Raw genomic sequence first — 52,948 nt, forward strand, 5'->3', positions numbered from 1 at the left:
ACGACGATCTTGGGTTCGGCCACGGAGGGCGCGGGCGGCGTTGTCGGCGCCGCAGGAGCAGGCGTTGTTTCGATGGCGGCGGACGTGCCTGGCGCCGGAGCCGCGGCTGCAGGCGCTTCCGGTGTTGTCTGCGGCTGGGGTACGGTCAGCAGTTCGGCCGGCTTGCCCGGTTCCTCGACCATGGCCAGCACCTGGCCGCTCGCATTGGCGGGGATGGAGACGACGGCCGTCTGGGCGGAAGCGGTCACGACATCGCCGGCGGTGGAGCGCAAGGCAATCGTATAGTCACCGGGCTTCAGCGGATCATCGAGCACGATGACGAAGGCGCCATCCGGACCGGCGACCGTCGAGCCGATCACGGTCGAACCGTTGAGGATCTCGACTTTTGAATTGGGCGCGGCATTGCCGGCGACGACGATCGAACCATCGCCTTCGACGCGCACCACGTCGAAGGTCGGGGCGATCGGACCCGCGACGGCAGGCGCGGTTGCCTCCGAGGTGGGAGCGGCCGGTACCGCGGCCTGCGGCAGCCGCGCTTCCGTGCCCGGATTGGCCGGCTTCGGCGCCACAGGCGGAGCCTGCGCCGCGACGTCCGCCGGCGGCGTGCGATTGAAATATGGGTCGAGCGCGCCCGACACATAGGCGGTTCCCGCAACCGCGACGGTCCCACCCGCCGCGAACAGAAACGCCTTCAACGGATTGATCGCCATCTACTTCCCTGCCCCTTAGCCACCTAACGCCGGTCTAGCCTGTTTTACCATCACCGACAAGAAAAAGCCCGGACTTCTCGGCGCTTAGGGCTTGACCGCGCTTTCAGACCCAATCACCAATCATCGGCATGAATACGATTCGATCCGTCTGCGTCTATTGCGGCTCGTCTCCGGGCCGCGATGAAACCTATGCCAAGGCTGGTCACCTGCTCGGGCGATCGCTTGCGCGCTCCGGCCTCAGGCTGATCTATGGCGGCGGCACCAAAGGCATCATGGGCGCCGTCGCTGAAGGCGCGCTCAAGGCCGGCGGCAAGGTCACCGGTATCATTCCCCGCTTCCTGATCAACAGGGAAGCAACCGAAACCGCGCTAGACCGGCTCGACGAGCTCGTGATCACCGAAAACATGCACGAGCGCAAACATAAGATGTTCGAGAAATCCGACGCCTTTGTGGCATTGCCGGGCGGCATCGGCACAGTCGAGGAGATCGTCGAGGTCATGACCTGGGCGCAACTTGGCCATCACCGCAAGCCGATCGTCTTCGGCAATGTCGGCGGATTCTGGGATCCGATGCTGGCGCTTATCGACCATATGGCAACCGAAGGCTTCATTCACACCGCACAGCGGGTCAAGCCGCTGGTCGTCAATGACCCCGAGGCAATCGTGGCCGCCATCATGGTGGCAGGCTCCTCGGTCGATGCGCCGACGGAGGGCGTGCAGGCGGTGATAGACAAGATGTAGGGGAGTAGGGGAGTAGGGGAGTAGGGGAATAAGCGAAGACAGCACCTACTGCCCTACTGCCCTACTCCCAGCCTGCCGCAGATCAGCGATTACCGCCCGCCGATCTTGGCGCCGCCAGGCGAGATGGATCGAGACCTTGCGCTCGAACCATGGCAGGTCCCGAAACAGGATCCCGGGCGGCGCGGCGATGCGCAGGCTCAACTGGACGGTGGCAAGACCGAGGCCGGCGCTGACAAGGCCGAGCGAGGTCAACGGGTCCGCCGTCTCATAGGCGATATCGGGCAGGAAACCCGCCTTGGCGCAGGCGGCCAGGAACTGGCCGCGATTGGTGTCGTCGGGCTGGCGCACGACGGTGATCCAGACGCGGCCGTCGAGATGGTGCGGCTGGATATCGGCCACTTCGGCGAGCGGATCGCCTTCGGGCATCGCCAGCGCCAGCGGCTCGTGGCGCAGCGGCATGCTGGCGACATCGGGATCGTCCGCGGCGGGCGGCGAATAGACCAGGCCCAGATCCAGCGACCGCTGCCGCAGCGCCTCGATCTGCGCCGCCGAGCGCAGGCTTCTCAACTGGAGATGAAAATCCGGCCGGTCGCGGCGGAACTGGCGCAGCATCGCGGCGACAAGCCCGGCGTGCACGGCGCCTTCGACATAGCCGATGGCAAGACGCCCGACAGACCCGCTGGCAAGGTTTCGACCAAGTTCCTCCAGCCGGCGCGCGTTCGACAGCAGCGCGCGGGCCTCGGCGAGAAAGGCGCGGCCCTCGGCATTGAGATGGACGCGCTGTTTTACCCGTTCGAACAGGGTCACGCCAAGCTGCTGTTCAAGCTGCATGATCTGCCGGCTCAGCGGCGACTGCGAAATATGCAGCAGCTCGGCGGCGCGACCCACATTGCCGGTTTCCGCGACGGCGACGAAATATCGGATCTGGCGCAAGTCGAACATTTTTTGCTCCGCGGCATCAAGTCTCCAAATGTCTCAACTTTAGCCTAATCAGTCTTGGACAGTCTGCCATCCAGCGCGATACCTGCCGCCATCAACCGCTGACAAACAGGAGACCGACATGCAGTTCTTTGCCCTCCTCACCCGCAACACCGAAAAGTTCACCGACGCCGATTTCGCGCCGCTGCTACCCGGCGAGGCCGAGCAGCGGCGCACGCTCTACGCCCAGGGTGCGGTTCGCCAGGTCTGGAACCGTGGCGACTTGCCCGGGAGCGGCATGATGTTCGAGGCGGCCAGCGATGCCGACGTGCGCAGTCATCTCGGCAGCTTGCCGCTGGTCAAGGCCGGCATGATGGACATTGCCGCAATCGTGCCGCTGAACCCCTATCCCGGGTTCGGTCCGAAGCGCTAAGTGTGGCAGTCGCAATGCGGTGGCGGCGAAAGGCGCGGCCGCACTGACGCGGCCGCTCGAGAGAGTGTGATCGGCTGTCAAGGAACCGTCACACGAAACCCCGCCGCCCGTGCTAGATGTTGCGATCACGCGCCGCCACGCGGTGCCATGCTCGAAATATGCATCCGGCACTACCATGGATACTGCTCTCGCCCCGGAAGGCACCGACCTGTCGCCCTACCTGCCAGACGAGCATGGGCTGTTCTTCATCTATCATTTCACCGCCGACGGCCTGCGCACCAAGGATGCCGCCGGCGCGCAATGGACGTGGCGCAGCTACCAGCTTTCCGACATGCGCGCACGCCACGAGATCGCCGCCGAACAGGCCCTGCCGGCGCCCGTGCGCGAGGCCTTCCTGTCCGCCAGCCATGGCTGCCACATCGACCTCGAGGATGACTGGCTTTATGGCGACCTGCCGGACCTGCGCCACGACTACTCGGCGGAAGCCGGCGGGCTCGGCCATTTCCGTTTCGCCCTCAACGACACCATGCTGGTCGGCGCCCGCAAGAAACCCTTGCAGTCGGTCGACAACATCCGCAAGGCGATCGAGAACGGCTCGCGCAAGTTCCGCTCGCCGGCCGAGCTGATCGAGGCGGTCGTGGGCCAGTCGTTCGACGGCATGGCGGTTGAACTCGCTGCACTTGGCGACAGTCTCGACGGCATCGAGGACCGCATCGTCTGCGACGCATGGCACAATGAGCGGCAGGCGCTCGTCGATGCGCGCCGGCACCTGGTGGTGATCCACCGGCAGATGGCGACGCTGACCAATCTGTTTCGCCATCTCGACCATTCGCACCGCAACGACCTGCCCGATTCGATCAACGACATGGCAGCACGGCTTTCGCACGGCGCGCAGACGCTGCACTATGATGGCGAGCAGTTGCAGGCGCGCGCCAGGCTGTTGCAGGACGAGCTGATGGCCAAGCTGACGACGCAGTCGAACCGGCTGCTCTATGTGCTGTCGGTGATGACCGCTGTGCTGTTGCCGATGACGATCATCTCGGGCCTGTTCGGCATGAATGTCGGCGGCTTGCCGCTGGTCAACACGCCGATAGGCTTCTGGGTGGTGACCGCGGTTTCGATGCTGATCGCCGGAGCGACCTATCTCTTCGTCAGGCGGCTCGGGCAGATGTAGCCCGGCGCGCCGTCGCCAGCATCGACCAGGAATACATGGCCAGCGCCGCCCAGATCAGGGCAAAGGCGACAGCCTGGGTGGTGTCGAACGGCTCTTTGAAGATCAGCACGGCGATCAGGAACACAATGGTCGGCGCAATATATTGCATGATGCCTATGGTGGAGAGACGCAAAAGCCTGGCGCCGAATGCGAACAGCAGCAGCGGCACCGCAGTCACCGGCCCGCAACCGGCCAGCAACGCCGTATCGACGCCGTTGCCGGAAACGAAATGGTCCTGGCCGGTGGCGATCAGCCAAGCGATATAACCCAAGGCCGGCACCGACAACAGAAGCACTTCAAGCAGAAAACCCTGGCTCGGGCCGATCGGCAGCGTCTTGCGGAAGAAGCCGTAGGCGGCGAAGGAAAAGGCCAGCGCCAGCGACACCCATGGCAACTTCCCAGCCTCGATCGTCAGCACGGCGACCGCGATCGCCGCAAGCACCACGGCCGCGATCTGCAGCCGGTCGAGCCGCTCGCCGAGCAGCAGGGCGCCGACGACGACGCTGACAAGGGGATTGATGTAATAGCCAAGGGCGGTCTCGACAGTGCGGTCGACGGCGATCGCCCAGACGTAGACGCCCCAATTGACCGAGATCAGCGCCGCCGTCAGCGCCGCCATGGCGATGGTGCGGGGCGAGCGGATTGCCGCCTTGAAATCCGCCGTGCGGCCGGCCCAGACCAGAACCGCGGCGGCGATCGGCACCGACCAGACGATGCGGTGGGCGATCACCTCGGCAAGCGGCAGATGCGCAACCGCTTTCATGTAGAAAGGCAGCAGCCCCCACAAGAGATAGGCACCCAGCGCCAGCAGGAAGCCGCGGCGGGCTTTTGAAACTGCGTCCTGGGTAATTGCTTCAGCGGCCATGGCCCAACGCTATGGCCCAGTAACCTTGGCAAGACCATCGCAAAGTTCTGATGGATCAACGGACTTTCGCTGATGGTTCAAACTTACTCCGCCGCCACCAGACCCGCCATGTCCCGGTTCTTCATCAGCTTGTAGATAATGGAATCCATCAACGCCTGGAACGAGGCGTCGATGATGTTTTCGGAAACACCAACCGTCCACCAGCGGGCACCGGTCGTATCATGCGATTCGATCAGGACGCGAGTGATCGCTTCGGTGCCGCCATTGAGGATACGCACCTTGAAGTCGGCGAGTTCCAGATCGGCGATTTCGCCCTGGTATTTGCCAAGATCCTTGCGCAGCGCGATGTCGAGCGCATTGACGGGGCCGTGCCCCTCGGCCACCGACATCTTCTCCTCGCCCTCGACCAGCACCTTGACCACCGCTTCCGACACCGTCTTCAACTGGCCATTGGCATCGAAGCGGCGTTCGATCATGCAACGGAACGAGGTGACGTGGAAGAACTCGGGCAAGCCGTGCAGCATCTTGCGCGCCAGGAGCTCGAAGGAGGCGTCGGCGCCCTCATAGGCGTAGCCGGAGGCTTCGCGCTCCTTGACCACCGATATCAATGCGTCGAGCCGGTGATCGTCCTTCGGCACATCGATGCCGCGCCGCTTCAGCTCGGCCAGGAAATTGGCCTTGCCGCCCTGGTCGGAGACCATGACGCGGCGGCGGTTGCCAACCGCTTCCGGCGGCACATGCTCGTAGGTCGCAGGTTCCTTGGCGAGCGCCGAAGCGTGGATGCCGGCCTTGGTGGCGAAGGCGGAAGCGCCGACATAGGGCGCCTGCGCCTCCGGAGCGCGGTTCAAGAGTTCGTCGAAGGCGCGCGACAGGCGCGAAATGCCAGTCAGCGCCTCGGCGGAAATCCCCGTCTCGAAACGATCGGCGAAGGCCGGCTTCAGCGCCAGCGTCGGCACGATGGAGATCAGATTGGCATTGCCGCAGCGTTCGCCAATGCCGTTCAGCGTGCCCTGGATCTGGCGCACGCCCGCTTCGACCGCGGCCAGCGAATTCGCCACCGCCTGGCCGGTGTCGTCATGGGCATGGATGCCGAGATGGTCACCGGGAATGCCCGCGGCGACGACCCTTTCCACGACTGCGCGTACTTCCGAGGGCTGCGTGCCGCCATTGGTGTCGCACAGCACCACCCAGCGCGCGCCGGCATCATAAGCGGTCCTGGCGCACGCCAGCGCATAGTCCGGATTGGCCTTGAACCCGTCGAAGAAATGCTCGCAATCGACCATTGCCTCCTTCCCCGCGGCAATGGCGGCCTCTACCGAAGCCTTGATGGACTCCAGATTCTCCTCGTTGGTGCAGCCGAGCGCCACACGAACATGATAGTCCCAGCTCTTGGCGACGAAGCAGATGGCGTCCGACCGCGACTGGACGAGTGCGGCAAGTCCAGGATCGTTGGAAGCCGACACCCCCGCCCGCTTGGTCATGCCGAAGGCGACGAACTTTGCCTGCGCGGTGCGCTTTTCCCTAAAGAAGGCCGTGTCGGTCGGGTTGGCGCCGGGGTAACCGCCCTCGACATAGTCGAGGCCGAATTCGTCGAGCAGCTTGGCGATAGCGATCTTGTCCTCGACCGAGAAGTCGATGCCGGGCGTCTGCTGACCATCGCGAAGGGTTGTGTCGAAGAGGTAGAGGCGTTGCTTTTTCATCGTCCTGTGGGCGCTTGAACGCCCCCCTCTGTCCTACCGGACATCTCCCCCTCAAGGGGGGAGATCGGCAGTTCGAATGTCCCGCCATCACCTGCGGCGCTGAAAATTTGCGAAACCCTGGGTGATGGCCAATCTCCCCCCTTGAGGGGGAGATGGCCGGCAGGCCAGAGGGGGGTGAGCGCCGACATCAGTTTTTCCCCGCAAACCCATCCGTGGCCCGGATCAGCCGGTCCAAGATACCCGGCTCGGAATAGGCATGGCCGGCGCCCTCGATCAGGTGAAAGTCCGCCTTCGGCCAGGCCTTGTGCAGCGCCCAGGCGTAGCGTGCCGGGCACGGCATGTCATAGCGGCCGTGGACGATGGTGCCGGGAATGTCCTTCAACTTCCAGGCATCGCGCAGCAACTGCCCCTCCTCCAGCCAGCCGGCATGGACGAAGTAGTGGTTCTCTATGCGGGCGAAGGCGATAGCGTAGTCGTCCTCACCAAACGGTCCGCTGGTCTCCGGCTCGGGCAAAAGCGTGATCGTCTCGCCCTCCCACAGGCTCCAGGCGCGGGCCGCCTCGATCTGCGCGTTTCGGTCGGAGCCCACCAGCCGCTTGCGATAGGCCGCCATCATGTCGCCGCGCTCGGCCTCGGGGATCGGCGCCAGGAAGCGTTCCCACTTGTCGGGAAACATCTCGGAGACGCCGAACTGATAGTACCATTCGAGCTCGGGGCGAGTCAGCGTGTAGATGCCGCGCACAACGAGCTCACTGACGCGTTGCGGGTGCGTCTCGGCATAGGCGAGCGCCAGCGTCGAACCCCAGGAGCCGCCGAAGACCAGCCATTTATCGAAGCCGGCCATTTCGCGCAGGCGCTCGATATCGGCGACCAGGTGCCACGTGGTGTTGGCCTCCAGCGAGGCATTCGGCGTCGACTTGCCGCAACCGCGCTGGTCGAACAGGATGACGTCGTAGAGAGCGGGATCGAACAGCCGCCGATGCTTTGGCGAGATGGTGCCGCCCGGCCCGCCATGCAGGAACACCGCCGGCTTGGCGCCTTTGGTGCCGGAGCGTTCCCAATAGACCTGGTGGCCGTCGCCGACGTCGAGCATACCGCTCTCGAAGGCTTCGATCTCGGGATAAAGCGTGCGCAGTTCAGAGCTCATAGTTGCAAACCTTTGGACGGCCAGTCCGTCGTTTCATGGTCGGGATGCTGGAAGGAGATGATCTGCTCCTGCCTTGCGTAATAGTCTGGATCCTGGTGGACGGGCTGATCGAAGATCGTCTCCACCCAAGGCAGCCGCGCGGCGTAATTGACCTGGATCTGCGGCGCCAGGTCGGAGCGATCGTCGAAGGCGCCGATGGCGATCTCCAGGCCGCCGGGCTGGCGGTAGGTCAGCGGCGTGCCGCAGCGGGCGCAGAAACCGCGATCGATGTTGACCGAGGACTGAAAATAGCTCGGCTCCTCACGGGTCCATTCGACGCCGTCCTTCGGCGCCGTCACCAGAGCGCCGAAAAAGGAACCGAACTGTTTCTGGCACATGCGGCAGTGGCAGATGGACGGGCGTCCAAGCTTGCCCTTGATGCGGAAGCGAACGGCGCCGCACTGGCAGCCGCCGGTTCGAATGGTCTCGCTCATGATGTTTTCTCCGGCGGCCATTGCTCGGTGTCGTGGTCGGGATGCTGGTAGGAGACAAGCTCTGCCAGATAGGGGGCCGAACCCATGTCCGCCATCGTATCCTCGCCCGGCAACTTTGGAATGGAATCGACGTAAGGCAGCTTTGCCTCGGTGCCCCATTGGATGGTCGGCGCGATATCAGCCGGAGCGTCGAAGGCGGCAATCGCAAGCGCCATGCCGTCCGGCGCCTCGAAAGTCAGCGGCGTTCCGCATTCGGCGCAGAAGCCACGCCAGGCAGCGTTCGACGAGCGGAAGCGCTTGGGCTCGCCGCGCGTCCAGTCCACCTTGGCGCCGCGCACCGAGACCAGCGGAAGGTAGAAATTGCCGCTCGCCTTCTGGCACATGCGGCAATGGCAGACCGAGGCATCGCCGAGTGCGCCCTCCACGCGAAAGCGCACGGCGCCGCACTGGCAGCCGCCGGTGTAAACCGGCCGGTTATCGAGGCTCATGGCAGGTCACTCCGCATCATGGCAGACGGCCTCGACATTGTTGCCGTCTGGATCGAAGACGAAGGCGCCATAGTAGTTCGCATGATAGTGCGGGCGCAGGCCCGGCCCGCCATTTTCCTTGCCGCCGGCGGCAAGAGCGGCAGCATGGAAAGCATCGACCTCGGCGCGGCTGCGCGCGGTGAAGGCGACGTGCTGGCTGGCCTTTTGCCCCGCCTTGCCTTCCTGGAGCCAGAACACCGGCCGATCGCGGCCGTAGCCACCGACCTTGGCGCCCCCGGTATATTCCAGCGGCACCATATAGAGCAGCGAGGCGCCAAGCGGCGCCATCGCCTTGTCATAGAAAGCCTTCGAAGCGTCGAAATCGGCAACGTCGATGCCGAGATGGTCGATCATGGAACGAACTCCTCCCGTGCTTCCTCCGGCACATCTGCGATGGCCAGGCCGGCCGCAATCACGATATGCTGACAGACATTGTCGATATCGCGGATCACGTCATCGTTCCAGAAGCGCAGGATGATCCAGCCGAGTGCTTCCAGCTTGGCGGTACGCGCCGCATCCGCCTCCGAGGCTTCGGCCCTGGCGTGTTGGGAACCGTCAATTTCGATGATCAGTTTTTTGCTCGGACAAGCAAAGTCGACGATATGGTCGGCAATGGGCATTTGGCGTCGAAACGCCAGCCCCATGAGGCGGTGTGCGCGTATCTCATTCCAAAGCTTCAGTTCCGCATCGGTCATAGCTTTTCGCATCTTGCGCGCGTTGCCACGATTGAGGGGAGATACAGGATGATGGGTCACGGCGAGGCGCCCCCCTCTGAGGGCGCCTCGCGCTGCCCTCTCGATTCCTGCTGTGTGAGCAGCCACCCTCACCGCTTCACCTCCCACGTTGTCACGCGCGCGCCCGTGACCGGGTCCTTCCCGTCCTTCAGTTGCACGCCTTGCGCCAGCAGTTCATCGCGGATGCGGTCTGCCTCGGCCCAATTCCTGGCGGCGATCAATTCCAGGCGCCTGGCGATCGCCTTGGCGACCGCGGCCTCGTCGAGCTTGGCCGCCCCGACATCGAAACCCAGGAAGGCAAGGGCACCCTTCAGCGAGGCCGCTGCGGCGTTTTCGCGATTGCCGCTGAAGTCGACCGCCTCGCCGGCCAACTGGGTCAAAACCTGGAAGGCGGCGTAGGTGGCGAGATCATCCGACAACGCCTGCACGACCTCGGCCGGCAATTGCCCGACCGCCGGCGCCAGATCGGCCGCGCGTTTCCACTTGCGCAGCGTGTTCTCCGCTTCCTCGAGCTTGCGCACGGAAAAGTCGATCGGTTCGCGATAGTGCGTCATCAGCATCGCCAGCCTGAGCACCTCGCCGGGCCATTTGCGGCCGCCGAATGTTTCGGTCTCCAGCAACTCGTTGATCGAGTAGAAATTGCCGAGGCTCTTCGACATCTTCTGCCCTTCGACCTGCAGGAAGCCGTTGTGCATCCAGATGTTGGCCATCACATCGGTGCCGTGCGCGCAGCGTGACTGGGCGATCTCGTTTTCGTGGTGCGGGAAGATCAGGTCGAGACCGCCGCCATGGATATCGAAGACCTCGCCCAGGTAGGCGGCGGACATCGCCGAGCATTCGATGTGCCAGCCCGGCCGGCCCCTGCCCCACGGGCTCTGCCAGCCCGGCTCCTCCGGGGACGACAGCTTCCACAACACGAAGTCGCCAGGATTCTTCTTGTGCGCGTCGACGGCAACGCGAGCACCCGCCTGCTGCTCGTCGAGATTTCGCTTCGACAACTGGCCGTAGTCGGGCATCGAAGCGGTGTCGAACAGCACTTCGCCTGCGGCAACATAGGCATGGCCGCGTTTGATCAGGCTTTGAATCAAGGTGATCATGTCTGCCTTGCCGTCGGCGCGGGGCTCGACGAACTCGGTGGCGCGCGGCTCGACTGTCGGCTCCAGGCAGCCGAGCGTCGCGACGTCCTTGTGGAACTGGCCCGCGGTCTTCTCCGTCACCCGCCTTATCGCCTCGTTGAGCGACAGTCTGCCGGCTGATATCTCGCTGCCGAAATCGCGCAGTGCGCGTGCGTTGATCTTGTCGTCGACATCCGTGATGTTGCGCACATAGGTGACGTGCGTCTCGCCATAGAGATGGCGCAGCAGCCGGAACAGCACGTCGAAGACGATTACCGGCCTGGCATTGCCGATATGGGCGAAGTCGTAGACGGTCGGACCGCAGACATACATGCGCACGTTCAGCGCGTCGATCGGGACGAAATCCTGCTTCGCGCGCGTCAGCGTGTTGTAGAGGCGCAGGCCCTTCGATGCGTCAGACATTCCATGCCTTTCCGGTTCAGAACTTTTGCCTGGATGAAGCCAGTTCCGCGCCGAGGCGCAAAACGGACTCCAGCCTGCTGGCCGGGGCGTTTGTCCAATCTAGGGGAAGATGAGGCGAAAACGTCCGGACCAGCGCGAAGCTAGCCAATAATGCAAATGCCACAAATGGCGAAAGACGTTTTCATAGGCGGCTTTATCGCCTTGGCCAGTGTTGCCGTCAAGTCGCTTATCCCGAGAAAAACGACGCCAGAACTGGCAAATGCGTCGCCCGATCACACGGAATCAGCCACTGAAACATTTTATTAAACATGTCGGCACAGTCATGAAACATACGCCGGCTAGATCAACCTGCGTCACGATTTGGTCGGATTCGGCCGCCAAACGCAGACACGGAAACGTTATCTGGGAAGAGACACATGCCTCGAAGCAAGCAGGAAGCCAACCGCGCCAAGCAACCAGCGCTGGCAAACCATTATCGCGCAATCGGCCCGGCCGCGATCGTCGCCGCCCTGCTCCACACCGCGAAAAAGAAAAAGCCGGTGCAGAAAATCGTATCGCCCCGCGCTGCCTGAAGCAGTGCGCGATCGGCCCAAGGGCCCGAACGAGGCGCCATACCGCACCTCGAACAGAGTTCCTGCTAAAACAGCGTCATCTGACTGTCGTCCGCGCCGGGTTTCGGGCGCTTGACCTTCTCGGGCTCGGGTCCGATCTCCCCCTTCTCCTGAATCTCCGGCCCGGTGTTGGCGACCTTGTTGACGAGGTCGGAGACCGGAATCGCTTCGAAGAAGTCGCGCTGCGCCGGTCGCAACAGGTCGGCGACGTCGCGCGGCTCAAGTCCGCGGCAATCGAGCCAGCGGGTGAAGTCTTCAGGTGCGATCACCACGGGCATGCGGTCATGGATATGCGCGATGTCGGCATTAGCCTCGACCGTCAGAATGGCGCCGGTGTCCAACTCCGAGCCGCCCGGTTCGGCATAGGTTTCAACCAGCCCGGCAAAGGCGACCAGCCCGCCATGCCGCGGCCTGATCCAGTAAGGCTGCCCCTTCCTGCCGCCCACCTCTCCGGGCCGCGCCTGCCGCCATTCGTAAAAACCTGATGCCGGCACCAGCGCCCGGCGATGACGCATGGCGGCTTTGAACGAAGCCTTTTCGATTACGCCTTCGGAGCGTGCGTTGAACAGCAGCGGAAATTCGCTGACATCCTTTACCCAGGCGGGGATCAGGCCCCAGCGCACCAGCATCGGCCAGCGGTCCGGCAGGTTGGAACCCGGCGTTCGCGGCGGGCCTGAGATCGCCATCAGCACCGGCTGCGTCGGCGCTATATTGTAGCGCGCAGGAAACTGCTCCACTTCCGCCAGGCCGAGGAAAGCGGCTGTCTGGTCCGGTGTCGCGGTCAAGGCAAAGCGTCCGCACATGTCTATCGATCCTGATGTCCGGCCTAGAAAGTGGCGATGGAACAGCAGCACTGCAACCGTTAAAGCTGTCTGGCGTCGGCCGGTCCACAACAGGCTGCCGAAATCGGGGTGATCGGATATCCATGGACGAAGTGCGAAAAGTCATTCCCGCGGTCTCGGTCGCCGTTGTGCGCGGCGACGCCGTGCTTCTGGTCAAGCGGGCGCGACAACCCTCGCAAGGGCTCTATGCGTTCCCGGGCGGCAAGGTCGAAGCCGGTGAGACGCTGGAACAGGCGGCACGGCGCGAACTGCTGGAGGAGACGCAATTGCAGGCCGAAAACTATCGGCGGCTGCGCGAAATCCTCCTCGACGGCACGCTCGACGGCCACCCGGTCGACTACCAGCTGACGGTGTTCGGTGCGGTCCATGCCGGCGGCGAGGCCGTGGCCAGCGACGACGCCGAGACCGCCGCCTTCTACACGCTGGTCGAAATGGCTGATCTGCCGCTTGCCGGCTCGGTGCTCGCGGTCGCCGAGGAACTGCTCGGACGGCCGTCGCAAAACCCTGAGCGCCCCTGAAATCCGGAATTCGCCCGGCACAATCGCCTTGCAGGCGGCAAATTGTTTGGCCAGATTGACTTATGCGTTGCCTTCCTCTCCTTCTCGCGACATGCCTCGCCGTCAGCACCGTGGCGGCACGGCCGGCGTTCAGCGCCGAGGCACCCTTCGAACCGGGGCTGATGCGGCTAGCGGAAGTTCTGGGATCGCTGCATTTCCTGCGCAATCTGTGCGGCGAAAAGGGCGACCAGTGGCGCGGCGAGATGCAGAAGCTGCTCGAATCGGAAAACCCGGATCCGGAACGGCGCGCCCGCTTCATCGCCAGCTTCAATCGCGGCTACCGCTCATTCGGCGGCACCTACACGCAATGCACCGCGTCGGCGACCGAAGCCATCGGCCGCTACATGAAGGAAGGCGAGACCCTGTCGCGCGACATCGCCTCGCGCTACGGCAACTAGCGCATGTCGCCCAAAGCGCCCTCGCAAGAGCGCATCCGGCCTTCATCAACAGATATCCGGTCCATTGCCGGCGGCTACGAGCATATCCAGCTTGTGTCGAGAACTGTCATGGTGCAATCCTTGTTGCGCTTGTGCAACAGCGTTAATGAAACGTTAGCGCGCGTATGTGGAATTAACTCAAACTGAAGGTTTTCACCCCGCAGGCACGCCTAATCGGCTAAGTTTGAGCAGGATTGAATGCAGCTTCGCAAGCGCAACCGGCCTCCTGTAAAGAACGATCAAAAAAATGTCGTATTTACAAAGACTTATTTGCGGCTGCGTGTAAACGGAACAGATCAAGCCTGATCCATCGACGGATCGCTGCTTGCAAGGGTGGACATCGCTTATGGAACATGGTGTCAACGACATCGACGCGCTGGTCAGAGAAGAAAAGCGCCTGACCGCGGTGGAGAGCCACAGCGAGGCCTGGGCCGAAGGTCTTTCGGCAGGCATAGAACCCGAGATCATCGCCGAAGCGGCGCTTGAAACCGCGTTCGGCGAAATGCTGCGCGCCAACGGCGAGACATCGGCCCTTGCCCTGCTCGACCGCATGCGTGAAAAGGTGATTGCTGGCGCCTTCGAACCCGAACGGCTGCGGCACTGAACCGACGTCCGGTTCTTTGACGGCAAATGCCGCTCGGGCATCATGCCCGGAAGCAGGGAGAAACGGGCAGTGGATTTTTCGATGTCAGGCAAGCCGCGCGGCTTGGTCCTTTGCATCTGTTTCGCCGCGTGCAGTGCCGCGATTCCCTTGGTTGCGTGTCTGACAAGCAGCCCCGCTTATGCGCTGAGCGAGATCAAGCGCGAAGAATTCCCGTCGCCGGTCCAACCGATGGTAGACGACGACGTATCGTCGCCGGGAAGCACCGTGCCGATACCCGATCCGGTCGGAACGCCATCTTCGACCAGCCAGCCAACCGCCCCGGACAAGGCCGAGCCGGTCACCCCGCCGAACGGCGACGGTGCCACCAACAGGCCGCGCGTCGATCCCGACGCGCCCACACCGGAGGTCGTCTACGATCTCGGCAAGCTGCCCGAACCGGTGCGGCGCATGCATGACCTGATCATCGAAGCCTGCGCGAGCGGCGACATCGAAAGACTGAGGCCTTTGATCGGCAAGGGCGACGGCATGACCCAACTGTCGCTGACCGACATAGATGGCGACGCCATTACCTTCCTCAAGGGACTCTCCGGCGACCAGGATGGCCAGGAGATTCTTGCCATACTGGAGGAGGTGCTCAATGCCGGCTATGTCCATGTCGATGCCGGGACACCACAAGAGCTCTATGTCTGGCCGTATTTCTTCGCCCTGCCCCTGGACAAGCTCGACGCCAGGCAACGGGTCGAGTTGTTCAAGATCGTCACCGCGAGCGACTTCGACGATATGAAGCAGTTTGGCGCCTACATCTTCTACCGCGTCGGCATCACGCCCGCTGGGCAATGGACGTTCTTCGTCGCAGGCGACTGAAACGTCGGGCAGGCGAGTGCCTATTCGTGCGGATCGTCTCGGCGAATGCCTGCATCGGGCCATAGGCGGATAGCTTCATCCCGAAGAGCCGAGATCGCCTTTGCGGCCATGTCGGGATTCATTTGCAGGACTTCGGCAGCGTTGCGTAGCTCGTCCTGGTCCTGAAGCTTGTTTGCGACCCAGGCAACCTTGTTCTGGATATCAGGGCCGTAGGCGGTCTGCGCCTTGACGCGAGCCTGCGCCGGGATCCTTCCATAGATGCCAATCAAGATCCCAAGATCGATGGCATCGCGATACGCGGTCGCGCGATCCTGACACCGATCGGCATTGGCCAGCAGCTTCTCGGCAAACATGTCCGCTGCAACGAGGACAGGCACCTTTAGATCATTGTCGATATGACCTTGAAGTTGGATGCGCCCTTTACTTCGAATTTGATCGGTTGGCCCTGCAATCTTACGATTGTCCTCAAACCATACTGATCGATCTGGAAATCTCGGACGGCTTCGACAGCGATGATCCGGTGTTCGGGCTTCTTGAATTCCTTCATGATTTCCGCTCGCGTATGTTCTTGTGAATATTCCAGTTGCGGAGAAATCAGGAAGGAAACGAAACCTCAGCCAGTGGCCAAAAGAATGCCCTGGCCGAATTTTTCCGCCAGGTTCCGGATAAGCAGCCTTTCAGATGTTGTAAGGCGCTTTTGATCGACAAACCGCCAGTTTCGCTCGTAGATGGCGAAAGCTTCCTCTGCAGGAATCGGGCGCGTTGCATCGCGGCTCCAGACGAGTGCGTGTAGCTCCGGAAACTCAGCGGGGACAATCATTGGCGTGATATCTGTGCGCATAACCCCACTCAATTCAGTGGATCGTGCCTAAGAAATCCAACGATGTGAAATGGCTATGCGGGCAACGCCTCGGAGAACTCCACTGCCCTGCCCTGGCCCGGCGTCACGATCTCGCCCTCCCACATGATGCGCTGACCTCGAATGACAGTGCCGACCGGCCAGCCGGTGACTTTCTTGCCGTCATAAGGCGTCCAGCCGGCCTTCGAGCCGGCTTGTGCATTGGTGATGGTCTCGCGCCGCTTCATGTCGACAATTGTGAAATCGGCATCATAGCCGGCGGCGACACGGCCTTTCCTGGCCATGCCGAAGATGCGCTGCGGGCCGTGGCTTGAAAGATCGACGAAGCGCTGCAAGGTCAGCCTGCCGGTGTTGACGTGGTCGAGCATGATCGGCACCAGCGTCTGCACCCCGGTCATGCCCGAGGGCGATGCCGGATAGGGTTTTGCTTTTTCGGCCAATGTGTGCGGGGCATGGTCGGAACCGAGTACGTCGACAATGCCTTGCGCGATGCCGTGCCAGACGCCGTCGCGATGGCGCGGGGCACGGACGGGCGGGTTCATCTGGATCAGTGTACCGAGCCGTTTGTAGTCGTGCGCCGACAGTGTCAAATGGTGCGGTGTCGCCTCGCAAGTGGCGACATCCTTGTGCTGTTCGAGGAACAATATCTCCTCGGCCGTGGAGATGTGCAGGACGTGGATCCGGGCACGGGCGGCCCGCGTGACGCGCACCAGCCGCTCGGTGCAGCGCAAGGCGGCGATCTCGTCGCGCCAGACCGGATGCGATGAAGGATCGCCCTCGATGCGCTCGCCAAGGCGTTCGCGCAGCCGGAACTCGTCTTCCGAATGAAAGGCGGCGCGGCGGCGGGTGTTCCTGAGGATCGAGGCGACGCCTTCATCGTCCTCGACCAGCAGGTCGCCGGTGGACGAGCCCATGAAGACCTTGATCCCGGCAGCGCCCGGCAGGCGCTCGAGTTCGGCCACATCCCTGGCGTTCTCGCGCGTGCCGCCGACCCAGAAGGCGAAGTCGCAGTGCATACGGCCGGTGCCGCGCCGGACCTTGTCGGCAAGCATTTCTTCGCTGGTGGTCAACGGATTGGTGTTGGGCATTTCGAACACGGCGGTGACGCCACCGAGCACCGCCGCCCGAGATCCGGTCTCCAGGTCCTCCTTGTGCTCCAGTCCCGGCTCGCGGAAATGCACCTGGCTGTCGACGACGCCTGGCAGGATGTGCAGCCCCCGACAGTCGATCGTCTCACCGGCGGAGGCCTGGCGCAGATCGCCGATGGCGGCGATGCGCCCATTCTTCACGCCGACATCGCGTTGCCCCTCGCCGTCATGGTTGACGACCATGCCGCCTGTCAGGATGAGGTCGTAGGTGTTGGCCATGCTGATCGATCTCTTGCGGGGGGAGTGTCAGCGGCTTACGTAATGGCCAACCGTTTTGCAAGATCAGGCTTTTATCCGCCCCATGCCCTTTGCCCTGCTGAAAGACCGCGCACTCATCTCAATCTCCGGCCCTGATGCCGAACACTTCCTGCAGAACATCCTGACCACCGATCTCGACGCGCTCGGCGCCGGCGAGGCAAAACCGGGCGCGCTTTTGACGCCGCAGGGCAAGATCCTGTTTGACTTCCTGATCTCACGGGCCGGCGAAAACGCGTTCCGCCTCGAATGCCGCGCTGACGTCGCTGACGATTTCGTACGCCGGCTGATGCTGTACAAGTTGCGCGCCAAGGTCGAGATTGCCAAATCCGAACAGACGTTTGTCTCCATTGCCTGGGGAAATGAGTCAGCTCCCTCACAAAAGGATTCAACCGTGCTGGCCGACCGGCGCTTTCGCGATGAAAGCGTCACCCGCTCCTATGGCAGCGCTCGAGAGACTGACGACGGCGCCGCATGGCAGGCCTTGCGCATCGCGCATGGCATTGCCGAGAGCGGCACCGACTACCAGCTCGGCGACGCCTTCCCGCATGACGTGCTGCTCGACGAGACCGGTGGCGTCGGTTTCAGGAAGGGCTGCTATGTCGGCCAGGAGGTCGTCTCGCGCATGCAGCATCGCGGCACGGCAAGGCGGCGGGTGCTGATCGTCAGGGCCGAACGGGCCTTGCCTGATGCCGGCGTCGAATTGACCGTCGACGGGCGATCTGTGGGGACGCTCGGCTCGAATGCCGGCACGATCGGCCTCGGCATCATCCGTATCGACAGGGTCAAGACAGCGCTCGACGCCGGCCAGCCGATCCTGGCCGGAGACGTGCCGGTTACGGTGGCCATTCCACCTTTCGCCAAATTCAGCTTTCCCCAGGAAGCCGTCGGCACGGAGGAGGCCTGATGGCGGCCGACCGCATCGGTGCGCCGGCACGTGCCTGGCAGCGCATGCTGTCCGGCCGCCGGCTGGACTTGCTCGACCCCTCGCCCCTCGACATCGAGATATCGGACATCGCCCATGGGCTCGCCCGCGTCGCGCGCTGGAACGGCCAGACCCGCGGCGAGCACGCCTTCTCGGTCGCGCAGCATTCGCTGCTGGTGGAAGCGCTGTTTTGCGACCTGATGCCCGAGGCGCCGGCGGACGCCCGGCTTATGGCGCTGCTGCACGATGCGCCCGAATATGTCATCGGCGACATGATTTCGCCGTTCAAGTCGGTGATGGGCGGCAGCTACAAGGACTGTGAACTGCGCTTGCAGCGCGCCATTCATCTGCGCTTCTCGCTGCCGCCAGAACCAGGTGCAGGCCTGCGCAAGGAGATCAAGCGCGCGGACCAGATCGCCGCCTATTTCGAGGCAACGCTGCTCGCCGGTTTTTCGACCGCCGAGGCGACCGAGTTCTTCGGCCGTCCGCGCGGCTTCAATGCCGAGCGCTTCGATTTCACGCCGCGCTCGGTAACCTGGGCACAGAATGCCTTCCTGAAGCGTTTTTCCGCGATCGAGAGGTCGCGGCGCAAGGTTACTGCAGCGGTAGGGTAGAAAACGCTAAATTAACCGGAACGGCTGACACTGCGGTGTTCGATCACGTCCGCAGGCGCGCCCCATGCCCGTCGGTGACATCAAGGATGGTCCGGCCGTCCCGAAACGGGAGGCCGGAGGCATGGACCGCTCGCGCCGCATGGAAGACGAGCTGCGTGCGCAGAACGAACGCTTCTCGGCCGCCGTCGAGAACATGTCGCATGGCCTTTGCATGTTCGACGCCGACGAGCGCATGATCATCTGCAACGGTAATTATATCAACATCTTCTGCCTCGACGCCAACGTGGCGCAGCCGGGCATCCGTTTCATCGACATCCTGCGGCACAGCGTCGATGTCGGCATCGCCTCGCAAAGCGCCGAAGAACTTTACGCCATCCGCAAACCCTATATCGATGGAGCGAAACCCTCGACCTATGAGGAGGCGCTCTCTGATGGACGCATCATCAGCATCTCGCACCGGCCATTGGCATCGGGCGGCTGGGTTTCGATCTACGAAGACATCACCGAGCAGCGGCGCGCCGAACAGGATCTCAAGGAACAGCATCGCCGCTTCGACGCGGCGCTCGCGAACATGTCGCAGGGCCTGCTGATGTATGACGCCGGCGGCAGGCTGATCGTGCGCAATCAGCGCATCCTGGAGCTTTATGGTGTGACCGAGGTGGATCTGCCGCTCGGCATGACTCACCGCGAGCTCCTCGAACGGCTGGTGCGCCTTGGCGTCTATGCGCCCATAGATGTCGAGGACGAAGTTTCGAGGACCGAGGCCCGCGTGCTGGCCGGCCAGACGCGGTCGACCCCCCGCCGGCTTGCCGACGGACGAACGCTGATGGTTGCCCGCCGGCCGATGAGCGGCGGCGGCTGGGTCGCCACTTTCGACGACGTGACCGAGAGCAGGCTTGCCGAGGAGCGCATGACCCATCTTGCGCATCACGACGTGCTGACTGGGCTGCCCAATCGCTCGATGTTTCGCGACCGGCTCGACCGGGCACTGGAGGATGCGGCCGCGGGACCGCTGGCAATCTTCTCCCTCGACCTCGACCGCTTCAAGGCCGTCAACGACACGTGGGGACATCCGGCCGGCGACCGGCTGCTGAAAGGCGTGGCCGCAAGACTGCTGCGCTGCGTGGGCAACGACGCGGATATCGTGGCCCGTTTTGGCGGTGACGAATTCGTCATCGTCCAATTCAATGTCGAGGGACTGGCCAGTGCGGAAAAACTGGCAAAACGCATTGTCGAGGCCATCGCCAAACCGTTTCATGACAAGAGCCGGGACATGCATGTCGGCGTCAGCCTTGGCATCGCGCTTTCTCCCGGCGATGGCAGGGACGCCGATACATTGCTGACAAACGCCGACATGGCGCTCTACCGGGCAAAAAGCGAAGGGCGCAATTTGTACCGTTTCTTCGAGCCCGGCATGGATGCCACGGTGCGCGCGCGCCGGGCGCTTGAGGCCGATCTCGATACGGCGCTGCCGAGCCGGGAATTCGATCTCGATTTCCAGCCGATCATGGCCATCGCTTCGGGCGAGATCGTCGGCGCCGAGGCCCTGATGCGCTGGCATTCGCCGTCGCGCGGCACGGTGGCGCCGGATGAGTTCATTCCGGTCGCCGAGGAAACCGGGCTGATCGTGCCGCTTGGCGAATGGGCGCTGAGGAAGGCCTGTGCGACGGCAGCAGCCTGGCCGCCTGGCCTGCGCCTTGCGGTCAATGTCTCCGCCGTGCAGCTCAAAAGCGGCGGCTTTGCTCGCAGCGTCATCTCTGCCCTGGCCTTTTCAGGCGTGCCGGCCGGACGACTGGAACTGGAGATCACCGAAACCGTCCTGATGGACGAGAGCAAAGACGTCCTGAGGAGACTGCGACAGCTGCGCGAACTCGGCATCCGCATCGCGCTCGACGACTTTGGCACCGGCTATTCCTCACTCGGCTATCTCAGGCGCTTTCCCGTCGACAAGATCAAGATCGACCGTTCCTTCATTTCCGATATCGGCAATCGCGACACCGCGGCGATCGTGCGCACGATCATCGGGCTGGGCACCGAACTGGGCATCACGGTCACCGCCGAAGGCGTAGAAACCGAAGCACAGCTCGACATGCTGCGCCGAAACGGCTGCGCCGAGGCGCAAGGCTATCTGATTGGCGTGCCGTCAAACGCGGCGGGGATTCGGCACCTGTTGAAATCGAGCGCGGTGCGCAGCCAGACCGGCTGACGGCATAAATCAGCGCAGCGTCTCGATGTATTTTTCGTGGAAGCTGACATAACCCGGCTCGACGACCTTCAGATGCCGCTCGATCAGCGCGTGAAACTCCGGCAACCGGTGGAAGGGCACGCCCGGATAGGCGTGATGCTCGGCATGGAAGGGCATGTTCCAGGCAAGCTTGCGCACAGCCCAGTTGGTCAGCGTCGTCCTGGTATTCTCCAGCATGTTGGCGACGAAGGGGCAGCGGCCATGCTCGGCCAACAGGTAGAGCCGCAAGAACGGCTGGCCGAGCAGCGCGGGAAAGATCCAGACATGGAGCAGCACCGTTGCCTTGAACCATAGCGCGAGCATCAGCACGACGGCATAGAAGGCAATCATCGCGCGCGCCTCGGCGCGTACCTTCGGACGCCCCTTGCGGGGCACGTAGTTGTCCTGGCAACGTCCCATGGCATTGGCGTGGAGCGTCTTCAGATGCCCCAACCACACTGGAAGTCCGGAAACGTGGACCAGGTACTGCCGCCAGGTTTCCGGTTTCGGGAAGGCCAGCTCCGGATCGCGTTCGGGATCCTGGGTGAAACGGTGATGGGCGAAATGGAAATAGCGGAACCAGTCGGCCGGCAGCGCGATCGCCAGGCTGCAGACGCGCGCGACGGCGTCGTTCAGCCATTGCCTTTCGAAAGCCGTGCGATGCACCGTCTCATGCAGCAGCGTGAACAGGAATACGATCAGTATGCCTTGCGGCAGCATCAGCAGCGGCCAGAACGGCACCTTGGCGGCGATCAACGATCCGAGGAGCATGATCGCGCCGAGGTGGAACGCGAGCTGAACAAGGCCAGGCCCATCCGACTTGCCGGTCAGCCGGCTGCGCTCCTCATTCGTCAGGGAGGCGATCACGTCACGATGGTCCATGGGAGCATTCCGGCCGATTGCGTTTGTTCAACCAGGATACTCCTGCAAGAAACCTTTCTAAAAACGAGGATTTCTGCAAAATAGATAAGCTGAACTTGTCTTTGGTCATCGCCATGGTCGCACTTCCTTCGTTACGGGGTCTTCAGGCTTTCGAGGCGGCTGCGCGCACCGGCAGCTTCGCCGCGGCGGCGGAAGAGCTTTCGGTCTCGGCCGCCGCAGTCAGCCAGCTCATCCGCATCGTCGAGGAGCAAGTTGGCCGCAAGCTCTTCCACCGCGCCAACCGGCGTGTCGTCCTGAGCGAGGCTGGCGTCGAGATGCTGCCCCGATTGACCATGGCCTTCCAGGAAATCGGCAGCGTCTCGCGCCAGCTTGCAGGCGATGCGTTCCGCCCGCGGCTCGTCGTCTCAGTCCCTCCGTCCATGGCCATGGGCTGGCTTTCCGAGCGCCTTGCCGGCTTCATCGCCATCCATGGTGCCGTCGACATATCTCTCAGGGGGGATGACGACCCGGTGTCGTTCGACCGCGACCTGATCGACGTCAGGCTCTCCTACGGTCCGCACTATCGTGAGCACCCGATCGAGGACATTGTCCAGGACGCGGTCTATCCCGTCTGCGCGCCGAAGCTTGCCAGCGTGCTGGAGGCGGATGGCGGTCCGCTCGCCGGGCTGCCCCTGATCCACACCGACTGGGGACCGACCGGCGCATCCTTTCCCTCATGGCGCAGCTGGTTCGAGGCGGCCGGCATCGCGCCTGGGCGCGGCATTCAGCGCGGCCTGTCGGCAAACTCCTCGCGCGCGGCGCTCGACCTCGCCATTTCGGGACTGGGCGTGGCGCTGGCGCAAGGGATCTATTGCGCCGAGGCCGTGGAGGACGGCCGGCTGGTCCGGCCCGTCGCCAGGGCGATTGCGCTGCGCCAGCCCTATTGCCTGACGATTCCGCAGCGGAGCGCGAGAAGAGACGTCGTGGCGGCATTCCGTGACTGGCTGGTTGATGAATGCCAGCGCGTGGTGGGCTCGCCGGCGCTCCGCTGAGCCGTTAAGCGGCGACAGTTCAGAGGTGCCCGCTCAATGCTTCGACCATGTCCTTGTTCGCCGCCACCGGCACGATCTCGAACTCCACCAGATCCGCCCACTCGATCACCCAGCGCTGCAGCAGAGTGACGTCGTCGGTCTCCACCAGCAGGAAACAGCGGCTCATGTCCGCCGCGATCCAGCTATGGTGCACCAGAAGCTCGTCGGGCTTCAGGCGGCCGCGATCGCGGAAGCGGCGGTAGATCTCCTTGCGGTCGCAGCCGCGAAAATCCTCGGTCACCAAAAACAGCATCTCTGCCCCGCTTGAATGATTATCGGCCCGGCCGCTCCAAACGCTCCAGGAACCATTGCGTCAGCCGTACCCAGACCTCGTCCTTCTCGCCGGAGTCCTCCCAGCCATGATCGAGGTTGGGATTGTCGTTGACCTCGATGACGAAGACGCCGTCCTTGGTTTCCTTGAGGTCGACGCCGTAGAGGCCGTCGCCGATGCAGCGCGCCGCCTTGACTGCCGTCTCGACGACATGGGGTGGCGTCTCCTTCAGCGTGAAGGTCTTGATGCCGCCCTGGTCGGGCTTGCCGCTGGCCTTGTGGTTGACGATCTGCCAGTGCTTCTTGGCCATCAGGTAGTGCACGGCAAACAGTGGCTGGCCGCCGAGCACGCCGACACGCCAGTCATATTCGGTCGGGATGAATTTCTGCGCGATCAGAAGGTCGGAATCCTCCAGCCATTCGGTGGCGAGCGTCTTCAATTCCTCGAAATTGGCGCATTTCTTGACGCCGCGCGAGAAGGAGGAATCCGGGATCTTCAGCACCAGCGGAAAACCCAGCGTCTGCGCCGCCAGCTCAAGGTCGGAAGCGCCGGCTATCATCACGGTCGGCGGCACCGGCACCTTGTTGTAGGCCATCAGCTCGTTGAGATAGACCTTGTTGGTGCAGCGGATCATCGACAGCGGATCATCGATGACCGGCATGCCTTCCTGCTGGGCGCGGCGCGCGAAACGATAGGTATGATTGGAGATCGAGGTGGTCTCGCGGATGAACAGCGCGTCGTAATTGGCGAGCTTGGCAAGATCCCTCTTGGTGATCGGCTCGATTTCGACGCCCATCTTTTCGGCGATCCTGGCCCAGTAGCGCAGCGAGGAGATTTCCGAGGGCGGCAATTCCTCGTGCGGGTCGACCAGCGTGGCGAAGGTGTAGCGCGCCGGCGTGCGGCCCTTGGTGTCGCGCCATTCGCGGTTGGTGTAGGTCTCCAGGCATTGCAGGAAGAAGCTCTCCTCCTCCTCGGTCATGCGGGCCAAGGGATGAAAGCCGATCTTGCGGATCGAGGCCCACTCGGCGCTGTCCTTGATGTGGACCTCAAGCGCCGGCGCGCGGAACCAGTCGAACAGGAGCTTGGCGAATCGGTCCCACACCTTGGACGGACCAATGCCGAAGAAGATGCAGACCTTCGCCGGAAAAGCGCCGCCAAGATCCTTGCGGCACTTGTTGAGCGCCAGCTCCAGTTCGGGCAGCGCATGTTCGTAAAGCTTGCGCTCCGACAGATCGATCATGGTTTCTACGGTCGGGATGACCTTGTGGCCGCGCGAACCCGCCAGCAGCGAGGCATAATAGCCGCGGCTCTGGTAGCCGTAATTGTTCGATAGGTTGATGACTTTGGGACGCTGGCCGCGAAACAGCGCCGGATGCGCGAGATAGTCGCGGTTGGTGATGATCTTGTGCGGTGTCGCCACCTGGTCGAGATCGCTCTGCCGGCCAGTTAAGATAACCCAGGTCATTGTTATCAGCGCTTCCCCAGAGTGATGGCGGCGCGCAGTCCGTCGCGGCCGAACTGCGCCATATTCATAAAGATGCCGTAAGGCACGGGAATGTTGGCGGCATCAAGGATGGTCTCCTGCCTCTCGTCCTCGACCCAGGGATCGTGGATCAGGATATGGTCGCCGTCGTCGCCGATGGCCAACACCCAGTGCGGCACCTTCTTGCCGAACATCAGGAAGCCGCTGATCAGCACCAGCACCAATTTTCCTTTCGCGATCGCGGCGCGAATGTCGTCGATGGTGAATGAACGGTAATTCACCGGGATGCCGTAAAGTTCCGCGCGTCGGCGAAAGTCGACCTGGGCCAGTTCCATCACCCGACGCTTGTCCGCGCTGCGCACCGATTGCAGAAATAACGCGCCGTAGAACGACACGTAAATCTCGGCCGCAAGGCCGCTCTCATAGCCGGCGACCGCGAGGCCGAACGGCTCGCAGCCACCCGGGCCCGACATCATGAAGACGGTCGTCGCTTCGCGCCAAAGACGAATTTCCCTGACCGGATCCGGTACGAAGTCATGATCGAAATTGGCCATGGCCATCATCAGGCAGCAGGGACCGCAAGTGAATTCGCAGGTCTGCTGGTAGAACGGCACGCTGGTGGCGACCGGAAGTTCGCCGCGCAAGGTTTTCTCGTAGCGCAGCGCCGTGGCGCCGTCTTCGTAGTAGTCGGGTTCGCGGCCGATCTTGCGGTAGCCGGCTTGCTCGTAGATGCCGATGGCACGGGCATTATCCTCCCGCACTTCTAGGCGCAGCATCATGCGGTCGTGCTCGAAGGCCGCCTCCTCCGCCGCCATTAGCAACCGGCGGCCGATGCCGAGGGCGCCAAAAAAGGGACTGGTGGCGATCGAATAAAGGCGCGCCACGCCGCTGCCCTTGCGAAACAGCACAATCGCATAGCCGGCGACGCGGCCATCTCTTTCGGCGACCAGCGTCTCGGCGGTCTCACGCTCTATGAACTGTCGGAAGGAGCGACGGGAAATGCGGTCGCTGGAGAAAACAGCTTTCTCGATGGCGGCGAGATCATCGACGTCAGTCGCGCGGGCCGTGCGGATCTCGGCAGGCATGCGGGCTTGGAAAACCTCGATTGGGTTGTGATGAAGGCCCTATTCGAAACGTCCGGACAGCAGCCGAAAACGGCAGCGTCCATCAAGCGCTATCGCACCTCGATTCGGGCCGAATTGTGACAGATTCGGCGCCGGCCCGACGGGATGAAGGCTTCGAACAAGGTCGCCGTTTTCGGGTAGCGGCGCTGCCAAAAAACGATCCTGTTCAACTCGACAGACCGGCCAGAAGCTGGCTGTAGGCGCTCTTGGCCACAATCGCCAATTTCTCTTGCGGCACTGAGCCGACGACAGCGCAACCATAGCCCTTGTCAAGCCAGTAGACGGCCTGAGGGCCGGCTTGCTCCGAAGCGTAGGTTCCCCTGGCGTTCTCCACCGATTCGGCCGTCACAAAGAGCGATATGCGCTCGCCCTTGTCGTCTTCATAGAGCAGCATTGCCGCCTTGCTCTCGCCGGCCGGCAGCAACCTGCCGCCGACCAGTTGGAACCCGCTGCCGGTCAAGTCCGGCGCAACCAGCTTCAATCCGACCCGGTTGGACAGCCAGGTCAGCAGATGGTCCTTGTCGCTTGCCGGCACTTCCACCGCATGCCGCTTCTCGGCGGCATAGATGACATGCGCGGCGATCGCCTGCTCGGCCAACTGATCCTCGGCCTGATCTTCCCGGCCAATACCGTCGCTGCCGGCAAAGTAGCCGCCAAGCCCGCCCGCGGCCAGTAGACCGGCAGCGGCGGCGGCAAGCCACCAGCGCGAGCGTGGCATTGGCGCCCTGGCTGGCGTCTCGCCAAGCACCACCTTGCGCAAGCGCACCGGCACCGGCTCGTCGATCACGCCAGCGAAGGCGTCTCGCAATGCCGCCCTGTCGGCGATGAAACGGGCGCTTTTCGCCTTCATCTCGGGAGTGGCGTCGAGCCATGCGTCATAGGCGGCGCGCTCATCGGCCGGCAACTCGCCGTCGAGTGCCATGTGGATGTCGCGTTCGGAGAAATCGCGGCGGATCATTTCTAGACGATCCTTATCGAACGGCGGCGTGCCGTGTCGTCCAGCAGTCCGCGCAACTCCTCGCGCCCGCGTGCAATGCGCGACATCAGCGTTCCGGCCGGCACTCCCAGGATGTTGGCGGCCTCGGCATAGGAAAAGCCTTCGATCGCGACCATGACGAGCGCTGCACGGCGGTCGGGGCTGATCGCCTGCAATGCGTCGACGATCTCGCGCGAGGCGATGCTTTCCACCTGCTCGGCCGGCTGTGCAACCGCCTCGCCCGCTTCCAGCGGAAGCATCGCGGCTTCGCCGCGCCGATTCACTTTGCGCATCTGGTCAATGAACAAATGGTGCATGATCGTAAACAGCCACCTCCTGGGGCTTTCTCCCGTCTGCCAGTTGTCGAGCCGCATGAGGGCCCGTTCGAGACAGTCCTGGACGAGATCGTCGGCGGCGTCGCGGTCTCGCAACAACGAGCGTGCGTAGCGGCGCAGGCGCGGTATTTCGCCGAGGATTGCTGCCTTCTTTTCGTCCATGACCGCTGGTTTTCGGAATTGCCCTATTCATCAGATTGAACGCGCCTTCGCGGCGCGACGCAAGCAGCCAGTGCGAAGCGGTCCACCGCCCCGGTCACCCAAGCAATGATGTAACGATGGGAGCGGCAGGTTTATTCCCGGGGCATACCGGGTTGCCTAACTAGGTATTCTAGGTATTCTAGGTATAACAGGTGAATTACGTAAATGGTGGCGCTATGAAGCAATTTTCCTTTTCAGACATGAACCGCGTGTCCGGCGAGATCCTCGAGACGGCAATGATCGAGCCTGTTGCTCTCACCAAACGCGGCAAGGAGAAGCTGGTCATTTTGTCAGCCGACCAATACCGGCGACTCGTCGGTTCGCCTCAGGCCGTTGCTTACACACTTGAGGGCGCCCCGGACGAAGTTCACGATGAACTCATGTCTGGACTGGAGGCCATCACAACCACTGACGAGCTGGATGCTTAAATCCGGCGACTTGCTTCGATACTATTATTTGTGGGCGCGGGAGGCCGACACGGGCGAGGAGTCCGGCCGCAAAGCGCGACCCGTCTGCATTGTGGGAGAACGCCGACCACGCCCGCCGCACTGTTTCTGTTCCCACTTACCTCGCAGAAACCCGACCAGTCTCGCGCGTATATTGCTATTAGCGAAATTGAGTGCCGCAGGGGAGGCCCTGATTTTCCGTCGTGGCTGATCTGCGACGAGTACAACCGCGTACGTCTTGACGAAGTTTACGATTTTGTGACGACAAAGCCGATCGGTTCCTTCAGCCCGGCTTTCGTCCGCAAGATTGCTGGTCTTATTAAAGAGGCGGCTACAAAACGTCGCCTGCGCGGCATAGCCCGAAAATAGCGGGCACGCGGTCCAACCCTCTCTGGGCTGCTATTCAAAGTAGAGACAAGGCTTCACGCCCCCTTTGCCGCCCTGGTCAAAAGCCGCTGGTAAAACAGGCCGATGCCGATCAGCACGGCGCCAAGGCCGATGAAGGACAGCGCGCGAAGCACACCCTCCAGCTCCGACATGTCGAAGAGGAACACCTTCAGTACGGCGACTGCGATCAACGCGGCCGAGGCGATGCGCAGCACCTGCGATTTCAGCCAGACGCCGGCGGTCAGCAGCGCCACGCCGATGATCAGCCAGAGTGCCGAATAGGTGTAGGTTTCCAACTGGCCAAGGCCGCTCCACAAGCCGATGAACTCGCCCTTGAACAGGCGCCGCACCGACAACGTGGCATAGGCGAAGGCAAGCAGTGCCGCCACCAGCGCCAGCATGGCGGCATACCATTTCGGCCGCTTGTTGCGGGCATAGAGCGCAAGCCCGCCGGCTGCGACCGCCGGCAGGAGATAAGCGAGGAACAACAGGTTGAAGGCCGGGATCCGCCCGGTCGACTCGTCGGTGAAAAGCGGGTTCAGCACCAGGAAATGCTGCACGACGATGAAGGCGACCGAAATCACGCCCGCCGCCATGGACCCGTAGCGCAGCACGGAACTTGGCGAGCGCCTGTCGATGGCCACGAGTATGGCGCCGGCGCCGATCGCGATCAGCGTGTAGATGGCCTGTTCGGCAAGTGTGGGCGCATCGCTGTTGAGGACACCGCCATGCATGGCGTGGCGCACCAGCATGGCAAGCGTCAGCAGTGCAAACAGCGCCGCCGAAGCTTCCATGGCAAGGCGCGGCCGGCCGTCGGTGGTGCGGGTCAGTTGCCAGGCAGCGAAACCGAAGGCGAGCGCCGGCACGCCGTAACCCGGCAGCAGCCAGTTGAAGACCGGCGTCGCCGACAGGAACCCGGCGCCGACTACGGTCGGATCGAAGATGACACGGCCAAGCACCACCCCGACCGCGCCGACCGAAATCCAGCCGAGCACCGGATAGGAACGCCAGCGCGTGGCTAGCGCCGGCACGATTGCGGCCGCACCAAGCAGGATGGTTGTCCAGCCGGAACTGAAGGCCATATGCAGCATCAGCAGGCCTGCGAGCGCGGCTCCGCCGAGCGCGAAGGATACGGCCGCCCTGCCCTGCAACGGCGGTTCCTCGCCGCGCGCGATCCATTCGCCGCCGGCGGCGAAAACCACGACCAGCAACGCCGCCATGGTGGCGTAGACAAAGTCACGGTCGAGATTGCCGAACGTGAACCAGAGTGCCAGCAGGACGACCAACGGCACGATGACGCCCCACGCCGCCCATGACGCAGCGCGGAAATGGGTCGCGGCGGCAAATTTGCGGGCGGCCCAGAAACCGGCGCCGATGAAGACAAGGCCAAGCGCGACGCCGATGCGCAGGGTCAGCGCGTTCGACGACGCCAGGGGCAGGCCTTCGACGCCGAAGGCATCGCCCGAAAGATCGGAAGCGATCGAGGTCGGCGGGATGATGCCGAGGTAGATCAGCACTGTTACCAATCCGGCCGCATAAAGCAGTGGCAGCGCCGGGGGGCGATAGAGCGCGACGGCCACCATCGCGGCGAGCACGATGGCTCCCGGCAAGGCATCACCGGCAGCGACGAAGGCCGGATCGACCGAAAGGCCCAACGCCGAGAGGGCAACAAACAGGCCCGGCGCGATGGACGGCCAGTCGAAAGCCGTGGTTGATCCGCTTTCGTCGCCACGGCGGCCAAGCCAGACGAAAGCGAGCACGACCAGAGTGACGATGTTTATGAACAGGATTACCGACAAATTCGCGCCCGGCGCATCGGTCATGTAGAGGATCGTCCAGATGCCGGTACCGACGAAGGCTGCCGCCATCAGCGATTTCCAATCGCGCATGCGGGCTATCACGCTCGTGGCGGCAAGCACGATCGTCAGATAGCCGAACAGGGCCCAGGGATTGGGCGCCTGAGAAGCGATCAGCATCGGCGTCACCATGGCGCCGACGAGGCCGATACCAGCCAACGCCTGGCCGTGGACAAGGGCAGCGGCAATCGTCCCTATGCCGATGGCGCCGAGCAGCGTGAAGGCGAGCGCCGGCCCGATAAAACCGTAGATGCCATGTGCGGCGTAGACGGCGCCGAACAGGATGAAGGCGCCCGCCGCAGTCAGGATCGCCGGGATGTAGGCGCCTGCGGCGCTTTGCGCGGGCACCCTGAAGCCGGTGCGGCGAATGAATTCGCCGGCTGCAATCAGCACAAGGCCGAGCAGCGCCGCCATGGTCAGCCGCACACCGGGGCCGAAAATTCCGGATTCGATCGTATAGCGGATGAGAAACAGGCCGCCCAGCGCCAGTGCCAAGCCGCCAACCCAGACCGCCCAGCGGGTGCCGAGCGCCGTTTCGATGTCGGGTTTGTCGGGCGCTTTCACCGCTGCGACAGGCTCGGCTTCTGCCACCTTGGGCGCCGCCTCGCCTGGTGTCCATGGCCCCGGCTTGACCTCGTCCGTCGCTGCGTCGGTTTCCAGAGCCGGCGGCGCGTGCCCGGTGGCTGCCTCGCTGGCCGTTGGCGAAACGACCACGGCCGCAGCGACAACGGCTTCGGCCGGCTGGCCATCGGTCGCCGCCGGTTCGGACTGCTTGGCGAGAGGCGGCACGGCGCCGGAAAGGACGAGGCTTCGCAGCGCCCCAAGCTCGCGCTCGATCAGGCCAATGCGGCTCTGCTGGCGCGAAACGATGACGAACAGCGCGATGATGGCGACAAGGCCGATCAGGCTTTCAAACATGGCGGCTCCCCCAAACCAGACCAGTTGCTACTGACGATCAAATGTGGCCGGCAAACGACCGGCAAACGTCCTTCAGGTCAGCGGCTGGAAAGATCGAGCATGTTTCGGCGCCGAAAGCCAGCGGCTTGCGCCCGTTGTCCCTCGGCATCGCATCCGAATGGCCGAGCCTGGCTTCGGGAACGTTGCCTGCCAAACCCGCTGCCGGGAACTTATGGTATCCTCGCTGAGAGTGCCCGAAGCGACGCGATGAGGATATCGATGCCGAAGCGAAGTGCAGGACTGCTGATCTACCGGCGAAACGCCGGGGTCCTCCAGTTCTTGCTCGTCCATCCAGGTGGACCGTTCTGGGCAAGGAAAGATGAGGGGGCATGGACGATCCCCAAAGGGCTCGTCGAGGAAGGCGAGGACGAGTTGAAAGCCGCCCGACGTGAGGCGGAAGAAGAACTCGGCGTCGCCATCAACGGCGACTTCCAGCCTGTCGGCAGTTATCGGCAGCCTGGCGGCAAGATCGTGAGTGCGTGGAGCGTCGAGGCCGACGTCGACACCGAAGCCGTCAGAAGCAACATGTTCACCATGGAGTGGCCACCAAGGTCGGGATCCATGAGGGCATTTCCCGAAGTGGACCGGGCCGGTTGGTTTTCAGCGGTTGAGGCCGGTCTCAAGATCCTGAAAGGCCAGCGCGCGATCCTGGACGATTTCGTGGAACGGCAAAAAGCCGGATAGGCGCCGGCTGTTCTCACCGCTCGTCCAGTGCGCCTTTGGACGATCCTTATCGTGCCGCCAGATTGGCGGCCGGGAAGATCGAGCATGTCTCGGTGCCGAAAGCCAGCAGCTTGCCGCTGGCATCCTTCAACGTCGCCTCGGACACCGCCAGCGTGCGACCCTTGTGAATAACCTTGCCCTCACAGACCACCTCTCCGGTCCTGGGCGTGATCGGCCGCGTCAGGTTCACCTTGAATTCCGCCGTCGTATAGGCCTCGCCTTTTGCGAGCAGCGTCTGCACGGCCCAGGCAAGCGCCGAATCGAGCAGTGTCGCCGCCCAGCCGCCATGCACACCCCCCAACGGGTTCAAATGGCGCTCGTTCGGCACGCCCCGAAACACGGCACGGCCTTCCGAGACTTCGGTCAGCGCGAAGCTGAGCTGGAAGGAAATCGGCGGCGCCGGATATTTGCCATCGATGATGCGCTGCAAAAGTTCCAGGCCGGTGTAGGCAAGGATGTCCGCATGCGGAATGGTGCCGAGGCCGAGCGGCGAGACCCGGCCTGGATAAAGTTCCACTTCGCTCATGTGATGATTTCTCTCGCGGCGGTTTCTCCCGACAGGCCTTTTGTCGTGTGGTGCTTGCGCAGCGCGGCGAGGAAGCCGGCGCGCGCGCCCGGCTGCTCGATGCCGCGCGGCTCGTAGACATGACGGGTGAAGAAGAAGCCGGTGAGCCGGAAGGCATCCTGGATCGCCGCCGGATCGGCGCGCAGGCCGGAGCCACGCAGGAAGGCCGGCAGCGCCAGCATCTTGTCGCGCCAGGGCGCGCCGGCCTCGCGCGACACCGCCCGGCCCGATTTCGGCGAGACATAGGCAAGGTCCTGCCGCGTGCCGGTCGCGGCGCACTGGCTGAGATCGAGACCGAAACCCAGTTCGTCGAGGATCAGGAGCTCGAAACGGGCCACCAGTTCGCCGGCTGCATCGACGTCATCGAGATGCACGATCATCACCGACAGCGCCTCGTACAGGCCGCCATGGGCGTCGCGCTCGGGCAACAGGCGCAGATGCGCGGCCATGGTCTGCAGGCCATACACGGCGACGGCACTCTCCATCAACCTGGCTGCATTCATCTCGATCGCTTCGGCCTGGAACGTGCCGAGGTGCTCATCAAGGCGCGCCCGCCAAAGCAGGTCGACACGGTTGCCGGGCTGGAGAACAGGCTGCTGCTTGCGCGAGCGCCCGCCGCGCACGAGGCCGAGATGGCGGCCATGCGCACGCGTCATCACCTCGAGGATGGCGCTGGTTTCGCCATGCTTGCGGGTGCCGAGAATGATTCCCTCGTCGCGCCATTCCATGCCTGGAGCATTTCACCGATCGGGTGGCGAAATCAAGGTACGGGCTTGGTGCCTGGGCTGGCTCTCGCAAGGGTGCATAAAAAGCCGCCCGCAGCATAGCTGCGGGCGGGTCTGGTGGGGTCAGTCGATCCGTTAGAACGAGCGCTGGAAGCGGAGGATGCCGCCGACGCTGCTCTTCTTGTCGGCCTTGGTCCAGTTGTTGAAGTCGGCGTCGTCGAATTTTCCTGCATTGAGGTAATCGACTTCAGCCGTGATCGTGTAACCGGGCACAATCGTGTATGCGACGTTGGCAGCGACGCCGAGGTTCTTCCAGTCGTCATAGGAGATCTGGGCGTTGAACGAGGTCTTGTCGTTGAACTTGTAGGTGCCGCCACCCCAGATCGCCCAGTTTCCGCCCCACGGCTTATATTGGGTGCGGCCCGTGCCGAAGTCGTTGATGTTGTCGTTGGTGCCGTAGCCGCCCATGATGAACAGCGACAGTGCGTCGCTGACATTGACGTCCAGGCGAACCTTGCCGGCCACTTCCTCGTAATTGCTGTCGTAGGCGACGACGCCGGTGACCGCACCCCAGTCGCCCTTGTACTTCAAGCCGCCGACGACATGCGGAACATAGCTGTCGATCGTGTTGACGCCGGTACCTTCTTCGAGCGAGACCACGGCCGAGAAGCCGCTGCCAGCGTCGAAATAGTACTGCACCACGTTGGTATCCTTGATACCGTACGGGATGATCGTGTCCTGGATGACGTTGCCGGCATAGCCGATAAACGAATCGTATGCCGTTTCATCCTTACCGACGCGCAGGCCGCCGAGTTGAATCCAGGCGAAGTTGAGGGTGGTCGCCTTGTTGCCGGCCTGCCAGCCAGTGCCGCCAGTCTCATAGTCGCCGCTGCTGTTGCCAAATTGAAAGCGAGTCTCGGTGTAGGTCTTCAACGTACCGAGCTCGGTTTCCTGGCCGGTCCAGGTCTTCAGCGCGAAGCGCATGTTCTTGTAGTAGGTGTCGTGGCTATCGCCGTCCATGTGATCGGCAACGTTGTTGACGCCATCCAGCGTGCCGCTGTCGCCGACGCCTATGTCATAGCGGAGATAGCCGCCGATGCGCAGGCAGGTCTCGGTGCCGGGGATATAGAAGTAGCCGGCGCCGTAGACGTCGCAGATCCTGACGTATTCAGCGGGTTCCGGCTCGGCGACGACGACAGCGTCGGCGGCGCGAGCGCCGGAGACCGCGATCAGTGCCGCGGCTGAGCCGAGAAGAAGGCTCTTGATGTTCATTTTCTGACCTCTCCAGTCAAAGTTAAAAATGGCTTCGGATTTTGGTTGGCGGATATATTTTCCCGCCTCACCCACAACGAAAAAGGCCCGCACCGCGTCCCCTTTTCGCGGCGAACATACCCATCAATCTTCCGCCTTCAATGACAATTCCACAAACATGCTAGGTTGATGGCATAGATTAAATCCGTGTTGCAGAAATAACACTAAGGAATTCACTTCAAATTACGGCACAGCACAAGTGGAACATTGTCATGTTTCCGTAATAATTTCTTGCATGCTCCAATTTTATGATGATATTCTACGAACACCGATTGTTTGAGAAATTTCGCGTAAATAAACCCACTTCCATGGTCGTTTCTACCTAACCATTCCCCAGCCACGTGAAACCGAAGCCGATCCCCTCGAAGGAGTCTTTCAGCGGGTCACGGGCACGCCGGGACGGACCACGGGCCATGATGAGAAGATCAATCCGACGTCAGCGGACTCGTCTGCAAGAATCCGCGCTGGCCAACTGAGAAGTCGACCCAGGCGGAGCCGCGGCGTCCCTGGTCGATAGCCGCCAGCCAACGGTTTGGCTCGCTATTACCGGCGCTTGTGGTCGGCCAGCACCGCGTTGATGGCGCGCCAGGATTGTTCGATCTCGGCCGAGTTGGCGTCTATCTCGCCGGCGGCGGTGATCAGCGCCTTCCACAGTGCCCAGCCGCGGCCGCGCGCCCAGGTCGCGTCATCGACGCCGAGGCCAGCGCGGAACACTTCACGGCTTTGCCCCTCGAACAACGTCCAGGCAATCGCCAGATCGCATGAGGGATCGCCGACGCCGGAGGTGCCGAAGTCGATCACCGCGCTTAGCCTGCCGTGTTCAACCAGAAGATTGCCCCAACTGACATCGCCGTGGAACCAGACGGGCGGGCCTTGCCAAGGGGCGGCAAGAGCCGTTTCCCATACGGCGCTTGCCGCGCCGGCGTCGATATGGGTGTCGAGCGCCGCGATCGCTTGTCTCGTTTCGCCGTCATAGACGCTCAGCGGACCGCCGCGAAAGAAATTGTGTTGGCCCGGCCCCGGTGCGCCAGCCGGGTCGATCCGCTTCAGCGCAATCAGAAAGCCGGCCAGGTCCGCCGCGAATTCCGACAGGTTGGCGATACGCTCCCGCTTTGCAGTCTCACCTTCGATCCACCTGTAAACGGACCAATGCCACGGATAGCCTTCGGCCGGGGCTCCCATCGCCAGTGGTATAGGAATGGGCAGCGGCAACAGCGGCGCCAGCCTCGGCAGCCAGCGATGTTCCTTCTCCACTTGCAGGGAATAGGCGGCGGCACCGGGCAACCGAACGGTCATCTCATCGCCGAGACGAAAGCTTCTGTTGTCCCATCCGCCAGGTTCAATCTGCCGAACCGCAAGATCCCTCCAGCGAGGAAACTGCGCCACGATCAACCGGCTGACCAAAGCTGCGTCGATATTCGACTTGCTATCCATCCATCCTAGTGCGGAAACTCGAGCCCCATCTCGCGGTAGCGTTCGGGATCGTCGCCCCAGTTCTCGCGCACCTTGACGAACAGGAACAGATGCACCTTTTGCTCAAGGATCCCGGCGATTTCCATACGCGCCGCCTGGCCGATGGCGCGGATGGTCTCGCCCTTGTGGCCGAGCACGATCTTCTTCTGGCTGTCGCGTTCGACATAGATGACCTGCTCGATGCGCACCGAGCCGTCCTTCTTCTCTTCCCATTTCTCGGTTTCGATGTGCGAGGAATAGGGCAGTTCCTGATGCAGCCTCAGGTAGAGCTTCTCGCGAGTGATCTCGGCGGCGAGCTGGCGCATCGGCAGGTCGGAGATCTGGTCTTCCGGATAATACCAGGGTCCCACCGGGAGCGCCTCGGCAAGGTAATCGAGAAGGTCCTTGCAGCCGGAGCCGGTCAGCGCCGAAACCATGAAGGTGCGCTTGAACGGCACTCTTTCGTTCGCTGCTGCCGCCAGCGCCAACAACGCCTCCGGCTTGACCCGGTCAACCTTGTTGAGGATCAGCGCCATCGGCTGGCGCACATCCTTCAGGCGTTCCAGGATGGCGTCGGCATCGCCCCTTATGCCGCGCTCGGCATCGATCAGGAGCAGCACGATATCGGCATCCTTGGCGCCGCCCCAGGCTGTCGTCACCATTGCCGTGTCGAGACGCCGCTTCGGCTTGAAGATGCCCGGCGTATCGACGAAGACGATCTGCGCGTTGTCGTGCGTGGCGATGCCTCTGACGATGGCACGCGTCGTCTGCACCTTGTGGGTGACGATCGACACCTTGGCGCCGACAAGCTGGTTGACCAGGGTCGACTTGCCGGCATTGGGCGCACCGATCAGCGCCACGAAGCCGGAATGCGTAACGGCAGCAGGCGCGGCCGGAACCGTGTCTTCCGTGGCTGTCATGCCGCGTCTCCCTGATCGATCCAGACACCTTCACGAATGAGAAGGGCGGCGGCGGCGGCCCGCTCAGCTTCGCGTTTGGAGCGGCCGCTGCCGATAGCCGGCTGAAACCCACCAACCATGACGCTGACGGTGAACAGCGGATCGTGATCCGGCCCCTCGCGGCTATCGATGCGGTAGACGGGCACGGCGCTTGCCGCCTGATGCGCCCATTCCTGCAACTCGGTCTTGGCGTCGCGTCGGCCGGCGCCCGACGCCTGCGAGCGCGGCTGCCAATATTTGTGGATGAAAGCGCGCGCCGCTTCCAGCCCGCCGTCGAGGTAGAGCACGGCGATCAGTGATTCCAGCGCGTCGGCGCGCAGATTGACGCGCTTGCGTCCCTCGAGCCCTTGAACGTCGGATCCGGCGCGGATTAGCTCGGGCAGACCAATATGTTCGGCGATCTCCGACAGCGCCTCGGCATTGACCAGCGCGTTGAACCGCAGCGACAATTCGCCTTCCGCCGCATCGGGAAACGCGGCCAGCAGCATATCGGCCACTACCAGGCCGAGAACCCGGTCGCCCAGGAACTCAAAGCGCTCATAGTCGGTGCCGGCATTGGCGCCGCGGGCGCTGGCATGGGTCAAGGCACGCTGCAGGCGCCGGCGGTCGGCAAAGGCATGGCCCGTGCGCTCCACCAGCGCTTCGGCGAGCGCGTCGGCGGTCAGCCGTCTTGTCGCCGCCATGACCCTAATTAACGAAGTGGAAGAGGCGCGAAGCACGCATAAGCGACGGCCACTTCCAGATTTCGAGCGGGCTCGCCTTGCCGGCGATCGAGAAGAAAACAAGGTTGGCCCGACCAACCAGGTTTTCGGCCGGAACGTAGCCGACGGAGAATCGGCTGTCGGCGGAGTTGTCCCTGTTATCGCCCATCATGAAATAGTGACCGGGCGGAACATCGAACTCGCGCGTGTTGTCGCCGATCGAGTTCGGCGACAGATCCAGCGTGTCGTAGCTGACGCCGTTGGGCAGCGTCTCGCGATAGACGTCGATCGGATAGTCTTTTTCCGTGATGTCGGGATTGTCGATCTGACCGGTCTTTACGCGCGGCACGCCGACGCCGTTGATGAACAGCTGGCCGTCCTTCACCTGGATCTTGTCGCCGGGCAGGCCGACCACACGTTTGATGTAGTCGACGGACGGGTCCGGCGGGAACTTGAACACAGCCACGTCGCCGCGCTTCGGCTCGGAGCCCCAGATGCGGCCCGAGAAGATGTCGGGGCCGAAGGGCAGCGAATAACGGGAATAGCCGTAGGACCATTTGGTGACGAAGAGGTAGTCGCCCTCGAGCAGCGTCGGCCGCATCGAACCCGACGGGATCGAAAAGGGTTGGAACAAGAGCGTGCGGATGACCAAGGCAAGCAAAAGCGCCTGGACGATGACGCTGACGGTTTCGCCAAGCCCGCCGGATTTCTTCTGGGGTTTTTCAGCCACGCTCATGTCGTCCTCGATTGTGCGTTGGATGGTATAGAGTCTCGGCGCGCGCTGGGCAACGTCATGCCGGTGGTCAGATGCAATCAATGTGGCGCTTGTTCGACGGGCAACGCTTCGATGATCACAAAGGCTTGAGCAAGGGGAAAATCATCCGTGATAGTGAGATGGATCATCGCCCGACGGCCCTTTGGCAGAATCGCGTTCAGCCGCGCCTCGGCGCCACCGGTCAGTGCCATGGTGGGCGCGCCGCTCGGAAGATTGACGACGCCCATGTCGCGCCAGAACACGCCCTGCGCCAGACCGGTGCCCAGCGCCTTGGCGCAGGCCTCCTTGGCGGCAAAGCGCTTGGCGTAGGAAGCCGCCCGCGCCCGACGATTTTCGGAGCGGGCCTGCTCGACCTCGGTGTAGATTCTCTGGATGAAGCGCTGGCCATGGCGCTCCAAGGACTTTTCAATGCGTCTGATATCGATCAGGTCGCTGCCGATGCCGATGATCATCGCGCGGTGGAACCGATGCTTGCGTTTGGGTGAGACGATTGCTCATGGCGGGCCGCGCGCTCTGCCAGCCGTTTGCGCCGCTGCTCGCGAAAGGCGTTCATGCCCCAGCGCGTGATGGCGTAGAACAGAAGCCCAAAGGCCAGTCCAAGCGGTATCGCGCCGATCAGCATCGGCTTCAGCACCGGCGCCCACAATTGCGCGAAGGAAAGCTTGTGCAGCATCTCGCCCAGATGCGCCGGCGGGCCGTGCACCGGCAGGCGGTCATGCAGGATCAGCTTGCCGGTTTCCCAGGAAGCGCCCCACAGCAGCGGGAAGGTCAGCGGATTGCCGAAGAACACGGCGCCAAGTGCTGCCGCCACCAGATTGCCGGCGATCAGCCAGCACAGCACAGCGGCAATGGCGAAATGGAAACCCACCGGAAAGAACGAAGCAAAGACGCCGGCGGCGACGCCGGCCGCCACCGCATGCGGCGTGGCCTTCAGGCGCAGGATGCGCTTGGAGAAATACTGCAGCGAGCGCGAAAACGACCGGCGCGGCCATAGATAGGTACGCACCCGCTCCAAGAGGCCATCAGGCTCGCGGCGTCGAAAAAGCACTCTATTCCAATTCCTGATCTACCAATACCCGCCGTGCTGCCACCCAAGCCGGTCGCGGCAATTTATCTTGCGCTTCCGGGGCGCAGAAAGGCAACAACGACTTTGATATAGCGACGCGCCGGCTTCGGGACAACGAAACGCTGGCGCGATGGTCTGCCGCAGGCGGTAAAGATCGCCATTGAGGCGAAACTGAGGAAAAGAAGGACAGCCAGGCGTTGCGCGATGCTGCTCGATCTCACACAATCATAGAGGCGGCTATTCCAGATATTCACTGACCTCGACCAGGTTGTCGTCAGGATCGCGGAAATAGACCGACATCATGCGGCCGCGAGCGCCGGTGCGCTCCACCGGGCCGACTTCCACGACAACGCCGTTGGCTTCGAGGCTGGCGCGGATATCCGCCAGCGGCTTTGCGGCGACGAGACAGAAATCGCCGGAGCCGGGCGTCGGCGTCTTTGCCTTCGGCTCGAAAGTGCGCCCTACCTCATGCAGGTTGATTTTGTGGTTTCCGAACAACAAGGCCGTCGGCCGCTTCGGTTCATCAAGGCGCTTCAATCCCAGCACGCGCTGATAGAAGGCACAGCTTGCCTCGACCGAACGGACCGTCAGCACGAAATGATCGATGCCTTCGATCATTCAAGCCTCCTCGTCAGATATTGCGGCTGCCCGGCTTGACCGCCGGTATGGCGGCAAGTTCCGGCGGCAGCCGATCGGCCGGATAGGCCGGCACCTCGTACTCGGCGAGGGCGATCAGCGGCACGCCGACATCGGTCTTGCCCGCGGAGCGGTCGATGATGCAGGCCGCCGCTGTGACCTCGGCGCCAAGTTCGCGCAGGCAGTCGATGGTCTCACGGATAGACAATCCAGTGGTGACGATATCCTCGACAATGACGACACGCGCGCCGCGCGCGATCTCGAAGCGGCGCAGCCGGAACTCGCCCCCTTCCCGCTCGACCCAGATCGCCGGCACGCCAAGATGGCGCGAAGTCTCGTAGGCCGGGATAAGCCCGCCGATGGCCGGGCCGACGACATAGTCGATTTTGCCCGGCACGGCGGCGCGGATCTTTTCGGCCAGCGCCTTGCACAGCCGCTCGGTCTTATCGGCATGCATGAACACGCGCGCCTTCTGCAGGAAGACCGGGCTGCGCAGACCCGACGTCAGGATGAAATGCCCCTCCAGGACAGCACCAGCCTGGCGAAAAATATCCAGCACTTCGTCCGTATTCATCCGTCTATCCCCGTGTAGATCAGCCGAGTTAGCCATTGACACGCCGTGCATCGCTGACGCTCGAATTGTCCTTGAGCTGCGACAGCAGCCGGTTGAGATGCTTCAGATCCCAGACTTCGAGATCGATCAGCATTTCGGTGAAATCGGGCGCGGTGCGCACCATTGACAGCGTATGGATGTTAGCATCGTTCGAGGCAACGACCTGGGCGATGTCGGCGAGCGATCCCGGTGCATTGATGGCGGTGACGGAAACACGAGCCGGAAAGCGTTCCTTGGTGCGCTCGTCGATGTCCCAGCGCACGTCAATCCAGCGCTCGGGCTGGTCGTCGAAAGCCTGCAGCGCCGGCGACTGGATCGGATAGATGGTGATGCCGGTGCCCGGCTGTACGATGCCGACGATGCGGTCGCCAGGCACCGCCCCTTCCGGCGCGAAGCGCACCGGCAGGTCGCCGCGCACGCCACGGATCGGCACCGCGCCGTCGCGCGGCTGGTCCTTGTCCTTGCGCGCGGCACGGCCCGGGATCTGGAACAGCATGCCGGCCGCGTTGCGGATCTTCGACCAGCCTTCCTCGCGCTGCTTGGGCGCCGCCGGCGTGACGCGCTCGTCCTTATAATCGGGGAAGACGGCTTTCATGACATCGGTGGACGCCAATTCGCCGCGGCCGACGGATGCCAGCACGTCCTCGATGTCCTTGCGCGCCAGCCGGTGCAGGACGGGCTTCAGGCTTTCCTTGGTGAAATTCTTGCCGGCCCGCTCGAAAGCCCGCTCGAGAATGCGCGCGCCAAGGCCCGAATACTGCTTGCGGATGGCGTTCTTGGTGGCGCGGCGAATGGCGGCGCGCGCCTTGCCGGTGACGACGACGGATTCCCACGCGGCCGGCGGCACCTGCGCCTTGGAGCGGATGATCTCCACCTCGTCGCCATTCTTCAGCTCCGTCATCAGCGGCATGATGCGGCCGTTGACCTTGGCGCCGACGCAGGTGTCGCCGACATCGGTGTGAACCGCATAGGCGAAGTCGATCGGCGTGGCACCTTTCGGCAGCGCGATCAGCATGCCCTTGGGGGTGAAGCAGAACACCTGATCCTGGAACAGTTCCAGCTTGGTGTTCTCGAGGAAATCCTCGGGATTGTCGCCCTCGGCGAGCTGTTCGATCGTGCGCCTCAGCCAGGCATAGGCATTGGTTTCCTTCGAGATCGAATGGGCCGTGCCGTTCGCCTTGCCGCCGGTATCCTTGTAGATCGAATGGGCGGCGACGCCATATTCAGCAATCTTGTTCATCTCGCGGGTGCGGATCTGAAGCTCGACGCGCTGGCGCGACGGCCCGACGATGGTGGTGTGGATCGAGCGGTAATCGTTCTGCTTCGGCGTCGAGATGTAGTCCTTGAAACGGCCGGGCACCATCGACCAGGCGGTGTGGATGGCGCCAAGCGCGCGATAGCAGTCCTCGACATTGTCGACGACAACGCGAAAGCCGAAAATGTCGGACAATTGCTCGAAGGAGAGCGCCTTGGCCTCCATTTTGCGGAACACCGACCACGGCTTCTTCTGCCGGCTTTTGACGCCTGCATTGATCGCGTGTTTCTCGAACAGAGCCGACAGCGCTTTCTCGATCTCCGACAGCACACCCTTGTTGCGCTCGAAAATCTCGGCGAGCCTGGCGGTGACGGCGCGATAGGCTTCCGGATTGATGTAGCGGAAGGCGATCTCCTCCAGCTCCTCGCGCATGCCCTGCATGCCCATGCGCCCGGCCAGCGGCGCATAGATGTCCATCGTCTCCTCGGCGATGCGCAGGCGCTTGGCTTCCGGCACATGGTCGAGGGTGCGCATGTTGTGCAAGCGGTCGGCGAGCTTGACCAGAAGCACGCGCACATCTTCCGAGATCGCCAGCAGAAGCTTGCGCAAATTCTCGGCCTGCTCGGCCTTCTTGGAGACGAGGTCGAGCTTCTTCAGCTTGGTCAGACCCTCGACCAGCTTGCCCATCTCGGGCCCGAACAGTTCGTCGATCTCGGCCCTGGTCGCCGTGGTGTCCTCGATCGTGTCATGCAGCAGGGCGACGGCGATCGTCGCCTCGTCCATGTGCATCTCGGTGAGGATGGCGGCGACTTCGAGCGGATGTGAGAAATAGGGGTCACCGGAAGCGCGCTTCTGGTGGCCATGCTTCTGCATGGCATAGACATAGGCCTTGTTGAGCAACGCCTCGTTGACGTCAGGCTTGTAGCGCTGGACGCGCTCGACAAGCTCATACTGACGCATCATGGGCGGAATCTCTCGGCGATGAAATGAATCATGCGCCGCACTGCTGCACGGCGCATGTCATAGATAGCCACGAAACTGCCGGGACGGAAGTGCCGGAAGATTGTTCCAGGCGTCTCCGCAAAGCAGTCTTAGTAGTCGTCGCTCTTTTCCGGCGGCACAAGGCCTTCGATGCCGGCCAGCAGGTCTTCCTCGGTCATGCGATCGAAGGCGATGTTGTCCTCGGCATCATCGGTATCGGCGGCCGTGACGGCGGCGCCGGTCTGATCGGCGATCGCCTCGCCATCGGCTTCGGGCTCGTCGACTTCGACATGCTTCTGCAGCGAATGGATCAGGTCTTCCTTAAGGTCGTCGGGCGACAACGTCTCGTCGGCGATCTCGCGCAGTGCGATGACCGGGTTCTTATCATTGTCGCGCGGGACGGTGATCTGCGCGCCCTGGCTGATCTGACGAGCACGGTGGCCGGCCAGAAGCACCAGCTCGAAGCGGTTGTCGACCTTGTCGATGCAATCTTCAACGGTTACGCGGGCCATGGATTGCCCCTTTCATGCCTGGATTTAATGGAAAACAGGCGCGGTCAATAACCCGAACGCCGCCAAAATACAAGCATTATGGAATGCCGGGGCCGGAGAACGCACGATCTGTCATTGCTTTGTCGGATTCCTCCGAAACCGTTTCGATCGAGCCCCGGTGCGCCCGGTACCAAGCCCGCGATCACAATTGCTTGCAGTGCGGCAACGCACCCTTGGATTGCCACAAAACTGGCGTTATTTCGAAAAGCGTAAGGTCAGCCGGTTTATTGCGAACCCTACTGATAGTCGCATTTCGTTTTGACGGCCGCTTATTTCGAAAAGGAATTTTTCCATGTTCGACCCCCGTGAAAAGATCGCCCTGTTCATCGACGGCGCCAATCTCTACGCCACGTCGCGCGCACTCGGTTTCGACATCGACTATCGCAAGCTCCTGTCGAGCTTCCAGAAACGCGGCTATCTGCTGCGCGCCTACTATTACACCGCCCTGGTCGAGGATCAGGAATATTCCTCGATCCGGCCGCTGATCGACTGGCTCGACTATAACGGCTTCAAGGTCGTCACCAAGCCGGCCAAGGAATTCACCGACTCGACCGGCCGCCGCAAGATCAAGGGCAACATGGACATCGAATTGACCGTCGATGCGCTGGAACTGGCCGATGTCGTCGACCACTATGTCATCTTCTCCGGGGACGGCGATTTCCGCACGCTGGTCGAGGCGCTGCAGCGGCGCGGGCGCAAGGTGTCGATCGTCTCGACCATGGCCTCGCAGCCGCCGATGATCTCCGACGATCTGCGCCGCCAGGCCGACCATTTCATCGACCTGATGACGTTGAAGAACGAGGTGGGCCGCGATCCTTCCGAAAGACCGGTGCGCCGACCCGAACCGGCCGAGACGGAAGAGGACGAGTACTGAGGGCGGCTGCGTTGGCCGCACATCTGGCCGCCTCCCCGGAACCCGATCGCGATTGCCCGCTCTGTCCGCGGCTGCATGGTTTCATTGCCGAGTGGCGGCAACGCGAGCCATCGTGGTTCAACGCGCCGGTTCCGACCTTCCTGCCGCCCGAAGGCGACGATTCGGTCCGGCTGCTGATCGTCGGGCTTGCGCCCGGCCTGCGCGGAGCGAACCGCACGGGCCGGCCTTTCACGGGCGACTATGCCGGCGACCTGCTCTACGGCACGTTAATCGCGCACGGCTTGGCGCGCGGCGAGTTCAAGGCGCGGCCTGACGATGGGTTGGAGCTCGTTGGAACGGCAATCACCAACGCCGTCCGCTGCGTGCCGCCCGAGAACAAGCCTGTGGGCGCCGAGATCGCCACCTGCCGGACCTTCCTTGTGCCGACGATCGCACGGTTTCCCAATTTGCGCGCCGTGCTGGCACTTGGTTCGATCGCGCACCAGTCGACCGTGCGGGCACTGGGCCAGCGCGTCGCCGCCTACGCCTTCAAGCATGGCGGGCGACAGGAGGCCGGCGGCATCACGCTGTTTTCCAGCTATCACTGCTCGCGCTACAACACCAATACCGGCGTGCTGACCGAAGCGATGTTCGTCAACGTTTTCAGCGAGATCGCGGCGTTCCTGGATTCGTAGGGTCTGGACTTGCCCTACAACGCCGGCGCGAACAACGCGGCCAGTCTCTCCTGACCGCCTTGCAGAACGTTCAGGTCGACGTCACCGGCGATGCCCTCGACGCGGCCCCTGTTGTGGTACTGCCAGTAGACCCAATCGTCGCGACCCGGCTCGAGCAGCAGTGAGCGAAGCCAGAGCGGGCGGGCGGCAATCTGTCCGGCATAGGCCGTTGCGGCATCGTCGGTCAGATAGATGATGGCCTTCTTGCCAAAGGCGGCTTCAACGGGACCGAGGAAGGCCTGGAGTTCGGCATCGAGTTGTTCAGGCGAAGGGCGCTGCGGGCAATTGCCGCCGAACTCGATGTCGACAACCGGCGGCAGCAAAGGCTGGTCGTGCGGCACCACGGCGATGAAATTCTTCGCCTGGTCGGCGCCCGGCCGGCAGAAGGTGAAAAAGTGATAGGCTCCGACAGCGAGCCCGGCAGCACGCGCTTCGCGCAGATTGATAGCAAAGGCATCGTCGACATGATCGCCGCCTTCGGTCGCCTTGATGACCGCAAAGGCGACGTCGGCGGCGGCAACGCGCCGCCAGTCGATCCGGCCCTGATGATGCGAAACGTCGATGCCCCTGACAGGATATTTGCCGCGATCCGGAGAAAACGCATGGAAATAGAAGAAGCCGCCAGCGATCATGAGGATTGCAAAAACCAGGCTGACAGATCCCCAGAGGATGATCCGGTTCTTCAAGACTGTCCCCTCCGGTATTTCTGGCTCCTTGGCTAGAACCCTGAGCCAAACACTTATCCGCTTGGCTACCGCCTGATGGCTTTCACCCGCGCTCCTTCAAGAGCCTGCCCTTCTCACGCGACCAGTCGCGCTGCTTTTCCGTCTCGCGCTTGTCGTGCAGCTTCTTGCCGCGACCGACGGCGAGCAGCAGCTTGGCCCGGCCCTGATCGTTGAAATAGATCTTCAGCGGCACCAGGGTCATGCCTTCGCGGTCGACGCTCTGCGACAGCCTGGCCATCTCGCGCTTGTTGAGCAGCAGTTTGCGGCGCCGGCGCGGCTCGTGGTTGAAGCGGTTGGCCTGCAGATATTCCGGGAGGTAGGAGTTGATCAGCCAGATCTCGCCGCCCTCGACCGAGGCGTAGCTGTCCTGGATGTTGGCCTGGCCCTGGCGCAGCGACTTGACCTCGGTGCCGGTCAGCACCAGACCGGCCTCGATCGTGTCGAGCACCTCATAGGAAAACCGCGCCTTGCGGTTTTCCGCAACGGTCTTGTTGTTGGGATCGGCTTTTCTGACTTGATTCATAATGCGGAGAGGTGGCGCCTCATCCCTAATTTATCAAGCCGGCGTGCTTCATCGCCGCGTCGATCTTTTCGGCCGTCGAGTGTTCGACCGTGACCAGCGGCGAACGCAGCATGTTCTCGACCTTGCCGAGCTTCGAAAGCGCATATTTGGCGCCGGACACGCCGGGTTCGATAAAGATCGCCTTGTGCAGCGGCAGCAAGCGATCCTGCAATTCCAGCGCCTTGGCGCTGTCGCCGGACAGCGTCGCCTCCTGGAATTCGGCACAAAGCCGCGGCGCGACGTTGGCCGTCACCGAGATACAGCCGACACCGCCATGCGCGTTGAAGCCGAGCGCGGATGCATCTTCGCCGGAAAGCTGGACGAAATCCTTGCCGCAGGTCATACGCTGCTCGGAGACCCGTTCGACCTTGCCGGTCGCGTCCTTGACGCCGACGATATTCTTGAAGTCGTGCGCCAGCCGGCCCATCGTCTCCGGCATCATGTCGATGACCGAGCGCGGCGGGATGTTGTAGATGATGATCGGCAGCTTGGTTGCCCTGGCGACGGCGGCAAAGTGCTCATAAAGCCCGCGCTGCGTCGGCTTGTTGTAGTAGGGAGTGACGACAAGTGCAGCATCCGCGCCTGCCTGTTCGGCATATTGGACCAGGCCGATCGCTTCCGCCGTGTTGTTGGAGCCAGCGCCGGCGACGACTGGAGCGCGACCCTTGGCCGCCTCGATGCAGACCTTGACCACCTGACGATGCTCGTCATGCGACAGCGTCGGCGACTCGCCGGTGGTGCCAACGGGAACAAGGCCTGTCGTGCCTTCCGCAAGTTGCCAGTCGACAAAAGCGCGAAAGGCTTTCTCGTCGAAACGCCCGCTCTTTTCGAACGGTGTCACGAGCGCGGTCAGCGAGCCTCTCAGCATGTCGTCCAACTCCTTGGGACTTCTTTGTTCACGCATATCGTTATCCCAAAACCGTTACCCGCTTTTGGGCGATATGCATGGGTGTTTTCGTCTCTGGTCTTAGTGTCGCGCCTTCTAGCCGAAAGCGAGGCCGCGCACCATAGTCTCGACATGGTTGCGCGGCAAGCATTGCTATGCTGCCAGCAAACGCAATTCAAACGGCCTCGATAACCTTTTGTTAACTGGCCCTTCATGACCTAAGTTTACGATCTGGTCCGGGTCGCGAAGCTTCCGCGCCTGCTGGTGATGTGTAAAGGCTGAACGATGCCGACTAGGCGGCCTCATCTTTTCGCGCTTCTGGGCGCGGTCGTCGCGCTGATGCCGGAGATGGCGATCGGCGGCAGCGTCGACGTGCAGTTGACATCGGCCATTGCGATGCCCGGCATGCAAGGCTCGCAAGATGCTGGTCCACGCAATAACGCGCCCTCTGCCAGCGTCACCCAGTTGAAGAGCGGTCTGGACGCGCTGGCGGCGGGCGACATTCCCGGTGCCCGCGCCGCGCGCGATGCCCTTCCCGCCGGTTCGCTCGACCAGCACATCCTTGCCTGGGCAATCGCGCTTTATGGCGGCGACAAGGTGCCGAGCGGCGACATTGCGGCCGCAGCGAAGATGTTGCCCAACTGGCCGGGGACAACCGCGCTGCGCAAGAACAGCGAACGCGCACTCTATCGCGAGAACCCCGCCCCCGACATCGTTGTGCAAGCGTTCGACGGCAGCCAGCCGCAGACATTCGAAGGCGTGATTCTTCTTGCCCGCGCCTATGTGGCGCAGGGCAACACCAGGGCGGCCCGTTCGGTGCTGGTGCCGTTCTGGCGCACCGCGATCCTTGAAGCCAAGGACGAGACGGCGCTGATCAAGGAGTTCGGCGGGCTGATCCCGGCCGCCGATCACCGATTCCGCATGGAGCGCATGTTCTACGCCGACCGGATCGGCGCGGCGCAGCGCGTCGCCGGCCTGGCGCAAGCGCAGCAACTGGCCACCGCCTGGGCGGCGGCCGACAAGGGCGACAAGAACACCCCCAAGCTGCTCAAGGCGGTACCGGCTTCACAGCGTTCGGCCGGCTATTTCTTCGCGCAGGCCGAATATCTGCGCAAGCAAGACAACATTGCCGACGCCGCCGCCATTGTGATGAAGGCACCGACGGATCGCGAAGCGCTCGTCGACCCGGATGCCTGGTGGGTGGAGCGCCGGGTACTGTCGCGCGAGCTGGTCGACAAGGGTGACATGAAGGCCGCCTACAAGATCGTCGCCATGCATGCGGCCGAAAGCACGGCGAACGCCGCCGAAGCCGAATTCCATGCCGGCTGGTACGCGCTGCGCGGCCTGAACGATCCCAGGCTTGCGGAAACCCATTTCGCGCGCATCGCCGACCTTGCGCAGGGGCCGATGACATTGTCGCGCGCCTATTACTGGCTCGGCCGCGCCGCCGAAGTTGGCGGTCCAGGCAACGCAAAGGACTATTTTGCACGGGCCGCGGCCTACGGCACGACATTCTACGGCCAGCTCGCCGCCGAGCGCATTGGTCGCCCGGCGCTGAACATCGCCTATCCTACGCCGAGCGCCGCCGATCGCCAGAGTTTCGTCGACCGCGAGGCCGTCGCCGCCATCAAGCGGTTACAGGAGGCAGGCTACGACCGCTATGCCGAGACGCTCTATCGTGATCTTGCAGGACAGTTGACCAGCCCGGGCGAACTGGCGCTGCTGGCGGTGCTGGCGGAAAAGCAGGGCAACCACTTCATGTCGCTCAAGATCGGCAAGATCGCGGGCGCGCGTGGCATCGATGTCGGCGCGCTGTCGCATCCTTTGGGGGTCATCCCCGATAGCGCCGATATTTCCGGTTCGGGCAAGGCGCTGGCCTATGCCATCGCCCGCCAGGAAAGCGAATTCAACATCGGCGCCATATCGAGCGCCGGCGCGCGGGGGCTGCTGCAGCTGATGCCGGCAACCGCCAAGCAACTTGCGAAGAAGGCCGGGCTGCAATTCTCGCAGGCACGCCTGACCACCGATGCCGGCTACAATGCGACGCTGGGCTCGGCCTTCCTCGGCCAGCAGCTCGACCGCTTCAACGGCTCCTATGTGCTGACCTTCGCCGGCTACAATGCAGGCCCCAACCGCGCCGCCCAATGGGTGGCGAAATACGGCGATCCGCGCGGCAAGGACATCGACGCCGTCGTCGACTGGATCGAGCGGATTCCGTACACGGAAACAAGAAGTTACGTGCAGCGCGTGATGGAGAACTACGAGGTCTACAAGATGCGTATTTCCGGCAAGTACGACATTGTGGGAGATCTTGTGAACGGGCGGAGTTGACGGCTTTCGTTCCTCCTTCCGAGAGGAGTTGGCCTCGCGCGGATCCGCCCGTCTTGGCTAAGTGAAGGGCCTCGCCACCTTCGGCCCGCAGAGGAGAAGTAACTGCCCCATTTGACCATCCCTTCCCCCGCCTGTAGCAGACGGACGATCGGGCGAGAGCAAGGGACAGCATTCCAATGGCGAGCGAACGTTTCTCCGATTTCTTCTACACCGCGCCAGATGGGCTGAAGCTCCACGCCCGGATCTATGGCGAAGCAAATTCGGGACATTGGCCAGTCGTCTGCCTGCCCGGCCTCACCCGCAATGCACGCGACTTCCATGAACTCGCGCTCTATTTGGCCGGCAAAGCCGGAAGCCCGCGCAAGGTCGTCGCCTTCGACTATCGCGGCCGCGGGCAGTCCGATTATGATCCCGATGTCAGCCGCTATACTGTCGGCGTCGAAGCCGACGACATTCTTGCCGGACTGGCGGCCTTGGGAATCGAGGAAGCCGCCTTCATCGGCACCTCGCGCGGCGGCCTGATCATTCATGTCCTGGGCGCGCTGCGGCCGGCCATATTGAAAGCGATCGTGCTGAACGATATCGGACCGGTGATCGAGCCGGCCGGCCTTGCCCTTATCCAGTCGTATCTCGAGCGCGAACCGAAGCCGAAGACCTTCGCCGAAGCAGTCGCGGCCCAACGCCGCATTCATGGCCGAGATTTCTCAGCGCTCACCGATGCGGACTGGGAGCGCATGGTGCTGGCGCTCTACCGCGAAACCGACCAGGGCCTGCTGCCGGATTTCGACCCGAAGCTGGTCGACACTGTTGCAAATCTCGACCTTACGCAGCCGCTGCCGGCGCTGTGGCCGCAATTCGACGCGCTGTCGGCCCTTCCCATGCTCGCCATACGCGGCGCCAATTCGAGTTTGCTGTCGGTGGACACGCAGCGGCAGATGCGGGAGCACCATCCGGCAATGCAGACGATCACCGTCGAAGGCCAGGGTCACGCCCCTTTCCTCGAAACCGGAACCTTGCCGGGCGACATCGCCGCTTTCCTCGACAGAGCCGAGCGGCTGCCGACTCGCCTTTAAAAACTGTTGTCGGCGAGGTAAACCACAGCAGGGCGACCATGGTAGGCTCAGAAGCCGGGTAGCATGCCTCAAATATCCTGCAGATCGGGGGGATCCACGGGATTGATTGCCCACAGCCTCTTCAAAGCATGAACTTATCGGGACTTTGCGGCTTTCTTCATTGCCTTAGCCGTGGTCTTCATGGCAGCCGGCTCGTCTGCCGCACCGCGCGCTGCGGCGCGAGGGGACGGTTCGGGCGCTTCCTTCGCGCTGTCGGCGCCGCCGGACCGGGGTACTTCCAGCACGGTGACGCAGCCGTCGAGGTCATTGGTGGCCAGATGCGCATAGCGCATGGTCATCGACAGGGTCTGGTGGCCGAGCCACATCTGCACGCGCCTGATGTCGATGCCGCCCTGGACAAGACGCGAGGCGCAGGTATGGCGCAGAATGTGCGGCACCACCTGGTCGTCGGCGGCCAGCCCGACTTCGGCCTTCGCATCGTTCCAGATGGCACGGTATTGAGCCTGGCTGAATGTGGTGAACGGGCCTTTCGGCCGACGGCCTTCGCCGGGAGGCAGCTTGATCACTTCCTTGACACGCTCGGTCATCGGAATGGTGCGGCTTCGGCCGGACTTGGTGATCCAGAAGGAGACGCGATGCTCCTGGATGTCGTTCCAGATCAGCCCGAGCGCCTCACCAAGGCGGCAGCCAGTGTCGACCAGGAAGATGGAAAGCCGATAAGCATCCTCGCTGCGGCTCCTGATGGCAGCGAACAGCCTGGCCTCTTCGTCCCTTTCAAGGAAACGAATCCGTCCCGACCGCTCCTTCTGGCGGCGGAACTCGGGCAGGCTGTGGATATCTCCCATCTTGTAGGCCTTGCGCAGCAGTTTGCTGAGGGCAGCCATCTTCCGATTGATGGTTGCGTTGCTGTTGCCGCGCTGGCGCAAGGTGCCGATAAGGTTGTCCAGGGTACTCTGGTCAAAGGCGCTGAAACGCTCCCCGAGCAGAATCTCGTCTATCTCGCCGATGAACGAGCTGACATTGTATTTATGCCGCCCATCATCCCACAATATATCCCGATACGCTGAAAAAAGATCTCCAACCCTATGCGACTTTACTTCTCGTATCTTATTGTAGGTGTAGTTAAACTTCGAATTCTGAGAAGAAAAAAACGCAAAATGATCGGAGGGGTCTCCCTCTTGAATCGCTTCAGTCGTCATCATTCGCCACACCCCCGAGTGGATAGGTCAACCACCTAACCCACATGGAAGCATCCTTTCAAGAGTTTTGAATCACGCAGTTGTGATTTCATCCGCCATCAGCAGATCCCACGAAACCATCCCACGGACTCTATTCAGCTACCGTTACCCCCTGTTCCTTCTGTTTGCCTTGATCCAGTCACGAAACAAAAACAGCCCGGGCGTTGATGCGCCCGGGCTGGATTTCACCTGTATGGAACCAGCCCTTAGAACGAGCGCTGGAAGCGGAGGATACCGCCGATGCTGCTCTTCTTGTCGGCGCCGGTCCAGTTGGAGAAGTCGGCGTCGTCGAACTTGCCTGCATTGAGGTAGTCGACTTCGGCCGTGACCGTGAAGCCCGGGACGACGTCGTAGGCGATGTTCGCCGCGATGCCCAGGTTCTTCCAATCGTCATACGACACCTGCGCGTTGAACGAGGTCTTCTCGTTGAACTTGTAGGTACCGCCACCCCAGACAGCCCAGTTGCCGCCCCACTGCTTGTAGAAGCCGCGACCATGGGCAGGGATAGCGTAGGTCGGATCGTTGAGGTTGTCATCGGTGCCATAGCCGCCCATGACCCACAGCGACAGTGCGTCGTTGACGTTCACGTCCAAGCGAACCTTGCCGGCAACTTCTTCGTAGTTGCTGTCATAAGCAACGACGCCGGTGATGGCGCCCCAACCCTGCGTCCACTTCACGCCGCCGACGACATGCGGAACGTAGCTGTCGATCGTGCCGACAACGCCCTGGCCCTCTTCGAGCGAAACCACGGCCGAGAAGCCGTTGCCCGCGTCGAAGTAGTACTGGACGACGTTGGTGTCGAAATCGCCATAAGGAACCAGCGTATCCTGGATGACGTTGCCGGCGTAGCCGATGAACGTATCGAAGGCCGATTCGTCCTTACCAACGCGGAGACCACCGAGCTGGATCCAGGCGAAGTTCAGCGAGACGTCCTTGTTGTGGGCGGTGTTGGCGAACTCGATGGCGTTGTCGTTGCCGAAGTTGAAGCGGGTCTCGGTGTAGGTCTTCAAGGTGCCGAGCTCGGTTTCCTGGCCGGTCCAGGTCTTCAGCGTGAAGCGCGTGTTCTTGTGCCAGGTGTCATTCACCGAGCCGTCCTCATGGTCCGCAGTCTTCGAACCATTGAACGTGCCGACGTCGCCCACGCCGATGTCGTAACGGACATAGCCGCCGATGCGCAGGCAGGTCTCGGTGCCGGGGATGTAGAAGTAGCCAGCGCCGTAGACGTCGCAAATCTTGACGTATTCAGCGGGCTCCGGCTCGGCGACGACGACGGCGTCGGCGGCGCGCGCACCGGAAACTGCGATCAG

The 52,948-nt window shown here is 62.8% G+C and carries 57 protein-coding genes (1 of these 57 running past the window's edge); 18 read left to right on the top strand and 39 right to left on the bottom strand.

The genetic code is table 11. From position 1 onward, the window contains the following. Positions 1 to 710: the 5' portion of a LysM peptidoglycan-binding domain-containing protein gene (locus tag LB532_RS12265; protein ID WP_140637562.1), read on the bottom strand. It extends 670 nt beyond the left edge of the window; 710 of the gene's 1,380 nt are visible here — the first part of the coding sequence; its start codon is at positions 708 to 710; its stop codon lies off the left edge, out of view. 128 nt (positions 711 to 838) lie between these two features. On the opposite strand from LB532_RS12265, the gene LB532_RS12270 reads away from it, so the two are divergent. Next, complete coding sequence (locus tag LB532_RS12270; protein ID WP_140637560.1) at positions 839 to 1,450, top strand: TIGR00730 family Rossman fold protein; 612 nt, start codon at positions 839 to 841, stop codon at positions 1,448 to 1,450. Between the two features lie 45 nt (positions 1,451 to 1,495). Here the strand turns inward: LB532_RS12270 and LB532_RS12275 are convergent, their stop codons facing one another. Next, entirely contained in the window at positions 1,496 to 2,392 is an 897-nt protein-coding gene (locus LB532_RS12275; RefSeq protein WP_140637558.1) for a LysR substrate-binding domain-containing protein, read from the bottom strand. A 118-nt stretch (positions 2,393 to 2,510) separates the two neighbouring features. On the opposite strand from LB532_RS12275, the gene LB532_RS12280 reads away from it, so the two are divergent. Next, the gene (locus LB532_RS12280; RefSeq protein WP_140637556.1) at positions 2,511 to 2,801 is read left to right on the top strand and encodes a muconolactone Delta-isomerase family protein; all 291 of its coding nucleotides are present in this window, start codon (positions 2,511 to 2,513) and stop codon (positions 2,799 to 2,801) included. Positions 2,802 to 2,976: 175 nt separating this feature from the next. Beyond that, positions 2,977 to 3,975: a transporter gene (locus tag LB532_RS12285; protein ID WP_140637554.1), complete on the top strand. Its 999-nt coding sequence runs from the start codon at positions 2,977 to 2,979 to the stop codon at positions 3,973 to 3,975. Here the strand turns inward: LB532_RS12285 and rarD are convergent. The 8 genes from rarD to cysS all read right to left on the bottom strand — a co-directional run bounded on the left by rarD (position 3,953) and on the right by cysS (position 10,998). After that, the gene (rarD, locus tag LB532_RS12290) at positions 3,953 to 4,879 is read right to left on the bottom strand and encodes an EamA family transporter RarD (protein WP_140637553.1); all 927 of its coding nucleotides are present in this window, start codon (positions 4,877 to 4,879) and stop codon (positions 3,953 to 3,955) included. The genes LB532_RS12285 and rarD overlap by 23 nt on opposite strands. 83 nt (positions 4,880 to 4,962) lie before the next feature. Beyond that, positions 4,963 to 6,579, bottom strand: a complete 1,617-nt coding sequence (gene cimA, locus LB532_RS12295) for a citramalate synthase (RefSeq protein WP_224556809.1) — start codon at positions 6,577 to 6,579, stop codon at positions 4,963 to 4,965. A gap of 187 nt (positions 6,580 to 6,766) precedes the next feature. Further along, positions 6,767 to 7,726, bottom strand: a complete 960-nt coding sequence (gene pip, locus LB532_RS12300; protein WP_140637549.1) for a prolyl aminopeptidase — start codon at positions 7,724 to 7,726, stop codon at positions 6,767 to 6,769. Next, positions 7,723 to 8,199, bottom strand: a complete 477-nt coding sequence (locus LB532_RS12305) for a GFA family protein (protein ID WP_140637548.1) — start codon at positions 8,197 to 8,199, stop codon at positions 7,723 to 7,725. The genes pip and LB532_RS12305 overlap by 4 nt, the downstream gene beginning before the upstream one ends. Next, a complete protein-coding gene (locus LB532_RS12310) occupies positions 8,196 to 8,687 on the bottom strand; it encodes a GFA family protein (RefSeq protein ID WP_140637547.1) in 492 nt (163 codons plus the stop codon). Before LB532_RS12310 ends, LB532_RS12305 begins: the two co-directional genes overlap by 4 nt. Positions 8,688 to 8,693: 6 nt before the next feature. Continuing rightward, positions 8,694 to 9,080 (bottom strand): VOC family protein, encoded by a 387-nt coding sequence (locus LB532_RS12315; RefSeq protein ID WP_140637546.1) that lies wholly within the window; start codon positions 9,078 to 9,080, stop codon positions 8,694 to 8,696. Further along, positions 9,077 to 9,481, bottom strand: coding sequence for an endonuclease domain-containing protein (locus LB532_RS12320; RefSeq protein WP_281407096.1), 405 nt, complete (start codon positions 9,479 to 9,481; stop codon positions 9,077 to 9,079). Before LB532_RS12320 ends, LB532_RS12315 begins: the two co-directional genes overlap by 4 nt. A gap of 68 nt (positions 9,482 to 9,549) precedes the next feature. Then, positions 9,550 to 10,998 carry a cysteine--tRNA ligase gene (gene cysS / locus LB532_RS12325; protein WP_140637545.1) on the bottom strand — a complete coding sequence of 483 codons (1,449 nt, stop codon included), beginning with the start codon at positions 10,996 to 10,998 and terminating at the stop codon, positions 9,550 to 9,552. A gap of 416 nt (positions 10,999 to 11,414) precedes the next feature. On the opposite strand from cysS, the gene LB532_RS12330 reads away from it, so the two are divergent. Beyond that, a complete protein-coding gene (locus tag LB532_RS12330; protein ID WP_140494544.1) occupies positions 11,415 to 11,570 on the top strand; it encodes a hypothetical protein in 156 nt (51 codons plus the stop codon). 65 nt (positions 11,571 to 11,635) lie between these two features. Here LB532_RS12330 and LB532_RS12335 read toward each other — a convergent pair whose 3' ends face one another. Further along, entirely contained in the window at positions 11,636 to 12,412 is a 777-nt protein-coding gene (locus LB532_RS12335) for an SOS response-associated peptidase (RefSeq protein WP_140637544.1), read from the bottom strand. Between the two features lie 122 nt (positions 12,413 to 12,534). On the opposite strand from LB532_RS12335, the gene LB532_RS12340 reads away from it, so the two are divergent. The 4 genes from LB532_RS12340 (at position 12,535) to LB532_RS12355 (ending at position 14,913) form a co-directional block, all read left to right on the top strand. Further along, positions 12,535 to 12,969, top strand: a complete 435-nt coding sequence (locus LB532_RS12340; RefSeq protein WP_140637543.1) for an NUDIX hydrolase — start codon at positions 12,535 to 12,537, stop codon at positions 12,967 to 12,969. 62 nt (positions 12,970 to 13,031) lie between these two features. Continuing rightward, complete coding sequence (locus tag LB532_RS12345) at positions 13,032 to 13,406, top strand: TIGR02301 family protein (protein WP_140637542.1); 375 nt, start codon at positions 13,032 to 13,034, stop codon at positions 13,404 to 13,406. A 385-nt stretch (positions 13,407 to 13,791) separates the two neighbouring features. Continuing rightward, entirely contained in the window at positions 13,792 to 14,049 is a 258-nt protein-coding gene (locus tag LB532_RS12350) for a hypothetical protein (protein ID WP_008874920.1), read from the top strand. A gap of 69 nt (positions 14,050 to 14,118) precedes the next feature. After that, positions 14,119 to 14,913 (top strand): hypothetical protein, encoded by a 795-nt coding sequence (locus tag LB532_RS12355; RefSeq protein ID WP_181169225.1) that lies wholly within the window; start codon positions 14,119 to 14,121, stop codon positions 14,911 to 14,913. A gap of 20 nt (positions 14,914 to 14,933) precedes the next feature. Here LB532_RS12355 and LB532_RS12360 read toward each other — a convergent pair whose 3' ends face one another. From LB532_RS12360 to LB532_RS12370, 3 genes are all read right to left on the bottom strand, one after another. Next, positions 14,934 to 15,290: a nucleotidyl transferase AbiEii/AbiGii toxin family protein gene (locus LB532_RS12360; RefSeq protein WP_348641682.1), complete on the bottom strand. Its 357-nt coding sequence runs from the start codon at positions 15,288 to 15,290 to the stop codon at positions 14,934 to 14,936. Between the two features lie 236 nt (positions 15,291 to 15,526). Next, positions 15,527 to 15,754: a hypothetical protein gene (locus LB532_RS12365; RefSeq protein ID WP_140637540.1), complete on the bottom strand. Its 228-nt coding sequence runs from the start codon at positions 15,752 to 15,754 to the stop codon at positions 15,527 to 15,529. A gap of 53 nt (positions 15,755 to 15,807) precedes the next feature. After that, positions 15,808 to 17,139 carry a dihydroorotase gene (locus LB532_RS12370; RefSeq protein WP_140637539.1) on the bottom strand — a complete coding sequence of 444 codons (1,332 nt, stop codon included), beginning with the start codon at positions 17,137 to 17,139 and terminating at the stop codon, positions 15,808 to 15,810. A gap of 82 nt (positions 17,140 to 17,221) precedes the next feature. Between LB532_RS12370 and LB532_RS12375 the strand changes: the two genes are divergently transcribed. The 3 genes from LB532_RS12375 to LB532_RS12385 all read left to right on the top strand — a co-directional run bounded on the left by LB532_RS12375 (position 17,222) and on the right by LB532_RS12385 (position 20,920). Next, a complete protein-coding gene (locus LB532_RS12375) occupies positions 17,222 to 18,082 on the top strand; it encodes a YgfZ/GcvT domain-containing protein (RefSeq protein WP_140637538.1) in 861 nt (286 codons plus the stop codon). Then, a complete protein-coding gene (locus LB532_RS12380) occupies positions 18,082 to 18,714 on the top strand; it encodes an HD family hydrolase (RefSeq protein WP_140637537.1) in 633 nt (210 codons plus the stop codon). Before LB532_RS12375 ends, LB532_RS12380 begins: the two co-directional genes overlap by 1 nt. A gap of 64 nt (positions 18,715 to 18,778) precedes the next feature. Then, the gene (locus LB532_RS12385; RefSeq protein ID WP_140637536.1) at positions 18,779 to 20,920 is read left to right on the top strand and encodes a putative bifunctional diguanylate cyclase/phosphodiesterase; all 2,142 of its coding nucleotides are present in this window, start codon (positions 18,779 to 18,781) and stop codon (positions 20,918 to 20,920) included. 9 nt (positions 20,921 to 20,929) lie between these two features. Here LB532_RS12385 and LB532_RS12390 read toward each other — a convergent pair whose 3' ends face one another. Next, positions 20,930 to 21,820 (bottom strand): fatty acid desaturase family protein, encoded by an 891-nt coding sequence (locus tag LB532_RS12390; protein ID WP_140637535.1) that lies wholly within the window; start codon positions 21,818 to 21,820, stop codon positions 20,930 to 20,932. Between the two features lie 113 nt (positions 21,821 to 21,933). Between LB532_RS12390 and LB532_RS12395 the strand changes: the two genes are divergently transcribed. Next, the gene (locus LB532_RS12395) at positions 21,934 to 22,851 is read left to right on the top strand and encodes a LysR substrate-binding domain-containing protein (RefSeq protein WP_140637534.1); all 918 of its coding nucleotides are present in this window, start codon (positions 21,934 to 21,936) and stop codon (positions 22,849 to 22,851) included. A 19-nt stretch (positions 22,852 to 22,870) separates the two neighbouring features. Here LB532_RS12395 and LB532_RS12400 read toward each other — a convergent pair whose 3' ends face one another. From LB532_RS12400 to LB532_RS12420, 5 genes are all read right to left on the bottom strand, one after another. Beyond that, positions 22,871 to 23,143, bottom strand: coding sequence for a DUF3303 domain-containing protein (locus LB532_RS12400; RefSeq protein ID WP_140637533.1), 273 nt, complete (start codon positions 23,141 to 23,143; stop codon positions 22,871 to 22,873). 19 nt (positions 23,144 to 23,162) lie between these two features. Continuing rightward, positions 23,163 to 24,626 (bottom strand): RimK family protein, encoded by a 1,464-nt coding sequence (locus tag LB532_RS12405; RefSeq protein WP_140637531.1) that lies wholly within the window; start codon positions 24,624 to 24,626, stop codon positions 23,163 to 23,165. Between the two features lie 5 nt (positions 24,627 to 24,631). Beyond that, positions 24,632 to 25,729, bottom strand: a complete 1,098-nt coding sequence (locus tag LB532_RS12410; RefSeq protein WP_140637529.1) for a GNAT family N-acetyltransferase/peptidase C39 family protein — start codon at positions 25,727 to 25,729, stop codon at positions 24,632 to 24,634. Between the two features lie 205 nt (positions 25,730 to 25,934). Continuing rightward, positions 25,935 to 26,726, bottom strand: a complete 792-nt coding sequence (locus tag LB532_RS12415; protein ID WP_140637528.1) for an anti-sigma factor family protein — start codon at positions 26,724 to 26,726, stop codon at positions 25,935 to 25,937. A 2-nt stretch (positions 26,727 to 26,728) separates the two neighbouring features. Then, the gene (locus LB532_RS12420; RefSeq protein WP_140549337.1) at positions 26,729 to 27,241 is read right to left on the bottom strand and encodes an RNA polymerase sigma factor; all 513 of its coding nucleotides are present in this window, start codon (positions 27,239 to 27,241) and stop codon (positions 26,729 to 26,731) included. 215 nt (positions 27,242 to 27,456) lie between these two features. Here LB532_RS12420 and LB532_RS12425 point away from each other — a divergent pair, with 215 nt between their 5' ends. Next, positions 27,457 to 27,708: a type II toxin-antitoxin system prevent-host-death family antitoxin gene (locus LB532_RS12425; protein WP_140637526.1), complete on the top strand. Its 252-nt coding sequence runs from the start codon at positions 27,457 to 27,459 to the stop codon at positions 27,706 to 27,708. A 440-nt stretch (positions 27,709 to 28,148) separates the two neighbouring features. On the opposite strand, the gene LB532_RS12430 is transcribed toward LB532_RS12425, so the two are convergent. Then, positions 28,149 to 30,887: a DUF2339 domain-containing protein gene (locus LB532_RS12430; RefSeq protein WP_140637524.1), complete on the bottom strand. Its 2,739-nt coding sequence runs from the start codon at positions 30,885 to 30,887 to the stop codon at positions 28,149 to 28,151. A 258-nt stretch (positions 30,888 to 31,145) separates the two neighbouring features. On the opposite strand from LB532_RS12430, the gene LB532_RS12435 reads away from it, so the two are divergent. Then, positions 31,146 to 31,610, top strand: coding sequence for an NUDIX domain-containing protein (locus LB532_RS12435; protein WP_140637523.1), 465 nt, complete (start codon positions 31,146 to 31,148; stop codon positions 31,608 to 31,610). 46 nt (positions 31,611 to 31,656) lie between these two features. On the opposite strand, the gene LB532_RS12440 is transcribed toward LB532_RS12435, so the two are convergent. The 13 genes from LB532_RS12440 to rpoZ form a co-directional block, all read right to left on the bottom strand. Beyond that, positions 31,657 to 32,175 carry a PaaI family thioesterase gene (locus LB532_RS12440; protein WP_140637521.1) on the bottom strand — a complete coding sequence of 173 codons (519 nt, stop codon included), beginning with the start codon at positions 32,173 to 32,175 and terminating at the stop codon, positions 31,657 to 31,659. Then, positions 32,172 to 32,942 (bottom strand): DNA repair protein RecO, encoded by a 771-nt coding sequence (gene recO, locus LB532_RS12445; protein WP_140637520.1) that lies wholly within the window; start codon positions 32,940 to 32,942, stop codon positions 32,172 to 32,174. Before recO ends, LB532_RS12440 begins: the two co-directional genes overlap by 4 nt. A 132-nt stretch (positions 32,943 to 33,074) precedes the next feature. Next, positions 33,075 to 34,211, bottom strand: coding sequence for a porin (locus LB532_RS12450; protein WP_140637518.1), 1,137 nt, complete (start codon positions 34,209 to 34,211; stop codon positions 33,075 to 33,077). Positions 34,212 to 34,793: 582 nt separating this feature from the next. Further along, a complete protein-coding gene (locus LB532_RS12455) occupies positions 34,794 to 35,684 on the bottom strand; it encodes an aminoglycoside phosphotransferase family protein (protein ID WP_140637517.1) in 891 nt (296 codons plus the stop codon). 5 nt (positions 35,685 to 35,689) lie between these two features. Further along, positions 35,690 to 36,622, bottom strand: coding sequence for a GTPase Era (gene era / locus LB532_RS12460; RefSeq protein WP_140494591.1), 933 nt, complete (start codon positions 36,620 to 36,622; stop codon positions 35,690 to 35,692). Then, positions 36,619 to 37,344: a ribonuclease III gene (rnc, locus tag LB532_RS12465; RefSeq protein ID WP_140637515.1), complete on the bottom strand. Its 726-nt coding sequence runs from the start codon at positions 37,342 to 37,344 to the stop codon at positions 36,619 to 36,621. The genes era and rnc overlap by 4 nt, the downstream gene beginning before the upstream one ends. Before the next feature lie 4 nt (positions 37,345 to 37,348). Then, positions 37,349 to 38,098, bottom strand: a complete 750-nt coding sequence (lepB, locus tag LB532_RS12470; protein ID WP_140494595.1) for a signal peptidase I — start codon at positions 38,096 to 38,098, stop codon at positions 37,349 to 37,351. A gap of 77 nt (positions 38,099 to 38,175) precedes the next feature. Continuing rightward, positions 38,176 to 38,589 carry a holo-ACP synthase gene (acpS, locus tag LB532_RS12475; RefSeq protein WP_140637513.1) on the bottom strand — a complete coding sequence of 138 codons (414 nt, stop codon included), beginning with the start codon at positions 38,587 to 38,589 and terminating at the stop codon, positions 38,176 to 38,178. Continuing rightward, positions 38,586 to 39,185 (bottom strand): DUF2062 domain-containing protein, encoded by a 600-nt coding sequence (locus LB532_RS12480; RefSeq protein ID WP_140637512.1) that lies wholly within the window; start codon positions 39,183 to 39,185, stop codon positions 38,586 to 38,588. Before LB532_RS12480 ends, acpS begins: the two co-directional genes overlap by 4 nt. Before the next feature lie 255 nt (positions 39,186 to 39,440). Continuing rightward, positions 39,441 to 39,821 carry a VOC family protein gene (locus LB532_RS12485; RefSeq protein WP_140637510.1) on the bottom strand — a complete coding sequence of 127 codons (381 nt, stop codon included), beginning with the start codon at positions 39,819 to 39,821 and terminating at the stop codon, positions 39,441 to 39,443. Positions 39,822 to 39,834: 13 nt separating this feature from the next. Beyond that, positions 39,835 to 40,413: an orotate phosphoribosyltransferase gene (pyrE, locus tag LB532_RS12490; RefSeq protein ID WP_140637508.1), complete on the bottom strand. Its 579-nt coding sequence runs from the start codon at positions 40,411 to 40,413 to the stop codon at positions 39,835 to 39,837. Between the two features lie 28 nt (positions 40,414 to 40,441). Further along, positions 40,442 to 42,670 carry a RelA/SpoT family protein gene (locus LB532_RS12495; RefSeq protein WP_140565002.1) on the bottom strand — a complete coding sequence of 743 codons (2,229 nt, stop codon included), beginning with the start codon at positions 42,668 to 42,670 and terminating at the stop codon, positions 40,442 to 40,444. A 128-nt stretch (positions 42,671 to 42,798) separates the two neighbouring features. After that, positions 42,799 to 43,200: a DNA-directed RNA polymerase subunit omega gene (gene rpoZ, locus LB532_RS12500; protein ID WP_140494610.1), complete on the bottom strand. Its 402-nt coding sequence runs from the start codon at positions 43,198 to 43,200 to the stop codon at positions 42,799 to 42,801. Between the two features lie 331 nt (positions 43,201 to 43,531). Between rpoZ and LB532_RS12505 the strand changes: the two genes are divergently transcribed. Together LB532_RS12505 and LB532_RS12510 are read left to right on the top strand one after the other, a co-directional pair. Next, a complete protein-coding gene (locus LB532_RS12505; protein WP_140494612.1) occupies positions 43,532 to 44,113 on the top strand; it encodes an NYN domain-containing protein in 582 nt (193 codons plus the stop codon). Next, on the top strand, positions 44,110 to 44,787 hold the full coding sequence (locus LB532_RS12510) for a uracil-DNA glycosylase (RefSeq protein ID WP_181169269.1): 678 nt from the start codon (positions 44,110 to 44,112) through the stop codon (positions 44,785 to 44,787). Before LB532_RS12505 ends, LB532_RS12510 begins: the two co-directional genes overlap by 4 nt. Positions 44,788 to 44,801: 14 nt before the next feature. Here the strand turns inward: LB532_RS12510 and LB532_RS12515 are convergent, their stop codons facing one another. From LB532_RS12515 to dapA, 3 genes are all read right to left on the bottom strand, one after another. Beyond that, positions 44,802 to 45,512 carry a GH25 family lysozyme gene (locus tag LB532_RS12515; protein WP_140637506.1) on the bottom strand — a complete coding sequence of 237 codons (711 nt, stop codon included), beginning with the start codon at positions 45,510 to 45,512 and terminating at the stop codon, positions 44,802 to 44,804. Positions 45,513 to 45,594: 82 nt separating this feature from the next. Next, complete coding sequence (smpB, locus tag LB532_RS12520) at positions 45,595 to 46,074, bottom strand: SsrA-binding protein SmpB (protein ID WP_140494616.1); 480 nt, start codon at positions 46,072 to 46,074, stop codon at positions 45,595 to 45,597. A 25-nt stretch (positions 46,075 to 46,099) separates the two neighbouring features. Further along, complete coding sequence (gene dapA, locus LB532_RS12525) at positions 46,100 to 46,981, bottom strand: 4-hydroxy-tetrahydrodipicolinate synthase (RefSeq protein WP_140638275.1); 882 nt, start codon at positions 46,979 to 46,981, stop codon at positions 46,100 to 46,102. A gap of 303 nt (positions 46,982 to 47,284) precedes the next feature. Here dapA and LB532_RS12530 point away from each other — a divergent pair, with 303 nt between their 5' ends. Both LB532_RS12530 and LB532_RS12535 read left to right on the top strand, forming a co-directional pair. After that, the gene (locus tag LB532_RS12530; protein WP_140637505.1) at positions 47,285 to 49,330 is read left to right on the top strand and encodes a lytic transglycosylase domain-containing protein; all 2,046 of its coding nucleotides are present in this window, start codon (positions 47,285 to 47,287) and stop codon (positions 49,328 to 49,330) included. Positions 49,331 to 49,506: 176 nt separating this feature from the next. Continuing rightward, positions 49,507 to 50,403 (top strand): alpha/beta fold hydrolase, encoded by an 897-nt coding sequence (locus LB532_RS12535; RefSeq protein ID WP_140637503.1) that lies wholly within the window; start codon positions 49,507 to 49,509, stop codon positions 50,401 to 50,403. A gap of 134 nt (positions 50,404 to 50,537) precedes the next feature. Here LB532_RS12535 and LB532_RS12540 read toward each other — a convergent pair whose 3' ends face one another. Together LB532_RS12540 and LB532_RS12545 are read right to left on the bottom strand one after the other, a co-directional pair. After that, on the bottom strand, positions 50,538 to 51,605 hold the full coding sequence (locus LB532_RS12540) for a tyrosine-type recombinase/integrase (protein ID WP_140637500.1): 1,068 nt from the start codon (positions 51,603 to 51,605) through the stop codon (positions 50,538 to 50,540). Positions 51,606 to 51,847: 242 nt separating this feature from the next. Then, positions 51,848 to 52,948 (bottom strand): porin (locus LB532_RS12545; protein ID WP_140637498.1); only part of this gene is annotated, 1,101 nt, incomplete at its 5' end.

This window comes from Mesorhizobium sp. ESP-6-2, from assembly GCF_020164675.1.
Taxonomy (GTDB): Bacteria; Pseudomonadota; Alphaproteobacteria; order Rhizobiales; family Rhizobiaceae; genus Mesorhizobium.

Bases quoted from the DNA above. Each gene is read 5' to 3' on its own strand.
- cysS (WP_140637545.1), bottom strand. From the start codon at position 10,998: ATGTCTGACGCATCGAAGGGCCTGCGCCTCTACAACACGCTGACGCGC.
- LB532_RS12395 (WP_140637534.1), top strand. From the start codon at position 21,934: ATGGTCGCACTTCCTTCGTTACGGGGTCTTCAGGCTTTCGAGGCGGCT.
- dapA (WP_140638275.1), bottom strand. From the start codon at position 46,981: ATGCTGAGAGGCTCGCTGACCGCGCTCGTGACACCGTTCGAAAAGAGC.
- LB532_RS12330 (WP_140494544.1), top strand. From the start codon at position 11,415: ATGCCTCGAAGCAAGCAGGAAGCCAACCGCGCCAAGCAACCAGCGCTG.
- LB532_RS12280 (WP_140637556.1), top strand. From the start codon at position 2,511: ATGCAGTTCTTTGCCCTCCTCACCCGCAACACCGAAAAGTTCACCGAC.
- LB532_RS12425 (WP_140637526.1), top strand. From the start codon at position 27,457: ATGAAGCAATTTTCCTTTTCAGACATGAACCGCGTGTCCGGCGAGATC.
- LB532_RS12385 (WP_140637536.1), top strand. From the start codon at position 18,779: ATGCCCGTCGGTGACATCAAGGATGGTCCGGCCGTCCCGAAACGGGAG.
- LB532_RS12540 (WP_140637500.1), bottom strand. From the start codon at position 51,605: ATGATGACGACTGAAGCGATTCAAGAGGGAGACCCCTCCGATCATTTT.
- LB532_RS12420 (WP_140549337.1), bottom strand. From the start codon at position 27,241: ATGGACGAAAAGAAGGCAGCAATCCTCGGCGAAATACCGCGCCTGCGC.
- LB532_RS12505 (WP_140494612.1), top strand. From the start codon at position 43,532: ATGTTCGACCCCCGTGAAAAGATCGCCCTGTTCATCGACGGCGCCAAT.
- LB532_RS12390 (WP_140637535.1), bottom strand. From the start codon at position 21,820: ATGGACCATCGTGACGTGATCGCCTCCCTGACGAATGAGGAGCGCAGC.
- LB532_RS12435 (WP_140637523.1), top strand. From the start codon at position 31,146: ATGCCGAAGCGAAGTGCAGGACTGCTGATCTACCGGCGAAACGCCGGG.
- LB532_RS12310 (WP_140637547.1), bottom strand. From the start codon at position 8,687: ATGAGCCTCGATAACCGGCCGGTTTACACCGGCGGCTGCCAGTGCGGC.
- rpoZ (WP_140494610.1), bottom strand. From the start codon at position 43,200: ATGGCCCGCGTAACCGTTGAAGATTGCATCGACAAGGTCGACAACCGC.
- LB532_RS12415 (WP_140637528.1), bottom strand. From the start codon at position 26,726: ATGATCCGCCGCGATTTCTCCGAACGCGACATCCACATGGCACTCGAC.
- pip (WP_140637549.1), bottom strand. From the start codon at position 7,726: ATGAGCTCTGAACTGCGCACGCTTTATCCCGAGATCGAAGCCTTCGAG.
- LB532_RS12340 (WP_140637543.1), top strand. From the start codon at position 12,535: ATGGACGAAGTGCGAAAAGTCATTCCCGCGGTCTCGGTCGCCGTTGTG.
- smpB (WP_140494616.1), bottom strand. From the start codon at position 46,074: ATGAATCAAGTCAGAAAAGCCGATCCCAACAACAAGACCGTTGCGGAA.
- acpS (WP_140637513.1), bottom strand. From the start codon at position 38,589: ATGATCATCGGCATCGGCAGCGACCTGATCGATATCAGACGCATTGAA.
- LB532_RS12405 (WP_140637531.1), bottom strand. From the start codon at position 24,626: ATGACCTGGGTTATCTTAACTGGCCGGCAGAGCGATCTCGACCAGGTG.
- LB532_RS12535 (WP_140637503.1), top strand. From the start codon at position 49,507: ATGGCGAGCGAACGTTTCTCCGATTTCTTCTACACCGCGCCAGATGGG.
- LB532_RS12440 (WP_140637521.1), bottom strand. From the start codon at position 32,175: ATGAGCGAAGTGGAACTTTATCCAGGCCGGGTCTCGCCGCTCGGCCTC.
- rarD (WP_140637553.1), bottom strand. From the start codon at position 4,879: ATGGCCGCTGAAGCAATTACCCAGGACGCAGTTTCAAAAGCCCGCCGC.
- pyrE (WP_140637508.1), bottom strand. From the start codon at position 40,413: ATGAATACGGACGAAGTGCTGGATATTTTTCGCCAGGCTGGTGCTGTC.
- lepB (WP_140494595.1), bottom strand. From the start codon at position 38,098: ATGAGCGTGGCTGAAAAACCCCAGAAGAAATCCGGCGGGCTTGGCGAA.
- LB532_RS12275 (WP_140637558.1), bottom strand. From the start codon at position 2,392: ATGTTCGACTTGCGCCAGATCCGATATTTCGTCGCCGTCGCGGAAACC.
- LB532_RS12530 (WP_140637505.1), top strand. From the start codon at position 47,285: ATGCCGACTAGGCGGCCTCATCTTTTCGCGCTTCTGGGCGCGGTCGTC.
- recO (WP_140637520.1), bottom strand. From the start codon at position 32,942: ATGGAATGGCGCGACGAGGGAATCATTCTCGGCACCCGCAAGCATGGC.
- era (WP_140494591.1), bottom strand. From the start codon at position 36,622: ATGACAGCCACGGAAGACACGGTTCCGGCCGCGCCTGCTGCCGTTACG.
- LB532_RS12495 (WP_140565002.1), bottom strand. From the start codon at position 42,670: ATGATGCGTCAGTATGAGCTTGTCGAGCGCGTCCAGCGCTACAAGCCT.
- LB532_RS12430 (WP_140637524.1), bottom strand. From the start codon at position 30,887: ATGTTTGAAAGCCTGATCGGCCTTGTCGCCATCATCGCGCTGTTCGTC.
- LB532_RS12485 (WP_140637510.1), bottom strand. From the start codon at position 39,821: ATGATCGAAGGCATCGATCATTTCGTGCTGACGGTCCGTTCGGTCGAG.
- LB532_RS12370 (WP_140637539.1), bottom strand. From the start codon at position 17,139: ATGGCCAACACCTACGACCTCATCCTGACAGGCGGCATGGTCGTCAAC.
- LB532_RS12455 (WP_140637517.1), bottom strand. From the start codon at position 35,684: ATGGATAGCAAGTCGAATATCGACGCAGCTTTGGTCAGCCGGTTGATC.
- LB532_RS12345 (WP_140637542.1), top strand. From the start codon at position 13,032: ATGCGTTGCCTTCCTCTCCTTCTCGCGACATGCCTCGCCGTCAGCACC.
- LB532_RS12270 (WP_140637560.1), top strand. From the start codon at position 839: ATGAATACGATTCGATCCGTCTGCGTCTATTGCGGCTCGTCTCCGGGC.
- LB532_RS12315 (WP_140637546.1), bottom strand. From the start codon at position 9,080: ATGATCGACCATCTCGGCATCGACGTTGCCGATTTCGACGCTTCGAAG.
- rnc (WP_140637515.1), bottom strand. From the start codon at position 37,344: ATGGCGGCGACAAGACGGCTGACCGCCGACGCGCTCGCCGAAGCGCTG.
- LB532_RS12365 (WP_140637540.1), bottom strand. From the start codon at position 15,754: ATGCGCACAGATATCACGCCAATGATTGTCCCCGCTGAGTTTCCGGAG.
- LB532_RS12380 (WP_140637537.1), top strand. From the start codon at position 18,082: ATGGCGGCCGACCGCATCGGTGCGCCGGCACGTGCCTGGCAGCGCATG.
- LB532_RS12285 (WP_140637554.1), top strand. From the start codon at position 2,977: ATGGATACTGCTCTCGCCCCGGAAGGCACCGACCTGTCGCCCTACCTG.
- LB532_RS12375 (WP_140637538.1), top strand. From the start codon at position 17,222: ATGCCCTTTGCCCTGCTGAAAGACCGCGCACTCATCTCAATCTCCGGC.
- LB532_RS12335 (WP_140637544.1), bottom strand. From the start codon at position 12,412: ATGTGCGGACGCTTTGCCTTGACCGCGACACCGGACCAGACAGCCGCT.
- LB532_RS12305 (WP_140637548.1), bottom strand. From the start codon at position 8,199: ATGAGCGAGACCATTCGAACCGGCGGCTGCCAGTGCGGCGCCGTTCGC.
- cimA (WP_224556809.1), bottom strand. From the start codon at position 6,579: ATGAAAAAGCAACGCCTCTACCTCTTCGACACAACCCTTCGCGATGGT.
- LB532_RS12410 (WP_140637529.1), bottom strand. From the start codon at position 25,729: ATGCCTGCCGAGATCCGCACGGCCCGCGCGACTGACGTCGATGATCTC.
- LB532_RS12350 (WP_008874920.1), top strand. From the start codon at position 13,792: ATGGAACATGGTGTCAACGACATCGACGCGCTGGTCAGAGAAGAAAAG.
- LB532_RS12450 (WP_140637518.1), bottom strand. From the start codon at position 34,211: ATGAACATCAAGAGCCTTCTTCTCGGCTCAGCCGCGGCACTGATCGCG.
- LB532_RS12400 (WP_140637533.1), bottom strand. From the start codon at position 23,143: ATGCTGTTTTTGGTGACCGAGGATTTTCGCGGCTGCGACCGCAAGGAG.